General features: G+C 71.1%; 51 protein-coding genes, 1 tRNA gene and 2 pseudogenes (1 of these 54 cut by a window edge). 38 read left to right on the top strand and 16 right to left on the bottom strand.

Going from position 1 to position 56,530, the window contains the following annotated elements:
* The 5 genes from ACZ5WK_RS28280 to ACZ5WK_RS28260 form a co-directional block, all read left to right on the top strand.
* On the top strand, nucleotides 1-756 hold the 3' portion of the coding sequence (locus tag ACZ5WK_RS28280; protein WP_465551366.1) for an ABC transporter permease. 336 nt of this gene lie to the left of the window's left edge; the window shows 756 of its 1,092 coding nt (coding positions 337-1,092); its start codon lies off the left edge, out of view; the stop codon is at nucleotides 754-756.
* A 109-nt stretch (nucleotides 757-865) separates the two neighbouring features.
* Complete coding sequence (locus ACZ5WK_RS28275) at nucleotides 866-1,960, top strand: sugar ABC transporter substrate-binding protein (protein ID WP_465551364.1); 1,095 nt, start codon at nucleotides 866-868, stop codon at nucleotides 1,958-1,960.
* 8 nt (nucleotides 1,961-1,968) lie between these two features.
* On the top strand, nucleotides 1,969-3,564 hold the full coding sequence (locus ACZ5WK_RS28270; protein ID WP_465551362.1) for a sugar ABC transporter ATP-binding protein: 1,596 nt from the start codon (nucleotides 1,969-1,971) through the stop codon (nucleotides 3,562-3,564).
* The gene (locus ACZ5WK_RS28265) at nucleotides 3,561-4,580 is read left to right on the top strand and encodes a succinylglutamate desuccinylase/aspartoacylase family protein (protein WP_465551360.1); all 1,020 of its coding nucleotides are present in this window, start codon (nucleotides 3,561-3,563) and stop codon (nucleotides 4,578-4,580) included. Before ACZ5WK_RS28270 ends, ACZ5WK_RS28265 begins: the two co-directional genes overlap by 4 nt.
* On the top strand, nucleotides 4,577-5,815 hold the full coding sequence (locus ACZ5WK_RS28260; RefSeq protein WP_465551358.1) for a M20 family metallopeptidase: 1,239 nt from the start codon (nucleotides 4,577-4,579) through the stop codon (nucleotides 5,813-5,815). Before ACZ5WK_RS28265 ends, ACZ5WK_RS28260 begins: the two co-directional genes overlap by 4 nt.
* A gap of 512 nt (nucleotides 5,816-6,327) precedes the next feature.
* Here the strand turns inward: ACZ5WK_RS28260 and ACZ5WK_RS28255 are convergent.
* Complete coding sequence (locus ACZ5WK_RS28255) at nucleotides 6,328-6,951, bottom strand: site-specific integrase (protein WP_465551439.1); 624 nt, start codon at nucleotides 6,949-6,951, stop codon at nucleotides 6,328-6,330.
* Nucleotides 6,952-7,102: 151 nt separating this feature from the next.
* On the opposite strand from ACZ5WK_RS28255, the gene ACZ5WK_RS28250 reads away from it, so the two are divergent.
* The 3 genes from ACZ5WK_RS28250 (at nucleotide 7,103) to ACZ5WK_RS28240 (ending at nucleotide 9,711) form a co-directional block, all read left to right on the top strand.
* Nucleotides 7,103-7,618 carry a hypothetical protein gene (locus ACZ5WK_RS28250; RefSeq protein WP_465551356.1) on the top strand — a complete coding sequence of 172 codons (516 nt, stop codon included), beginning with the start codon at nucleotides 7,103-7,105 and terminating at the stop codon, nucleotides 7,616-7,618.
* Nucleotides 7,619-8,473: 855 nt separating this feature from the next.
* Complete coding sequence (locus ACZ5WK_RS28245; protein ID WP_465551354.1) at nucleotides 8,474-8,635, top strand: YqaE/Pmp3 family membrane protein; 162 nt, start codon at nucleotides 8,474-8,476, stop codon at nucleotides 8,633-8,635.
* Nucleotides 8,636-8,679: 44 nt separating this feature from the next.
* Entirely contained in the window at nucleotides 8,680-9,711 is a 1,032-nt protein-coding gene (locus ACZ5WK_RS28240; protein ID WP_465551352.1) for a YihY/virulence factor BrkB family protein, read from the top strand.
* Between the two features lie 291 nt (nucleotides 9,712-10,002).
* Here the strand turns inward: ACZ5WK_RS28240 and ACZ5WK_RS28235 are convergent, their stop codons facing one another.
* Together ACZ5WK_RS28235 and ACZ5WK_RS28230 are read right to left on the bottom strand one after the other, a co-directional pair.
* The gene (locus tag ACZ5WK_RS28235) at nucleotides 10,003-10,173 is read right to left on the bottom strand and encodes a hypothetical protein (protein ID WP_465551350.1); all 171 of its coding nucleotides are present in this window, start codon (nucleotides 10,171-10,173) and stop codon (nucleotides 10,003-10,005) included.
* Nucleotides 10,174-10,202: 29 nt separating this feature from the next.
* Nucleotides 10,203-10,559: a PRC-barrel domain-containing protein gene (locus ACZ5WK_RS28230; RefSeq protein WP_465551437.1), complete on the bottom strand. Its 357-nt coding sequence runs from the start codon at nucleotides 10,557-10,559 to the stop codon at nucleotides 10,203-10,205.
* Nucleotides 10,560-10,756: 197 nt separating this feature from the next.
* On the opposite strand from ACZ5WK_RS28230, the gene ACZ5WK_RS28225 reads away from it, so the two are divergent.
* The 4 genes from ACZ5WK_RS28225 (at nucleotide 10,757) to ACZ5WK_RS28210 (ending at nucleotide 12,124) form a co-directional block, all read left to right on the top strand.
* The gene (locus ACZ5WK_RS28225) at nucleotides 10,757-10,930 is read left to right on the top strand and encodes a DUF4240 domain-containing protein (RefSeq protein ID WP_465551348.1); all 174 of its coding nucleotides are present in this window, start codon (nucleotides 10,757-10,759) and stop codon (nucleotides 10,928-10,930) included.
* 4 nt (nucleotides 10,931-10,934) lie between these two features.
* Nucleotides 10,935-11,036: a DUF4240 domain-containing protein gene (locus ACZ5WK_RS28220; protein ID WP_465551346.1), complete on the top strand. Its 102-nt coding sequence runs from the start codon at nucleotides 10,935-10,937 to the stop codon at nucleotides 11,034-11,036.
* Nucleotides 11,037-11,071: 35 nt separating this feature from the next.
* A complete protein-coding gene (locus ACZ5WK_RS28215; protein WP_465551344.1) occupies nucleotides 11,072-11,332 on the top strand; it encodes a hypothetical protein in 261 nt (86 codons plus the stop codon).
* Between the two features lie 132 nt (nucleotides 11,333-11,464).
* Nucleotides 11,465-12,124 (top strand): hypothetical protein, encoded by a 660-nt coding sequence (locus ACZ5WK_RS28210; RefSeq protein ID WP_465551342.1) that lies wholly within the window; start codon nucleotides 11,465-11,467, stop codon nucleotides 12,122-12,124.
* A 544-nt stretch (nucleotides 12,125-12,668) separates the two neighbouring features.
* Here ACZ5WK_RS28210 and ACZ5WK_RS28205 read toward each other — a convergent pair.
* Nucleotides 12,669-12,914, bottom strand: a complete 246-nt coding sequence (locus ACZ5WK_RS28205) for a hypothetical protein (RefSeq protein ID WP_465551435.1) — start codon at nucleotides 12,912-12,914, stop codon at nucleotides 12,669-12,671.
* 110 nt (nucleotides 12,915-13,024) lie between these two features.
* A pseudogene (locus tag ACZ5WK_RS28200) lies at nucleotides 13,025-13,738 on the bottom strand (site-specific integrase); the annotation flags it as partial.
* 895 nt (nucleotides 13,739-14,633) lie between these two features.
* Here ACZ5WK_RS28200 and ACZ5WK_RS28195 point away from each other — a divergent pair.
* Entirely contained in the window at nucleotides 14,634-16,247 is a 1,614-nt protein-coding gene (locus ACZ5WK_RS28195) for a peptide chain release factor 3 (RefSeq protein WP_465551340.1), read from the top strand.
* A 121-nt stretch (nucleotides 16,248-16,368) separates the two neighbouring features.
* On the opposite strand, the gene ACZ5WK_RS28190 is transcribed toward ACZ5WK_RS28195, so the two are convergent.
* The 5 genes from ACZ5WK_RS28190 to ACZ5WK_RS28170 form a co-directional block, all read right to left on the bottom strand.
* Nucleotides 16,369-16,626 carry an integrase core domain-containing protein gene (locus ACZ5WK_RS28190; protein ID WP_465551338.1) on the bottom strand — a complete coding sequence of 86 codons (258 nt, stop codon included), beginning with the start codon at nucleotides 16,624-16,626 and terminating at the stop codon, nucleotides 16,369-16,371.
* A gap of 153 nt (nucleotides 16,627-16,779) precedes the next feature.
* Nucleotides 16,780-16,853 (bottom strand) — tRNA-Met (locus ACZ5WK_RS28185).
* A 274-nt stretch (nucleotides 16,854-17,127) separates the two neighbouring features.
* Nucleotides 17,128-18,087 (bottom strand): pirin family protein, encoded by a 960-nt coding sequence (locus ACZ5WK_RS28180; RefSeq protein ID WP_465551336.1) that lies wholly within the window; start codon nucleotides 18,085-18,087, stop codon nucleotides 17,128-17,130.
* Complete coding sequence (locus ACZ5WK_RS28175; protein WP_465551334.1) at nucleotides 18,080-18,622, bottom strand: OsmC family protein; 543 nt, start codon at nucleotides 18,620-18,622, stop codon at nucleotides 18,080-18,082. The genes ACZ5WK_RS28180 and ACZ5WK_RS28175 overlap by 8 nt, the downstream gene beginning before the upstream one ends.
* A complete protein-coding gene (locus tag ACZ5WK_RS28170; RefSeq protein WP_465551332.1) occupies nucleotides 18,619-18,924 on the bottom strand; it encodes a GNAT family N-acetyltransferase in 306 nt (101 codons plus the stop codon). Before ACZ5WK_RS28170 ends, ACZ5WK_RS28175 begins: the two co-directional genes overlap by 4 nt.
* Before the next feature lie 646 nt (nucleotides 18,925-19,570).
* Here ACZ5WK_RS28170 and ACZ5WK_RS28165 point away from each other — a divergent pair.
* Nucleotides 19,571-20,251, top strand: coding sequence for a TMEM175 family protein (locus tag ACZ5WK_RS28165; RefSeq protein ID WP_465551330.1), 681 nt, complete (start codon nucleotides 19,571-19,573; stop codon nucleotides 20,249-20,251).
* A 323-nt stretch (nucleotides 20,252-20,574) separates the two neighbouring features.
* Here ACZ5WK_RS28165 and ACZ5WK_RS28160 read toward each other — a convergent pair whose 3' ends face one another.
* Nucleotides 20,575-21,036 carry an SsgA family sporulation/cell division regulator gene (locus tag ACZ5WK_RS28160; protein WP_465551328.1) on the bottom strand — a complete coding sequence of 154 codons (462 nt, stop codon included), beginning with the start codon at nucleotides 21,034-21,036 and terminating at the stop codon, nucleotides 20,575-20,577.
* 630 nt (nucleotides 21,037-21,666) lie between these two features.
* Here ACZ5WK_RS28160 and ACZ5WK_RS28155 point away from each other — a divergent pair.
* From ACZ5WK_RS28155 to ACZ5WK_RS28110, 10 genes are all read left to right on the top strand, one after another.
* On the top strand, nucleotides 21,667-22,329 hold the full coding sequence (locus ACZ5WK_RS28155; RefSeq protein WP_465551326.1) for a hydrolase: 663 nt from the start codon (nucleotides 21,667-21,669) through the stop codon (nucleotides 22,327-22,329).
* Nucleotides 22,330-22,334: 5 nt separating this feature from the next.
* Nucleotides 22,335-22,856, top strand: coding sequence for a DoxX family protein (locus tag ACZ5WK_RS28150; protein WP_465551324.1), 522 nt, complete (start codon nucleotides 22,335-22,337; stop codon nucleotides 22,854-22,856).
* Nucleotides 22,857-22,942: 86 nt separating this feature from the next.
* Complete coding sequence (locus ACZ5WK_RS28145; protein WP_465551322.1) at nucleotides 22,943-23,539, top strand: Dps family protein; 597 nt, start codon at nucleotides 22,943-22,945, stop codon at nucleotides 23,537-23,539.
* Nucleotides 23,539-24,966: a dihydrolipoyl dehydrogenase family protein gene (locus ACZ5WK_RS28140; protein ID WP_465551320.1), complete on the top strand. Its 1,428-nt coding sequence runs from the start codon at nucleotides 23,539-23,541 to the stop codon at nucleotides 24,964-24,966. Before ACZ5WK_RS28145 ends, ACZ5WK_RS28140 begins: the two co-directional genes overlap by 1 nt.
* 49 nt (nucleotides 24,967-25,015) lie before the next feature.
* A complete protein-coding gene (locus ACZ5WK_RS28135; RefSeq protein WP_380549628.1) occupies nucleotides 25,016-25,846 on the top strand; it encodes an alpha/beta fold hydrolase in 831 nt (276 codons plus the stop codon).
* A gap of 55 nt (nucleotides 25,847-25,901) precedes the next feature.
* Nucleotides 25,902-26,855, top strand: a complete 954-nt coding sequence (locus ACZ5WK_RS28130; RefSeq protein ID WP_465551317.1) for an alpha/beta hydrolase — start codon at nucleotides 25,902-25,904, stop codon at nucleotides 26,853-26,855.
* A complete protein-coding gene (locus tag ACZ5WK_RS28125) occupies nucleotides 26,852-28,738 on the top strand; it encodes an amidohydrolase (RefSeq protein WP_465551315.1) in 1,887 nt (628 codons plus the stop codon). Before ACZ5WK_RS28130 ends, ACZ5WK_RS28125 begins: the two co-directional genes overlap by 4 nt.
* Nucleotides 28,739-28,754: 16 nt before the next feature.
* Nucleotides 28,755-29,498, top strand: coding sequence for a GPR1/FUN34/YaaH family transporter (locus ACZ5WK_RS28120; RefSeq protein ID WP_465551313.1), 744 nt, complete (start codon nucleotides 28,755-28,757; stop codon nucleotides 29,496-29,498).
* A gap of 28 nt (nucleotides 29,499-29,526) precedes the next feature.
* The gene (locus tag ACZ5WK_RS28115) at nucleotides 29,527-29,673 is read left to right on the top strand and encodes a GNAT family N-acetyltransferase (protein ID WP_465551433.1); all 147 of its coding nucleotides are present in this window, start codon (nucleotides 29,527-29,529) and stop codon (nucleotides 29,671-29,673) included.
* Nucleotides 29,674-29,726: 53 nt separating this feature from the next.
* Complete coding sequence (locus tag ACZ5WK_RS28110) at nucleotides 29,727-30,452, top strand: alpha/beta hydrolase (RefSeq protein ID WP_465551311.1); 726 nt, start codon at nucleotides 29,727-29,729, stop codon at nucleotides 30,450-30,452.
* Between the two features lie 116 nt (nucleotides 30,453-30,568).
* Here the strand turns inward: ACZ5WK_RS28110 and ACZ5WK_RS28105 are convergent, their stop codons facing one another.
* The 3 genes from ACZ5WK_RS28105 to ACZ5WK_RS28095 all read right to left on the bottom strand — a co-directional run bounded on the left by ACZ5WK_RS28105 (nucleotide 30,569) and on the right by ACZ5WK_RS28095 (nucleotide 35,626).
* A complete protein-coding gene (locus ACZ5WK_RS28105; RefSeq protein ID WP_465551309.1) occupies nucleotides 30,569-31,528 on the bottom strand; it encodes an AraC-like ligand-binding domain-containing protein in 960 nt (319 codons plus the stop codon).
* A 231-nt stretch (nucleotides 31,529-31,759) separates the two neighbouring features.
* On the bottom strand, nucleotides 31,760-32,698 hold the full coding sequence (locus ACZ5WK_RS28100; RefSeq protein WP_465551307.1) for an alpha/beta hydrolase: 939 nt from the start codon (nucleotides 32,696-32,698) through the stop codon (nucleotides 31,760-31,762).
* Between the two features lie 96 nt (nucleotides 32,699-32,794).
* Nucleotides 32,795-35,626, bottom strand: coding sequence for a helix-turn-helix transcriptional regulator (locus ACZ5WK_RS28095; protein WP_465551305.1), 2,832 nt, complete (start codon nucleotides 35,624-35,626; stop codon nucleotides 32,795-32,797).
* 205 nt (nucleotides 35,627-35,831) lie between these two features.
* On the opposite strand from ACZ5WK_RS28095, the gene ACZ5WK_RS28090 reads away from it, so the two are divergent.
* Nucleotides 35,832-38,594, top strand: a complete 2,763-nt coding sequence (locus ACZ5WK_RS28090) for a helix-turn-helix transcriptional regulator (RefSeq protein ID WP_465551303.1) — start codon at nucleotides 35,832-35,834, stop codon at nucleotides 38,592-38,594.
* Between the two features lie 139 nt (nucleotides 38,595-38,733).
* Here ACZ5WK_RS28090 and ACZ5WK_RS28085 read toward each other — a convergent pair whose 3' ends face one another.
* Nucleotides 38,734-39,234: a hypothetical protein gene (locus tag ACZ5WK_RS28085; RefSeq protein WP_465551301.1), complete on the bottom strand. Its 501-nt coding sequence runs from the start codon at nucleotides 39,232-39,234 to the stop codon at nucleotides 38,734-38,736.
* A gap of 1,290 nt (nucleotides 39,235-40,524) precedes the next feature.
* Nucleotides 40,525-41,433, bottom strand: a pseudogene (locus tag ACZ5WK_RS28080) (MFS transporter); the annotation flags it as partial.
* Nucleotides 41,434-41,701: 268 nt separating this feature from the next.
* On the opposite strand from ACZ5WK_RS28080, the gene ACZ5WK_RS28075 reads away from it, so the two are divergent.
* From ACZ5WK_RS28075 to ACZ5WK_RS28015, 13 genes are all read left to right on the top strand, one after another.
* A complete protein-coding gene (locus ACZ5WK_RS28075; RefSeq protein WP_465551431.1) occupies nucleotides 41,702-42,091 on the top strand; it encodes a helix-turn-helix domain-containing protein in 390 nt (129 codons plus the stop codon).
* Complete coding sequence (locus ACZ5WK_RS28070) at nucleotides 42,081-42,272, top strand: aroma-sacti cluster domain-containing protein (protein ID WP_396323465.1); 192 nt, start codon at nucleotides 42,081-42,083, stop codon at nucleotides 42,270-42,272. The genes ACZ5WK_RS28075 and ACZ5WK_RS28070 overlap by 11 nt, the downstream gene beginning before the upstream one ends.
* A gap of 1 nt (nucleotide 42,273) precedes the next feature.
* Nucleotides 42,274-44,214, top strand: coding sequence for an AfsR/SARP family transcriptional regulator (locus ACZ5WK_RS28065; RefSeq protein WP_465551298.1), 1,941 nt, complete (start codon nucleotides 42,274-42,276; stop codon nucleotides 44,212-44,214).
* A 132-nt stretch (nucleotides 44,215-44,346) separates the two neighbouring features.
* Complete coding sequence (locus ACZ5WK_RS28060; RefSeq protein WP_465551296.1) at nucleotides 44,347-44,478, top strand: hypothetical protein; 132 nt, start codon at nucleotides 44,347-44,349, stop codon at nucleotides 44,476-44,478.
* A gap of 107 nt (nucleotides 44,479-44,585) precedes the next feature.
* A complete protein-coding gene (locus ACZ5WK_RS28055) occupies nucleotides 44,586-45,863 on the top strand; it encodes a glycosyltransferase (RefSeq protein WP_465551294.1) in 1,278 nt (425 codons plus the stop codon).
* Nucleotides 45,769-46,755 (top strand): DUF6895 family protein, encoded by a 987-nt coding sequence (locus tag ACZ5WK_RS28050; RefSeq protein ID WP_465551292.1) that lies wholly within the window; start codon nucleotides 45,769-45,771, stop codon nucleotides 46,753-46,755. The genes ACZ5WK_RS28055 and ACZ5WK_RS28050 overlap by 95 nt, the downstream gene beginning before the upstream one ends.
* 62 nt (nucleotides 46,756-46,817) lie before the next feature.
* A complete protein-coding gene (locus tag ACZ5WK_RS28045; protein ID WP_465551429.1) occupies nucleotides 46,818-48,035 on the top strand; it encodes a radical SAM protein in 1,218 nt (405 codons plus the stop codon).
* Between the two features lie 2 nt (nucleotides 48,036-48,037).
* Nucleotides 48,038-49,135 carry a DUF6895 family protein gene (locus ACZ5WK_RS28040; protein WP_465551290.1) on the top strand — a complete coding sequence of 366 codons (1,098 nt, stop codon included), beginning with the start codon at nucleotides 48,038-48,040 and terminating at the stop codon, nucleotides 49,133-49,135.
* Nucleotides 49,132-50,484 (top strand): MFS transporter, encoded by a 1,353-nt coding sequence (locus ACZ5WK_RS28035; RefSeq protein WP_465551288.1) that lies wholly within the window; start codon nucleotides 49,132-49,134, stop codon nucleotides 50,482-50,484. Before ACZ5WK_RS28040 ends, ACZ5WK_RS28035 begins: the two co-directional genes overlap by 4 nt.
* Nucleotides 50,481-53,777, top strand: coding sequence for an AAA family ATPase (locus ACZ5WK_RS28030; protein WP_465551286.1), 3,297 nt, complete (start codon nucleotides 50,481-50,483; stop codon nucleotides 53,775-53,777). Before ACZ5WK_RS28035 ends, ACZ5WK_RS28030 begins: the two co-directional genes overlap by 4 nt.
* Nucleotides 53,770-54,645, top strand: coding sequence for a S8 family serine peptidase (locus ACZ5WK_RS28025; protein WP_465551284.1), 876 nt, complete (start codon nucleotides 53,770-53,772; stop codon nucleotides 54,643-54,645). Before ACZ5WK_RS28030 ends, ACZ5WK_RS28025 begins: the two co-directional genes overlap by 8 nt.
* Nucleotides 54,635-55,312, top strand: coding sequence for a GAF domain-containing protein (locus ACZ5WK_RS28020; protein ID WP_465551282.1), 678 nt, complete (start codon nucleotides 54,635-54,637; stop codon nucleotides 55,310-55,312). Before ACZ5WK_RS28025 ends, ACZ5WK_RS28020 begins: the two co-directional genes overlap by 11 nt.
* A 135-nt stretch (nucleotides 55,313-55,447) precedes the next feature.
* Nucleotides 55,448-56,401 carry an ATP-grasp domain-containing protein gene (locus ACZ5WK_RS28015; RefSeq protein WP_465551280.1) on the top strand — a complete coding sequence of 318 codons (954 nt, stop codon included), beginning with the start codon at nucleotides 55,448-55,450 and terminating at the stop codon, nucleotides 56,399-56,401.
* Nucleotides 56,402-56,530: the final 129 nt, after the last annotated feature.

Raw genomic sequence — 56,530 nt, 5'->3', positions numbered from 1 at the left:
TCCAGCGGCGTGGTGGTGATCACCGTCGTCATGACGGGATACCTCAACGTCGTCCATCAGTGGCCGCTGCTGCCGACTGTGCTCGTGGCGCTGGCAATCGGACTGGCCGTGGGATGCGTCAACGCGTTCTTCGTGGTCCGTATCGGGATCAGTTCGCTCATCGTGACGCTGGCGATGACCTCGGTGCTCGTCGGCCTCGCCCTGGGGCTGAACAACATCACCGTCACCGGCATCTCTACGAACCTCGTCGACGCCGCCCGAAGCACCGTGGGCGGAATCCAGCTCGTCTTCTTCTACGCCCTGGCCGTGGTCGTGGTGTCCTGGTACGTCTTCCAGCACACGCCGCTCGGTCGCAGCCTGTACTTCACCGGCGCCGGGCGTGAGGTGGCTCGCCTCTCCGGGCTGCGTGTGGACGCGATTCGAGCCGGGTCCCTCATCGTGTCCAGCCTTCTCGGCGCGGTGGCCGCGGTTCTGCTGACCGGCGTGCTGGGGTCCGCGGACCCGAATGTCGGCACCAGCTACGCGCTGGCGCCGTTCGCAGCCGCGATGCTCGGGTCAACCAGCTTCGCGCCCGGCCGGTTCAACATCATCGGGACGTCGGTCGCGACGTACTTCCTGGCGACCGGGATCACCGGGCTCGAGCTCCTGGGGCTGGCCGGCTGGGTGACCCAGGTCTTCTACGGCGCGGCTCTGATTCTGGGAGTGGCCCTCTCGACGTACGCGGCTCGCCGCAACGGCCGAACGGCTCGCGCGTAGGCGTCGTGAGAGCAAGCCGTTTCCCCACCCGACAAGATAGGTGATTCACGTGATGAGACACAGACGCAGAGCCATCGCGCCCATCCTGCTCTCCGCTGCGCTCCTGGCCATGACGGGCTGTCAGCGGGCGAGTGACAGCACAAACGCCTCCTCCGGGGCCGCCGACCAGAGCAGCGTTGCCGGCAAAGCGCTGGCCGTGGACGTCGCCCCCGTGACCGACGCCCCCAAGATCCCGTCGGTCAAGAACGGGACCGCCCTCCGGGGCAAGAACATCAGATTCATCGCGAGCGGCCTCAGCTTTCCGTTCAGTCAGGACGTTCTTGCAGGCGTCAAGGAGGCTGCCGGGGTGGCGGGTGCCACCGTCACTGTTTCGGACAGCGAGGGCGACTCCCCGAAGGCTGCCGCCCTCGTGGACCAGGCGGTCGCCCAGCAGGTCGACGTCATCCTGCTGCAGGGAACGCCCCCGCGGAGCATTGCATCGAGCATCACCGAGGCCAAGCAGCACGGGATCCCCGTGATCGGCGTCGGCAGCGACGCGCCGGGCAGGGTCTCGCAGGAACTCGCCGACATCGGTCTGTTCGCCTACGCGTCGGCAACCAACGACGAGGGCACCCGACAGGCCGACTTCGTTGCGGCGGACTCTTCCTGCCGTGACGGGGTGCTCTACCTGGGGTCCTCGACTTTCGGGACGTGGAGTTCCGATGTGGTCGACCAGTTCACGCAGCGATTCGCCCAGCTGTGCCCCGGGGTCAAGGTCGCCGTGCAGGACGCGCCCTTGGAATCCTGGTCAACTCTCCTGCAACCGCAGGTCAACGCGTTTCTGCAGCGCAACCCCGAGACTCGCCATGTGGTGAGCATCGTCGACGACATGAACCTCGCGATCCGGCCGTCGATCAACAGTCTCGGCGGCCGGAACATCCGCCTGGTGGGCGCGAACGCCATCACCGGGGCACTGAGCGGGCTTCAGGACCCGGCAGACCCGGAGTCCGCGACCGTCGGTACCAACCTTTACCAGATGGGGTGGGCGGCGGTTGACCAGTCCCTCCGGGCGGCCGCCGGGGAAGAGGCGGTCGCGGACGAGCAGATCCCGACCCGGACCTTCACACGAGCCAATGTCCACACGATCGACCTGACGAGGAAGTCCGGCGACTGGTACGGCTCATTCGATTTCCGGAACTTCTACACCCAACTCTGGCACGGGTGATCAAGACCATGATCTCAACGAGCGGCGAACCCCTGCTCCAGGCCGAGCACCTCACCAAGTCCTACGGGGCCCGCACCGTCCTCAGGGACGCCTCCCTCAGCGTCGCACGCGGGGAGATCCACGCTCTCCTGGGCGAGAACGGCTGCGGCAAGTCCACACTGATCAAACTCCTCGCCGGCCAGATCGCCCCGGACGGGGACCACCCGGCGGACAAGGTTCCTCGCGTCAGCGTGGCCGGCCGGTCGGAGAACCTTCCGATCGACCCGAAGACGGCGGAACACCTGAAGCTTGGATTCGTCCACCAGGATCTCGGGCTTGTCCTCTCGTCCACCGTCATGGAGGCGCTCGGGCTGGGCCGCTACCGAACACGGTGGGGGAGAGTCGACTGGCGCGCCCAGCGGTCCTACACCGAGGAGACCCTCCAGCGGTACGGGCTCAAGCTGTCGCCCGACGCCGTGGTCGGCACCCTGTCCGCGGTGGAGCGGGCCATGCTGTCGATCATCAGGGGTATCGAGTCCATCAGCGGGGCGGACAGCGGTGTGCTCGTCCTGGACGAGCCCACCGCCTACCTCCCCGGCGACGCGGTGCACCAGGTGTTCGAGGTCCTCCGCAGGATCAAGGCATCCGGCAGCTCGGTCGTGATCGTGACGCACCGACTCGAGGAGGTGAAGGAGATCTGTGATCGAGCAACCATCCTGCGGTCGGGGGAGGTCGTGGCAACGATGGACGTCGCCTCGGCGACGACCGACGACCTCATCACCGCCATCCTCGGCGTAGAGCTCACGAACCTCTATCCGGCCGAACACACGAGCCTGTCCGAGCCCGTTCTACGGGTGACGAATCTCAGCGGGGCAGAGACGCGGGACGTGTCGTTCACGGCGTCCGGCGGGGAGATCCTCGGGCTGACCGGTCTCGTGGGCGACGGCTTCGAGGAGATCATCGGCCTGTGCTTCGGCGCGAGCCGCGGAGAAGGAAAGGTCGAAGTCAAGGGCCGGGAGGTCGACCAGCGCTGGCTCCGGCCGCGCCGGGCCATGACCATGGGCATGGCGTACATCCCCGCGGACCGGGCGACCTCCAGCGGACTCATGGCTGCCTCAGCGGCAGAGAACCTCACGATGGCCACCATGGGGCGCTACTGGCGGTCCGGTCGGATGGCCTACTCCGACGAGCGCGAGGACGCGATCGAGGCGATGCGCCGTGTCGGGCTGCGGCCGCTGGCCCCCGATCTGCCGCTCGGTTCGTTCAGCGGTGGCAACCAGCAGAAGCTGATCCTCGCCAAGTGGCTGCTCACCAGTCCTCATGTGCTCTTCCTCCACGAACCGACCAACGGTGTGGACGTCGGAGCCAAGAAGACCCTCTTCGAGCAGATCAACCGTGCCGCCCAGGACGGCTGCTGCGTCGTGATCGCCAGCAGTGAGTACGAGGATCTCGCCCACCTCTGTCATCGGGTCCTCGTTGTCAAGAACGGGACCCTCTCCGGAGAGCTCACCGGCGACCGTCTGTCCACCGAAGCCATCACCCATCACTGCCTTTCTTCCGCGGCGGCGCCGGCCACGTCGTCGAACCAGCACCAAGTCGAACCAGCACTAAGGAGCCTGCCATGACCGACTTCGAGGTCGGATCCCTCCGGGTACCCGCCGGAGAGGTGCACCACTCGCGCCTGGCCGCCACCACGTCCGCCTCCGGGCAGGTCGTCAGCGTGCCGGTGAGCATCGTGCACGGGGCGGAGCCGGGTCCGGTGCTCCTTGTCACCGGAGCCACCCACGGAACCGAGATCACGGGCACCCGGACACTTCTCAAGCTCATCGAGCGCCTCGACCCCGCGAGACTGCGCGGAACCCTGATCTCGGTTCCGGTGGCCAACCCCCTGGCGTTCGACCGGGCGACATACGCCTCTCCCGAGGACGACATCCACCTGGGAATGCCCTGCTACTGGCCCAGCGACCCGACCGGCTCACCGACCCTGCGGATCGGCGCGCAGATCCGTCACCTCCTCGATGCCGCCACGCACTACATCGACCTGCACAACAACGCGGAGCCGGCGGTGCCCATGTCGATGGAGTTCGCGGCGCAGTGCTCCTCGCCCGAGGTCCGTCGGGTCCAGCGCGCCATGGCGGAGGCTTTCGGCGTCACCCCCGTTCTGATGGCCGATCCGGAGGACAGCACCGCCGAGCGGGTCGGTTCGATCGACGGCCAGCCCGCCGCCGCGGCGTCGGCCCACGGCATTCCCGGACTCATGGTCGAGCTCCTGGACGAGCGCGGGCATTCCGGGTACGAGGTAGGCATCCGCGGCGTTATCAACGTCATGTCCAGCCTCGGAATGCTGGACGAACCGGCGGCATCCCAGCCGGTGGAACGGATTCAGGGGAGCTTCACCTACCACGGGGTCCTCACGTGCCGCGAGTCAGGTGTTCTCTTCCCGGTCACCGAACCGGGAACCGTGATGGAACAGGGCACCGTTGTCGCCCACATCGTGGGCATGGACGGGTCGGTACTGGAAGAGGTCCTGATGCCCGTCACAGGATTCGTGTGGGCCTTCCTGACCACGGCGCCCGGGGGCGGTTCCTTCGCCGTTCCCCAGGGACACGCCATCGGATTCGTCGCGGCGGCCGACGCATGAGCATCGACACTGAAACCCCCGGGAGGGTTCGGGCAGTCGGCAGCCGGGATCCCGAACTGCGCAGTGGGATCAAGGCGGTGGTGAAGGCCGCGATCGAGGATTTCCGCGATCAGGCGATCGGCCTCAGCCACCGCATCCACGGCACACCCGAACTCGGCTTCGCGGAGCACTACGCCAGCCGGGAAGTCGCGAACGAGCTGCGCTCAGCCGGATTCACAATCACAGAAGGGGCCTTCGGGCTCGACACTGCGATCTCCGCGGTGGCCGGCAACGGCTCGTTCAAGGCGGTCGTCGTCGCCGAGTACGACGCACTTCCGGAGCTCGGTCACGCCTGCGGGCACAACGTGATCGCGGCCTGCGCGGTCGCGGCGGCGGTGGGTCTGAAGCGCGTGGCCGAACAGCTCGACCTCGCGGTCGAAGTGCTGGGAACCCCGGCCGAGGAGACCGGCGGCGGCAAGATCCTCATGCTCGAACAGGGGGCCTTCGCCGGAGCCGACCTGGCCATGATGGTGCACCCGGCGCCCTTCGAGGACGCATCACCGAGCTTCCTTGCCAACACCGGGTTCTCCTTCGAGTTCTCGGGCAGGAGTTCCCACGCCGCCGCCTCGCCCTGGGAAGCGGCGAACGCCGCCGACGCATCGACCATCGCCCAGGTCGCCGTCGGTCTGCTGCGCCAGCAGCTTCGCAACGACATCCGGGTCCACGGTGTGGTCACGGATGCCGGTGCCGCCGCCAACGTGATCCCGGGAAACGCCAGCGGCGTCTACGGGATCAGGGCCCTCACCATGGCGGACCTGGAGGAGGTGATCCCACGTGTCGAGGCGTGCTTCACGGGGGCAGCCATGGCAGCCGGCTGCACCGTGAAGATGGAGTGGGAGCGGCACGCCTACCCGAATGTGGTGCAGTCGCCCTGGCTGGCCGCGATGTACCAGCGGAATGCGGAGGCCTTGGGCCGAAGCTTCCGGCAGGACGCCGAGGCCCGCGCGTTTCGCGCCTCCACCGACTTCGGCGCAGTCTCCCAGGTCGTGCCCAGCCTTCACCCGCACGTCAAGATCTGCGACTCGCCCGTCTCCAACCACCAGCCCGCCTTCACCGAGGCGGCGATCTCGGACCAGGCCGACCGCGCCCTCATCGACGGGGCGATCGCGATGGCCTGGACGGTCGTGGACGCCGCGCTGGCACGGACCGAATCGGGCGACAAGCCGCTGGACTCCGGCGACGACAGCGAGGCATAGCGGTTCGCCCACTGTGATTCCTGCATCGGGAATCCGGCGTGGTCAGGCGACGCTGAGGGAGGACACCGCCCGAGGACGCCAGTCGGGTTTCTCCACTCGTGCTGGTCAACGGCGTGAGCGAGCGCATCGGGGTTCCGTACCGGCTGGGACGGTCCTGGCCAGGCCGTCCCACCCGTGGCGCTCGAAATGCCAGGCACCCTGCGCTGCTGCACATGAACGGCGGCTGGCTCAACGAGCTGCCGGTTTGCCCGGCTACCTTCGTCCCGAGGCTCCGCCTCTCACGGGGCTCTCACGGAAATGGGTGTTACGAGGCGGCATCAGGCGTCATGCGGGGTGGCCGGGATAGGCCCTGCTGGGGGTCAAGGGGGCGCAGGTTCAAATCCTGTCGTCCCGACTGTGAAGTCGGTTGTGAGAGCCGGTACTTGGGAATCCAGGTATCGGCTCTTTCTGTTGCTGCGTCAGCTGGTGGTCGCATTGTGGTCGCCGGGCCACATCGGCCATGGCGTCGATGGTTATTCTGTTCGTGTCTGCTGGTACGCGGGCAGTTGCCGGTGTGGGCGGGGGCGTTGTCGCCAGGGGCGCTGGGCGCGGCAGACGAGGCGTCCGAGTATGGCGCGGTCGGCGTTGTCGAGGGTCCAGGCGACGGCGTCGACGGCCGCGCGGGCTGCGAGGCGGGTGAGCTCGGCGTAGATGTTCGTGCTGGTCGACAGGGTGCGGTGGCGCAGGGTCTTGGAGATGACGGGCCGGGGGACGCCAGCGGCCAGGGCGAAGCTGGTCATGAGGTGGCGCAGGTCGTGGAGGGTGATGCGAGGGACGCCGGCCTTGTCGCAGAGCAGGTGGAAGTGGTCGAGGACGTTCTTCGGGTGGAGGGGGCGGCCGTGGCGGTGGAAGACGTAGCCGCCGCTGTCGGTGATGTTGCCGAAGGCGCGTGTGCCGACGCGGTCGTCGAGGGCTGAGGCGACACGGTCGGACAGGGCGACCCACATCCTGCTGCCTTTGGTTTTCGGGGCGGTCAGCACCATTTGGTTGTTGTCGATCACGGAGAGCGTCGCGCGGACGAAGAAGACGCGGTTCGGGAGGCGGACGTCGTCCCAGCGCAGGGCGAGTGCTTCGCCTTTGCGGATGCCGGTGCCGATCAGAGCTCTGCGAGGTCGGCGTACAGGGGGTCGGTGACGTGGGTGACGCGCAGGAGCGGGCGGTCTGCTCTTCGGTCCACAGGCGCCGTGGGGCGGCGGCGGGACGGGCGAGGAGCGGGGGCTTGGCGGGGTTGCGGGCCAGGCGGCCGTCGTGGACGGCGCTGCTGAGGGCGTTGGAGAGGGTGGCCATGATCCGGTAGACGGTGACCCTGCCGCGGCCCTTGCGCAGTTGGGCGGTGACGAAGGCGCTCAGGTGCTGGCGGGTGAGGTCGATCAGGGGGATGGTGCCGAGGGCGAAGATGAGGTCCTGTTCGACGTAGGTGCGGTAGCGGGCCATGGTGGTGGGCTTGAGACGCAGGTCCTTCTCGTCGAGCCGGTCCCGCAGGTATTCGGCGGTGCGCTGCCTGGGGTCGGTGATGACGCACAGGGCGAGGCCCTCGTTGAAGCTCCGCAGCGCGATGCGGGCTTCGAGTTCGTCGGGGAAACCGGCGCGGCGGACGGTGCGGCGGTGCCCGCCGGGGGAGGGGGCGTCGACGGCGAACGCCCAGGTGCCGTGGTGCGCGTCGGCCGCGAGGCGGGGGCAGGTGGTGCCGAGCTGTCGGCGGTGGTCGTCGCGGCATCCGCAGCGCCGGTAGACGCGTCCTCGGTCCTTTCCGGGGTTCGGTGAGCAGCGCATGGTGATCGCCTCGAAGGGTCGAGCGCGCGGGGTTGTCCGCGTTTGCACAGGCCGGAAAGGTGGTCCCCGCAGTGATGCGGGGACCACCTTTTTTTGGGCGCAGGGGTCCTCTCATTCAGCGCGTTGCGCAGGGTGGAAACGGCCCGGTAGACGGTGACCCTGCCCCGCTCGGCCTCCAGCTGGGCGGTGACCCAGTCGTCGATGTGCTTCGGCCACAGATCGAGCAGCCGGTAGCGGCCGAAGGCGGGGATCAGACCGCGCTCGACGCACGCCGCGTAGCCGGGCATACGTGTTCGGCGCGAGGTGCGGCTTCCTCGCGGCCAGCGACTCGCGCAGGTAGCTCGCGACCGTCGTGCGGCGGTTCTCGTAGACCCCGCGCAGCTCACCGCCCAACACGGCAGCCATCTCCCTGGCTGCCTCGGCACGGCCCCGGCGACGGACCCGCCGCCGACCCTCCTCCCGCGCGAGATCGACCGCATACGTCCACGTGCCGTGCTTGATGTCCCCAGCCAGCCGCGGGCAACACGGCCCCAGCTGCTTCCTGTTCCCAGGCCCTTGACCTGGTCGCCGCGGCCTTCGGCCCCCGATGATGATCATGGCGCGCTCCGGAGATTTGCGCTGTAGATCCGCAGTAGAACCGCACCGCCCGGGATACCGGCGCGCACAGGGACCGCAGGATTGACCCGGGTAGGGCCCATGATGCCCATGCCGCCGGAAGCCCCGAGTTGTCCACCTGCACGTACCCGCCGTTCCGGCTCGGCCTGTTCCCCGTCGGGCGGCCGGCGGTGAGACCATGAAACAGCGGCTACCGTGCCGCTGACCATCGCACCTCAACGAGGGTTGATCATGGTCAAGGTCTTTTTGGTGCTGTTGTGCGTGGTCCTGCCGTTCCTGGCAGTGCTGATCAAGGACGGGCCGAGTATGAAGGCGCTCTGGGCCTTCCTCCTTCAGTTGTGCGGCCACGTGCCCGGAGTCATCTACGGCATCTACCAGGTGGTCAAGGACTGAGGCCCCGCCCCCGAACAACCATTCAACACGCCGGGGTGACACCCATGTCACGACACGACAACGAGCACCGGCACATAAGCGCAGCCGACGAGAGCAGGCCCGCCACCGGTGGCGCCGGTCCCGCCGAGAGCCCGACCGACCTGCCCAAGAGGTCATGGTGGGGCGTCCTGAAACGCACCACCAAGCAGTTCAAGGCCGACAGCCTCAGCGACGCGGCAGCCGCGCTCACCTACTACGGCCTGCTGGCGATCTTCCCCGCCCTGCTGGCCCTGGTGTCGATCCTGGGGCTGGTCGGCAGCTCCGCCACCAAGCCGCTGCTCGACCACATTCGTGACCTCGGCCCCGGGTCCGCCCGCCAGATCCTCACCACCGTGGTGCAGCAACTCCAAGCTGCCCAGGGCAGGGCAGGCATCGCGCTGGCCATCGGAATCATCCTCGCCCTGTGGTCCGCCTCCGGCTACACCGCGGCCTTCATGCGCGCCGCCAACAACGTCTACGGCATCGACGAAGGCCGCCCACTCTGGAAGACCCTGCCCACACGACTCGCCCTGACCATCGTCCTCGTCGTGCTCCTCGCCCTCACCGCTACCGGTGTCGTCTTCACCGGCACCCTGGCCACCAAGACAGGGAAGATCCTCGGAGTCAGCGAAAACGCCGTACAGGTCTGGGGCATCGCCAAATGGCCGATCCTCGTCATCATCGTCACTGCGATGGTCACCCTGCTCTACTGGGCCGCTCCCAACGCCAAACGACCCAAGCTGCGCTGGATCCTGCCCGGAAGCCTGGTCGCCGTGGCCCTGTGGATCATCGCATCCGGCGCGTTCGCCCTCTACGTCGCCAACTTCAGCAGCCTCAACAGCACCTACGGCAGCATCGGAGCCGTGATCCTCTTCCTCCTCTGGCTGTGGGTCTCCAACCTCGCGATCCTGCTGGGCCTCGAGTTCAACTTCGAGCTGGAACGCGGCCGCGCGATCGAAGCCGGTCACCTACCCGAGGAAGAGCCCCACCCCGAACCCCGCGACACCCGCAAACCACCGCCCGACACCCCACACGATCACGACAGACCCAGTCGCTGACTCCCGCTTCTCCTCGCCGCCGGAAGAGGAAGGGAGGGCGGGCCGGGCAGGAGAGCGAGGAAGGGCTGGATCGGGTCCGAGGCCGCCACGATCGGGGTGGTGAAGGAGGTCGGGTGATGGCGTCCGAGGCGCGACGGGCAACTGCGGCATCTGCATTCTCGTCCAACGAGACTGAGGAAGGCCGGGACGCGGGGGCGGCGGCAGCCGGGGCTGCATCCACGCGGCATGCCCGCACATGTGGGTGACCGCGGTTGCGGTCTTCCGCCGCACCGCGGCCGGGCAGGTGGCGGTTCAGCGCGTCGGGCGTCGGCCTGAGCGCCGGGACCAGCGGATGCCGGCGTAGGCCATGTCGGCGACGAAGAGAATGATCGCGATCACGAGGAGGAAAACCCATCCGTTGGCGACGGCGCCGATGATGCCCAGCACGATCGCGACGATAACCAGAGCCAGGATCAGGACCATGACGAGCCTCCTCGGCCGCGTATGGGCGCTCAGCGGCGGGCGAGCTGCCGCTCGCCGCCGGCACCCTTCTGGTAGGCCAGGCCGTAGTGCTGGAAGACGGCGTCCTCGTCCCCGGCGGGCAGGACGTCATCCATGCCGATGGCAGGGCAGTCCCTCACGAGCGCCTTGTCGTAGGCAACCTTGAGATAGCCCGGTCCGACGCTCGCGTCGTTCAAGGGGACGAAGACCAGCCGGTGCTGGGTGGGCATGCCGATCTGGACGGTCGCCATAGCCGGCTCGTCCGTGCTGGTGTCCACGTAGATCGCCTCCAGCGTCCCGATCTTGCTCCCCTCGGCATCGACGACGTCGTGGGTACGCCACTCGCGGATGTCCCCTACCTGGATCATCATGGCTCCCTTCGCGCGGCCTGGTCCCCGGGCGCGGGCCTACCCGGACCGGCAGGCTCACCTGGCCCGTGTCGTGTGGCCTTGCAAGTTTCAGCGTGCCTCGATCTGAGCGCCGAGGCCAACACAAGCACCCCTTGAGGGTCATCCGGGACACGGTAGACCTCACATGTCGGACCCTGCTGCAAGGGTGGATGGTCATGGACATCGACGAGTTCTGGAATGTGATCGGGGTAGCGCGGTCCGAAAGCAGCGGTCCGCATGGTAAGTCGTTCGCCGAGGCGTTGGTCGACCAGCTGGCGGGGCCCTCGCAGGAGGAGATCCTCGGCTGTCAGGAGCGATTCGACGAGGTGCACGGCGCCATGTACCGCTAGGGACTTGTGGGCTGCCGCCTATCTCATCGGGGGAGGCTGCTCGGATGACAGCTTCATGGACTTCCGGGCTGGCCTGGTTGCCCTCGGGACTGGTACGAGCTGGTAGCCGCTCGCCCGGACGCTCTGGCGGATTACCCCGCAGTGATCGAGGCCGCGGCCCGGGGTGACGACTACGTGATCTTCGCCGAGGACGTGAACTACGCGGCCAGCTACACGTTCGAGCGCCTGACGGGCGACGCCGATGCCTTCCACGGGACGTGGAAGCGCCATCGGGCAGGGCAGGATGTGGATGCGGAGCTGGAGTCCGACATGGGTGAGGACTTCGACTTCGACGACGCTGACGAGATGCACCGTCGCCTTCCCCGCCTTGCTGCCCTCTACCTCGGCGCAGCCGCCGGCTGAGATGAGTAAGTGCCTCGAAGGGCGTCGCCACCCGGATGGGGTCGCTATCCCGGTTGGTTGGCGACGTCCCTTGTGCCGCGGTCTGGCGGGCGACCGTGCGGGTGGTCACTGGGGTCCGCTTGGATGGTCGGCATGACCGTCAACGATGTCGCCCGTTCTCTGCCCGATCCCGATGTCTTGCGGGACCAATGCCGGGCTTTGGCGATGCTGGATGCGATCCTCAGTCCCGATTGGTCCTCGCGCTACTACTCCTTCGATGCGCGGTGGTCGCCGACGGAGGAGATGGCGTCGATGCGCAACGGTTCGGGGGACGAGTACTCGATCGTCTTCGCTCCGGCCGGTGTGTACGTTCGGGGCTTTGACCACGAGTCGCCGATGAGCCCCTACGTCGAGGACGGAGTGTGGCCGGGCGTGGTGGACTCTGTTCCCGAAGAGTTCCGGTCGTGTGTGGAGGAGCCTGCGTTCAGCGACGACGGCGTTCCGACGGTGACGGCCTGCCTGTGGCGCAGGACGACTGACGAGAGTTGGCAGACGGGGGAGATTGATTTTCCGGAGGGACACGTCGACCCCGACGGGGCCGACTGGTTGTTCGACCTCCTCGTCGACCGATCTCCGGAGGCGTACGTGAGCTTCGCCGTCGACTACTACGAGGTACCAGTCGACCTGGATACCGTCAGGCACGTCTGTGCACTGCGTCCACTCACCGATGACGTGGTCCGTGCCCTCAATGCCGAGCTGACTCTCGCGGACCTTGCTGAGGACATCGCCGGGATCGGCTACCCCGCGACGTAGGGAAATTGGTGGGACGAGTAATCCACCGCGGAGTGGCGCGCGCCGAGATGTCTGCCGTCCCGCGCGTGACTGGGAGCACCGCGGGGTGCACGTCGTGCCCGTCGGCTTCCGATATCCCAGAGTCGCTACGCGATGCCGGGCAAGAAGTTGCCCTGCTGCCGCGAAAGCGTGGTGTTCGTAGGGGTGAGTGAGTTCTGGAATGCGACCGTGAGGCAAGTCACTCTCGAAGCCCCGGTCATTGGGCGCCTCTCACGCGGCTCTCACGGACTGGGTGTCATGAAGTGTTATCAGGCTTCATGCGGCCTGGATGTGGCAGGCCCTGACCTGCGGTTTCTGGACTGAGCGGACTGTCCGTCACCACCTTTCGACCGCTGGGGGTCAAGGGGTCGCAGGTTCAAATCCTGTCGTCCCGACCAGCGTTTTCGCAGGTCGGAGGCCGTTTCCATCGAGAGATGGAAGCGGCCTTGATGCGTTTTCAGGGCCTTGTGAGTGCATTGTGAGGGCGGGATCTCGCCGAGTCGATCAAGGTGAGTGCTTGGTCGTGTCAACTCGCCTTTGAGGGCTGGCCCTTGACCGTGGTGGCTTGGTTGTGGTGTTGGCCGGTGTGAGCGGCGGGTGTGCGTGGGCGTGGCAGCTTCATGGAGTCGGCCGAGGTGAGGGCTTGGTCGATGGTGTCGACGGCGTCGCGGGCGGCCTGGGTGGTGAGGTGGCCGTAGATGTTCGCGGTGGTGGACAGGGTGGCGTGCCGCAGGGTCTTGGAGACGACGGTGAGGGGGACGCCAGCTGTGATGGAGATGGTGGCGGCGAGGTGGCGCAGGTCGTGGATGGCGGTGCGGGGACGTCGAATTGCCGGCAGAGGTCGTGGAAGTGGTTGAGGACGTACTGAGGGTGCAGGGGGCGTCCGTCGGGGCGGTGGAAGACGAAACCGCCGTGGTCTGCGCGTGAGGGCGAGGGGCCCTTGTCGACTGCGCGGTGGCGCAGGGCGGTGGCGACCCGTGGGGAGACGGCGACCCAGGTCTTGCTGCTACGGGTCTTGGGGTCGGTGAGGACGAGGCGGTTGTTGTCGACCGCGGACAGCGTGTACTGGATGTAGAGGACGCGTTTGGGCAGGTGTACGTCATCCCAGTGAAGTCCGAGGGCTTCGCCCTTGCGGATGCCGGTGCCGATGAGGACCTCGACGAGGTCGGCGAAGGCCGGGTCGGTGGCGCGGCAGTGGTGCAGGAAGCGGATCGCGTCCTGCACGGTCCAGATATGGCGTTCGGCCGCGGCGGGGCGGGGGATGACGGTGGGTCGGGCCGGGTTGTAGGCGAGGCGGCGCTGTCGGACGGCGTCGCCGAGGGCGCTGGACAGGGTGGCGAGGCAGCGGTGGACGGTCACCTTGCCTCGGCCGGCGTCGAGCTGGGCGTGGGTGAAGGCGGCGATGTGGGAGTGTCCGAGGTCGTCGAGCCTGACTGCGCCGAGGGCGGGGATCAGGTCGTTGGTGACGTAGTCGCGGTAGCGCGCGAAGGTGGTGGGCCTGAGGGCGGGCTTCTTGTCCTTGAGCCAGGCTGTGAGGTACTCGGCGACGGACTGGTTGGGGTCGGTGTTGAAGCCGGCGGTCTCGCCCTCGATCATCCGGCGGAGGGCGGTTCGGGCGGCTTCGGCGGTGGGGTAGCCGCCGCGGCGGACGTTGTTGCGTCCGGGGCCGGGGCCGGGGCCGGGGGAGGGGAGGTCGAGGGAGAAGGTCCAGGTGCCGTGATCGGGGTCGGTGGCGAGCTCGGGGCAGCTGGCTCCGAGCTGCTTTCCCTGGTGGTCGCGGCAGCCGCACCGGCGGTAGACGTGCCCGGCGTGGGCTGCGGAGCGCATGGTGATCACTTCCTGCGGGTCGTACGAACAGCCACGCTCATGGTCTCCCGGCGGGCGTCAGCAGCCGGTGAACCCCCGCACTCACTCCGTACTCACAAACGGGCTGAATGGTGCCCTGACCTGCGGCGATCCCTTGTCATGGCGACAAGGGATCGTGGACTCGCTGGCGCTGCTCGGTGTCGCAGGGCGTAGCGTCCCGATATGACCGCTGACCACGGGCTCGAGAGCAGCCGGATCATCGCGCCCTGCGGAGCCGGCTTCGCCCAGATTGCTCACCTGTCGTGAGCGAGGCCGGCCAATCCGGGGGATGCCAGCCTGCGCATACCGATACGTGGGCTTGACCTGCGGCGACGACTCTCCGAGCCCCGCAGGTGGCCGGTTGCGAGAGCGAGGAGGTCGCCCGGCGCTTCATCCAGGGCACCGTCGCCAAACAGGGCTTCGATGAAGGCGAGTTGACGATCCACTCCGAGCGGGCCGGCGCAACCTGTGCTGAGGACCCTGGACCGGCTCGGCCTCGGCTTCGACTCCTGACAGTTCGGGAATTTCGGGGTCACGCCGTCCGGCAGCCTATTATCGCTTCTTGGGCCTGCGGACCTGATCCCCGGCTCACCAGGTACGGAGAGGCGTCACCCGGCCTGCTGCCGATGCGTACCCGAGGAAACCCGTGAGCACCGAACAGTCCCTCCCCGTCCCGCAGGTCCTTCATGAGGCCGGCCGCCGACGGACCTTCGCCGTGATCAGCCATCCGGACGCGGGCAAGTCCACGCTCACCGAGGCGCTGGCGCTGCACGCGCGGGCGATCACTTCTGCCGGTGCGGTGCACGCCAAGGGTGACCGACGCGGCGTGACCAGCGACTGGATGGAGTTGGAACGCGAGCGCGGTATCTCGGTGACCTCGGCCGCATTGCAGTTCGGCTATCGCGACCACGTGATGAACCTGGTCGACACCCCCGGCCACGCCGACTTCTCCGAGGATACCTACCGGGTGCTGGCCGCCGTCGACTGCGCGATCATGCTGGTCGACGCGGCCAAGGGCCTGGAGGAGCAGACCCGCAAGCTTTTCGCGGTCTGCCGCCATCGCGGCGTCCCCGTGATCACCTTCATCAACAAGTGGGACCGGCGCGGCCGGGATGCACTCACCCTGCTCGAGGACATCGAGACGCACCTCGGGATCACCCCCGTCCCGGTCGTCTGGCCGGTCGGCAACGCCGGCAACCTGCGCGGCCTGGTCGAAGCGGGGAACACCGAGCAGATGCTGCGCTACACCAAGGTGCCGGCCGGCACGCACGCCGCCCTCGAGGAGCAGCTCACCTCCGAGAAGGCCGCCGAGCAGGAGGGCGAGGCCTGGACGACCGCGCTGGAGGAACTGGAGCTGGTGCTCTCCTCCGGCCCTGGCTACGACCAGGAGGCCTTCGAGGCCGGCAAGATCAGCCCGGTCTTCTTCGGCGCCGCGCTGACCAACATCGGTGTGAAGCCCCTGCTGGACGCCGTGGTCGACCTCGCTCCGGCTCCCGGGCCCCGCCCGCTGGCCAAGGGCGGCAGCCGCGAGGTCGGCGAGGAGTTCTCCGGTCTGGTGTTCAAGATCCAGGCGAACATGGACCCGGCCCATCGCGACCGGATCGCCTTCGTCCGAGTCTGCTCCGGTGTCTTCGAGCGCGGCATGCACGTCACCTGCGCGGCCAGCGGCCGCTCCTTCGCAACCAAGTACGCACACACCGTCTTCGGGGCCGAGCGCACCGTGGTCGACACCGCGTACCCCGGCGACGTGGTCGGCCTGATCAACGCGAGCGCGCTGCGGGTCGGCGACACCCTCTACACCGGCAAGAAGGCCGAATTTCCCCCGCTGCCCGCCTTCGCCCCCGAGTACTTCGCGGTGGCACGGCCCAAGGACATCAGCCGTTCAAAGCAGTTCCGCAAGGGCGTCGCCCAACTCGATGAGGAAGGCGTGATCCAGGTGCTGGTCTCCGACCGGCGTGGCGACCAGTCGCCGGTCATGGCTGCGGTCGGCCCGATGCAGTTCGACGTGATCCTGCACCGGATGGAGCACGAGTTCTCTTCCCCGATCACCCTCGACCAGCTCTCCTACCGCTTGGCCCGGATCACCGACGCCGACGGCGCCGCAGCCCTGGCCAAAGCCCGCCTGACCAACGGCGAGGTGCTCACCCGCCGCTCGGACGACGTTCTGCTGGCCTTGTTCGCCGACAAGTGGCACCTGAACGCCTTCCAGCGCACCCAACCCGACATCCTGCTGGAGCCGCTGATCGCCACGGCGGACTGATCACAGACCTCTCGGCGCGGCGGCGCGGCTCGGTACGGCGGACGGCGCCTGATGCGGCCCCTGCCGGGGGTCTTCCGGCGCGCGCCGCCCCTGTGGCTGCCGATGAGTTAGTCCGTGCAGGTCATGCGGCATGTCGGTACGCGTGGAGGGTGCCGCCGAGACGGTCGCGTCCGCGGACGTCCAGCCGGGCGATCCGCCCGGGATCGGCGATCGGGACGGGCCGTGGTGTCAGTGACGTGTCCTGGTGGAGTGCGTGATGTGGGCGGTGGGTGTTGTAGTGGTCCTCGAACTCCCGCAGTGCATGCAGGAGATGGCGCTGGTTCCAGATCAGCGTCCCGTCGAGGAGTTCGCGTCGGCATGTGAGTGCCCAGCGTTCCATTAACGGGGACAGTACGGGCAAAATGCCAGGATGATCACACGGCCCGCTCGCCGCTGACGAATTGAGGTCGACACCGCCGTCGACTGCTGACCGAACCAAAACGAAGGCCGGGCCCGACGCACACAGTGCGACGGGCCCGGCCTTGTTGCGTAGTAGCGGGGACAGGATTTGAACCTGCGACCTCTGGGTTATGAGCCCAGCGAGCTACCGAGCTGCTCCACCCCGCGTCGGTGACACGAACTCTACGGCACGGCCGACACAGAACGAAATCTCATTTCCGCCGCCGCCGAGAAAACGCCTGCAGCAGGTGGCTGCGGAGGCCCAGGAGACAAGTGACCTTACCGAGCTCGCACACGCTTTCCACGCTGGACGAGTATAGGAATCGCGGTCCCAGGTGGGGTGGAGTGGCAATCCGGTAAAGCCTCGCAGTTGTGTCGGCAACGGACGAAATGAGGTTCACCCGTTGCCGACAGTCGGTCGTCGTGCATGCGTGACCGCGGGTCAGCGCAGCCGGCCGCGCGGCTTCAGTGGGGTGGCGGGGAGCTCGGGGGCGGAGAGGCGGGTGCCGTCGTAGCCGTGGACGTCGCCGAAGCGGGCGGTGGTCATCCAGTCCTCGCGGGCCTGGGTGATCTCTTCGCCGGAGCGGCCGATGAAGTTCCACCACATGACGAGCTTCTCCGCGAACGGCTCGCCGCCGAGGAGCAGGACGGCGGCGTCGGTGCGGGCGAGGAGGGGGAGTTCGCGGCGGTCGGTGCCGAGGTAGAGCATGGAGCCGGGTTCGACGCGGACGCCGTCGACGTCGACGCTGCCGGACATGGCGAGGACGGCGTACTCGAAGCCGGGTTCGAGGGGGAGTTTGAGGTCGGCGCCCTCGGTGAGGGCGAGGTCGGCGCCGACGAGGGGGGTGTAGGCGGTGCCGGGGGAGGCGGCCGTGTCGAGGGTGCCGAGGATGACGGTGGCGCGCAGGCCGGGGGCGGTGACGACGGGCAGCTCGGTGTGGTGCTCGAAGGCGGGGGCGGTGTGGCGGTGGGCGTCCGGGAGGGCGACCCAGAGCTGGGCGCCCTCCAGGAAGCGGGCGTGCTCGCGCGGGGACTCCTCGGAGTGGGAGATCGCCCGGCCGGAGGTCATCAGGCCCAGCTCGTAGGGGCGGACGGTCTGCAGGCTGCCGAGGCTGTCGCGGTGCAGGACCTCGCCCTGGTGGAGCCAGCTCACGGTCTGCAGTCCCATGTGCGGGTGCGGCGGGACCTGCATGCCGGGCTCGTCGGCGATGTCGTCCGGGCCGTAGTGGTCGACGAAGCACCAGGCGCCGACCATCCGGCGGCCGAGGTTGGGCAGCAGTCGGCGTACGACGGTCGAGCCGCCGAGCGCGGTCTCCCGGGGTGCGAGGAGCTCGCGTACCGGGCTTTGCGGGGTCTGCCCGCCGCGGACGGTCGGTGCCGGTGCGGGATGGAGGTCACTCATGCCGGCCGCGCCCGTCGGCGGTCGGAGTGCCGTCGTGATTGCGGGCCGGACGGCTGTGGCGTTCGACCGAGACGATCGGGGTGGAACCGCTCACCGCCCGGGTGACGGGGGTGCGGTCGGCGATGTCCAGCAGGCGGGCTCGCTGGGTGTCGTCCAGATCGCCGACCAGGTCGATGCGTCGCGTGATGCGGGCGGTGCCGCCTGGTCCCTTCTCGTAGCCGAGGTGTACCCGGACGGTGTCCAGCGGCCACTGCTTGCGCTGGGCGTACATGCGCAGGGTGATGGCGGCGCAGGAGCCGAGCGCGGAGAGCAGCAGCCCGACGGGTGTGGTGGCGGAATCGCCGCCGCCCACGGACTCCGGTTCGTCGGCGGAGAGCTGGTGGCGCCCGCTGCGAATGTCGACGCGGTAGTCCTCGCCGGTGCCGGTGGCGACGACGGCCGCCGACCGGACGAAGCCGTCCTCCCCGACGTGGCCGTCCCCGGTGGCGTCGTGCCCGGAGCCGGTGCCGGCCCGTTCCTGCATTGGGGCGCTCACAGGCCGAACCGCTCGTGCTGCGCGGCCGGGACCAGGTCGGCGTACTCGGGGTGCTTGGCGATCCAGCCGCGGATGAAGGGGCAGTACGGCAGGACGGTGAGGCCCTGCTCCCGGGCGGTGTCCAGGGCGTGGCGGGCCAGGTGTCCGCCGAGGCCGAGCCCGCCGAAACGCGGGTCGATCTCGGTATGGATGAAGGCGATCTCCGTTTCGTGGCGGTTGTACTCGGCGAAGCCCGCGAGCTGGTCGTCCTCGAAGATCTCGAAGCGAGAGCGTTCCTGGCTGTCCGTCACGTGGATGCCCATGGCCGTCCTTCCTTTTCTCGTCGTCGTTCGGTGGCCCGGCCGGCGCTGTTGGCCCGCGGCGCACACCGAAATATAGTTGATGCTTAAACTATGGTCCAGATCAACTCGCCCCGCCCTCGCTGGTCGGCCCCGGCCACGGTAGGCAGGCGAGCGGGAGCGGACTTTGCCGTGCGTGCACCGAGCCTGTTCAGGCGCGCGCGAAATCGGCGCGATGCCGGGGGGCGTGGGCCAGTGCTGCAGGTGGGTTGCTGGTCAGGTCGCGTCGACGCGCCGCTCGTACGGCGAGACTTCACGCTCGGCGTGAGCAGAATGTGCGGCGCGGCGGGGGTGTGCGCAGACGTCGGAGGGCGAAGCCCTTCGACGGCGGTTCGCGCACAGGTCAGAACCGGGGCACGGATGGACCAACCGACTGTGGCCGGCGGACGTACGGTGACGACCGGAGTCGACCTCGCCTGCCCGTGCAGCCCGGTCCATGCCCCACTCGCCCCGGTATGGCGCGCCGCGGCATCCGCCTTCCCCGGCGGAGGCCTGGTGGATGTCGACGAGCAGCGGCCGACCCGCCGAGAGCGCTCCGGTGCGCCGTCGGTGGCACAACGGGCTCCGGGCTCATCGGGTGGTGCGCTCCGGGATCGGAGGAGAGAACGACATGACGGACGACCACGGCCTCCCGCGAAGGTTCACTCGCTCCGAGACCGCCCGTGCGGAGGCGTTCAGCGACGGCGTGCTGGCCATCGCCGTGACCATCCTGGTCCTCGGGCTCACGGATCCGCCCCACGAACCGGGTGGACTCGGGCGGGCCCTGCTCCGCCAGTGGCCGGTCTACCTCGGCTACCTGGCCTCCTTCAGCTATGTAGCGGTCATCTGGCTGAATCACCATCAGGCCTTCGTGCGGATCCGTGCCATGGATCGCGGGCTGCACGCGGCCAACCTCCTCCTGCTCTTCACCACGGCGGCGCTCGCCTTTCCCACCGCGGTGCTGGCGGGCGCACTGCAGAACAGCGTCTTCGACGCCGACGCTCGCGTGGCCGTCGCGCTGTACGCCGGGATCGCGGCAGGCATGTGCGGCAGCTGGATCGTGCTCTACGGCCATCTGAATCGCCGTCCGAAGCTGCTGCACCACGCCGTCGAACCCTCCTACGTCGCTCACGGCAGGCTCCGCTCGTGGGCCGGCGTGGTGGCATATCTCCTCGCCGGTGCGGTCGGTGCGCTGACCGCCCCGGTCGTCGCACTCGCCGTGTTCGTCGCGCTGCCGGTCTTCTACTTCCTGACCAGCGAGGGGTTGCGGCTGCCGGGTCGCGGCCGACGGGAAGGGAACCGCCGGAGGTAGGCGAGAGAACCGGCGAGTTGTCCGGCCGGTACCCGGGCTCCATGCTGGGCGAGACGATCCCGGCGGCCGTCAAGAGCAACGCGTAGCGGTCGTGCGCCCGGCCCGCCGGGCCTGGCCGGCACGACGGCCCGGTTGCACGCTTGAGGGGCCCCCACGGATGAGATGTACCGTGGGAGGCCCTCGCGTATGTAGTGGAAGGCCGACGGACTGCGGCGCGTGGTCACCGACGCGGGCGCCCAAGCGAATGGCCTGGGCGGTTGCCGCGGAAGTCCGCGACGCCCGCCCAGGTCGGTCGGCAGGGAGAGGGGGTCGGTGGGCGACGCTCAGCGTCCGCTCGCCAGGCCGTCCAGCTCGGTGTCCCAGTCGATCAGGTGCTCCTCCGTGCCCGGGGGAACCAGGGTGAAGCTCTCCCTCCGCAGCCAGCGGCGAAGCTGCCTGGCGGGTATGTCGACCAGGGCCGCGCCCTCGTGTCCGCTGAGCATGATGCGCAGCTGCTTGCGACCGTGGCAGAGACACGGCGGCCAGATCCGTACGTCCCCGTGGCCGGCCGGACTCTGGAGGCCCTCCCACAGGAGGTCGCGGGAGAGCCGCCAGGTCTCCGCGCTCGCCGTGGAGCCGAGGAAGTCGAGGGTGACCGCGAGAGGGTCGCTGCAGCGGTATCCGAAGCGCACGGGAATGTCGAGGAACTGGTCCTCGCCGAGCACAAGCCGGCCGTCCAGGGCGAGTTCGGTGGAGGTGGGCCCCGGAGAGGGCTGCTCGCCCGGGAGCGAGTGGTGTGCGGGCACGGTGTCTCCTGTGTGGGGTGCGTGGGTGGGGGTGCGTGGGTGGGCGCTTGTCCGGACCGCGTGAGTGACCGCGCGGGCTCCTGGGGTGCCGTACGGGCACACGGGCCGAGCCGCGATCTGCCGAAAGGGGCATCACCGGGTGGGCGGACCGGGGATCGACAGCTGCGCGCATCTCTTTCCCGGTCACGCGCGTCGACCCGGCAGACCCGAGGACCCTTGACGGAGGTTCAGACTAGGAGCCGAATCCGGCTCAGATGTCCTGACAATGCACCGGCACCTGATGGGAAGTGCACCATCCGCCTGACGCGGAGCAACCGGTCGGTTCGTGGACTGTCTCCGCGGCCTCCCGGCTCCGCGGCTTCCGACGTCACAGTGTCTCTCTGCGACCAGTCGCCCCGAAGTGTCCGTCTGTCAAACGAGCGGACTGTCGCAGCCTCGTGCGACGGTCGCCGGTCCGGCGTCCGTGCTGTCTCTGCGTCACCGCGCCGGTTCATCCCTGGGTAGTGCGCTGTGGTGCCAGTTCCTGAGCACAGAGGGAAGAGTCGGCCGGTCGGGACGGCCGTAGTTTCGGGGTGTGCCGAAGCCGCGAATGCGGTGGGCGCCCTACCGATTGCTCCGAAAGGATCCCTCATGTTCGACATCACCAAGGTTCAGGCTGCTCCGAGCTCGGACCTCCTCACGCCCGACAACGCGGTCATGCTCTTCGTGGACCACCAGCCGCAGATGTTCTTCGGCACCGGCAGCGGTGACCGTGCCTCGATCATCAACAGCACCGTGGGGCTCGCCAAGGCGGCTCGGGCTTTCGATGTTCCGGCCGTCCTGACCACGGTGGCCGCCGAGTCCTTCTCCGGGCCTCTTCTGCCTCAGCTTGCCGAGGTGTTCCCCGAGCGCGAGATCATCGACCGGACGACCATGAACGCCTGGGAGGACGAGGCCCTCGTGGCGGCGGTCAAGGCGACCGGGCGAAAGAAGATCATCCTGTCGGGCCTGTGGACCGAGGTCTGCCTGGTGCTGCCCGCGCTCTCCGCGCTGGAGCAGGGGTACGAGGTGTACGTCGTCTCCGACGCCTCCGGCGGCGTCAGCCCGGCCGCCCACGAGCACGCGCTGCAGCGGATGGTGGCCGCCGGCGCGGTGCCGGTGACCTGGGTGCAGGTGCTCCTGGAGCTGCAGCGTGACTGGGCGCGTCAGGAGACGTACGGCGCGGTCATGGAGATCGTCAAGGCCCACGCCGGCGCGTACGGCCTGGGCGTCGTGTACGCGCAGAGCGTCATCGGCGCGCACGCCGCCGGCTGACGCCCGTGGACACCGGCATTCTGATCCTGCGCCTGCTGGTGGGTCTGCTCGTCGCCGGCCACGGCGTGCAGAAGATCAGCTCACACCTGGGCGGCAGGGGCCTCGCGGGCGGCACGGAGGAGTTCCGCGTCGACGGCTTCCGCGGCGGAGCCCTCACCGCGCTGGCCGCGGGCGGCGGCCAGATCGGATCCGGCCTGCTGCTCGCCGTCGGCGCCCTGACCCCACTCGCCGCGACCGGGGCCATCGGGGTCATGACGGTCGCCCTCACCGTGAAGTGGCACCACGGCCTCTGGGTGCAGAACGACGGGTACGAGTACCCGCTCGTCCTCATCGGCACCTCCGCCGCTCTCGCCGCCACCGGCCCCGGCGCGTGGTCCCTCGACGCGGCCCTCGGCCTCACCCCGTACCCGCTGTGGTGGGCCGCCGTCGCCCTCGTGGCCGGCCTCGGCAGCGGGCTGCTCACCCGGCTCGTACTGCACCGCCAGGCCCCGGCGGCGCCGCGGACCGCCGCCCCCGGCGGCCGCTGAGCGCGAGCCGCGCAGACCGGGTCCGGCCGCCCTGCGACCCCCGCGCGGGCGGCCGGACCCTCCCACCTTCCACACCAGGAGTACCGATGGAAACCGCGACCACCGCATCCACCACCGCACCCTCGCGCGGCGGCGGTCAGCCGCTGCTGCACCAGAAGGGCGGCGAGACCCAGACGTTCGGCACGCTGAAGCAGCTGCCGATCGGCCTCGGCCACGACACCCGCATGTACGCCTGCCAGCGGCTGAACCGCGTACTCGCCGACACGCAGATCCTGTACTCCCTCTACAAGAAGCACCACTGGCTCATGCGCGGGGCGACCTTCTACCCGCTCCACCTCATGCTGGACAAGCACGCGGAGGCCCAACTGGCCATCGTGGACGCACTGGCCGAGCGGATCCAGAGCCTCGGCGGTGTCGCGGTCGGAGACCCGCGCCACGTCGCGGAACTGACGGCCATTCCCCGGCCGCCGAACGGCGTGGAGAAGGTCCCCGCCATGCTGTCGAGGCTCCTCGACGCGCACGAGCGGATCCTGATCGACGCGAGGGACGCCGCCGCCCGGATCTCGGCCGAGGGCGACGAGGGCAGTACCGACCTGCTCGTCTCCGAGGTCATCCGCACCGGCGAGGCGCAGGTGTGGTTCCTGGCCGAGCACCTCGTGGACACCCCTCTGGTGCGCGGCTGATGGAGGACACGTACGACGTCGTCGTGGTCGGCGGCGGACCGGGCGGCGAGGTCGCCGCCGACCGGATCGTCCAGTCCGGGCTGACCGCCGTCGTCGTCGAAGCCGAGGCCGTCGGTGGCGAGTGCTCCTACCGCGCGTGCGTACCGAGCAAGGCCCTGCTGCGTCCCGGCGCGGCGCGGGAGGCCGCGCGGTCGGTCGACGGTGCCCGGCAGGCGGTCACGGCGGCACTCGATCCGGCGCGTGTCCTGGCCCGCCGTGACCGGTTCACCGGCCGCGGTGACGACACCGGTCAGGCCGACTGGCTGAACAGCGCCGGCGTACCTCTCGTGCGAGGGCACGGACGGCTCGCCGGAGAGTGCCGGGTGGAGGTGACCGGGGCCGACGGCACGGTCCGCACCCTGCGGGCCCGGCGCGCGGTCGTGCTCAGCCCCGGCACGGAACCCACGCTGCCGCCGGTCGAAGGGCTCGACCAGGTCGGTGTGTGGACCAACCGGCAGGCCACCACGGCCGATGCGGTACCCGAGCGGCTCGTCGTCATCGGCGGCGGAGTGGTGGCCTGCGAGATGGCCACCGCATGGGGCTCACTCGGCTCCGCCGTCACCCTGCTCGTCCGCGACCAGGCCCTGCTGACGGGCTGGGAGCCGCGTGCCGGCGAAGAAGTCGCCCGGGGGCTGACCGCCCTGGGCGTGACGATCCGCTTCGGGGTCTCGGCCCTCCGGGTCGCCCGTGACGGGGCCACCCGCACCGTGACCGTGGAGACCGACGACGGCGCCGTCCTGGCGTGCGACGAGGTGCTGGCCGCCGTCGGCCGGCGCCCGCGCACGGCGGACCTCGGCCTGGAGACCGTCGGGCTGCCGGCCGGAGGCTGGCTCCCGGTCGACGACACCTGCCTCGTCACCGCCCTCGATGGCGACTGGCTCTACGCCGTCGGCGACGTGAACCACCGGGCGCCGCTGACGCACATGGCCAAGTACCAGGCCCGCGCGTGCGCCGCGGCGATCGCCGAGCGAGCCTCGGACCGCCCGGCCGACACCGGCGGCTGGCAGGCCTGGAGCGCGCAGGCCGACCACGTCGCCGTCCCGCAGGCCGTCTTCACCCGTCCCGAGATCGCGAGCGTCGGCCTCACGGAACGCGCGGCGCGTGAAGCCGGTCTCACGATCCGCGCGGTGGAGCACCGCATCGGCGACGTCGCCGGTGCCGCGCTGTACGCCGACGACTACCGCGGCTACGCCAAGCTCGTCGTCGACGAGACCCGCGGAGTCGTCGTCGGTTGCACCCTCACCGGCCCCATGGCGACCGAACTCATCCACACCGCCACCGTCGCCATCGTGGGCGAAGTCCCGCTCGAACGTCTGCGTCACACCGTCCCCGCCTTCCCGACGGTCAGCGAAGTCTGGCTGCGGGTGCTGGAGGCGTACGGCCTCTGAGGCCGTCTCCGCCCAGCCATCGGAAAGTTATCAACACAAGGAGCACGCCATGCCGTTCATCAAGGTCGCCGAAGGCGCCTCCGCACCCGTCAACGTGTACTACGAGGACCACGGCACCGGACAGCCCGTAGTGCTGATCCACGGCTGGCCGCTCAACGGGGCCTCCTGGGAGAAGCAGACCGCCGCACTCCTCGCCGCCGGCCACCGGGTCATCACGTACGACAGGCGGGGCTTCGGCCGCTCCGACCAGCCGGCCGACGGCTACGACTACGACACCTTCGCGGCCGATCTGAACGAGGTGCTCACCACCCTCGACCTGCGCGACGCCGTCCTCGTCGGCTTCTCCATGGGCAGCGGCGAGGTGACCCGCTACCTCGGCACGTACGGCTCCGAGCGCATCGCCAAGGCCGTTGTGATCGGGGTCGTTCCGCCCTTCCTTCTGAAGACGGACGACAACCCGGGCGGCGTGGACGGGAGCGTCTTCAAGGGCATCGAAGAGGCCATCGTTGCCGACCGGTTCGCGTTCATGACCGCCTTCCTCGCCGACTTCTACAACGTCGACGTGCTCGGTGGTGAGCGCATCAGCGAGCAGGCGGTCCAGGCCAGCTGGAACGTCGCCGTCAGCGCCTCCGCCAAGGGCACCCTGGACTGCGTCCAGGCCTGGCTCACGGACTTCCGCGCGGACCTGCCGCGCATCGACGTCCCGACCCTCGTCATCCACGGCGACGCCGACCGCACCCTGCCCGTCGAGGCCACGGCGATACCGCTGGCGCAGCGCATCACCGGCGCCGAGCTGACGATCGTGCCCGGGGGCCCGCACGGCCTGATCTGGACCCACGCCGACGAGGTCAACACCGCCCTGCTCGCCTTCCTCGACTGAGCACGCTCGCCGCTGAGCACCCGCCCCACCGCCGTACCCTCCGAAGGAGACCCCCATGCCGAACCGGCCGACCCTCGAACCCGCCGCCCAGGCCTTCGCCGACGCCACTGCCCAGCCGCCTTTCCTCTACCAGATCCCCGTGCCGGACGGCCGCAAGGCCGTGGACGACGTCCAGAGCGACGAACGTGTCCCCCTGCCCGCCGTCGACGAGGAATGGGTCACCGTCCACGGCGGTCCGACCGGCGACGTCCGCGCCCGGATCGTCCGCCCGCGCGGCGCCAGCGGGCCCCTCCCCGTCATCCTCTACATCCACGGCGCGGGCTGGGTCTTCGGCAACGCCCACACCCACGACCGGCTCGTCCGCGAACTCGCCGTCGGCGCCGCGGCTGCTGTCGTCTTCCCCGAGTACGACCTCTCGCCCGAGGCCCGCTACCCCGTCGCCATCGAGCAGAACTACGCCGTCGCCCGGTGGATCACCCGCGACGGACAGCACAAGGAGCTCGACGGCACCCGGATCGCCGTCGCGGGCGACTCGGTCGGCGGCAACATGACCGCCGCCCTCACCCTCATGGCCAAGCAGCGCGGCGACGTCCGCCTCACCCACCAGGTCCTCTTCTACCCGGTCACCGACGCGAGCTTCGACACCGACTCTTACCACGCCTTCGCCGAGGGCTACTTCCTGCGCCGTGACGCCATGAAGTGGTTCTGGGACCAGTACACGACCGAGGAGGCCGAGCGCGCGCAGATCACCGCCTCGCCGCTGCGCGCCACCACCGAGCAGCTCACCGGCCTGCCGCCCGCCCTGCTCATCACCGCCGAGGCCGACGTCCTGCGCGACGAGGGCGAGGCGTACGCGGCGAAGCTCCGTGCCGCCGGAGTCCCCGTCACCGCTCTGCGCCTCCAGGGGGTTATCCACGACTTCGTCATGCTGAACGCGCTGCGCGAGACGCAGGGCGCGGAACTCGCCATCGGCGTCGCCACCGACACCCTGCGCAAGGCCCTGGCATGACCGGGCCGTCGACGAGCATGCCCGTCGCGGGCCTCGTGCCCGCCGCGCGGCCGGAACACGCGCAGGCCGACCTCCTCGTCCGCAACGCGAAGGTGTTCACCGGCGACCCCGCCCGCCCCGAGGCCCGCGCCGTCGCGATCCGCGACGGCCGGGTCGCGGCCCTCGGCGACGACCACGACCTCGCCCACCTCGTCGGGCCGGGCACCAGGGTCGTCGACGCCCTCGGCCGCCGGGTGATCCCCGGCCTGAACGACTCCCACCTCCACGTCATCAGGGGCGGCCTGAACTACGTCCTGGAGCTGCGCTGGGACGGCGTGCGCAGCCTCCGCCACGCGCTGGCCATGCTGCGCGAGCAGGCCGGCCAGACCCCCAAGGGGCAGTGGATCCGGGTCGTCGGCGGCTGGACCGCCGAACAGTTCGCCGAGCGGAGGATGCCGACCGTCGCCGAGCTGAACGCCGCCGCCCCCGACACCCCGGTGTTCGTCCTCCATCTGTACCAGTCGGCACTGATGAACCGGGCCGCAGTGCGGGCTGCCGGATTCACCCGTGACACCCCCGCCCCGCGCGGTGGACAGATCGTTCGGAGCCGGGACGGCGAACCCAACGGGGTTCTTCTGGCGGCGCCGAGCGCTCTCATCCTGTACTCGACGCTGGCCAAGGCGCCGACCCTCGACGAGGCGGACAAGCGGACGTCGACGCGACACTTCCTGCGCGAGCTGAACCGTTTCGGTCTGACTTCGGCGGTGGACGCCGCCGGCGGCTTCCAGAACTTCCCCGACAACTACGCCACGGTCGCCGACCTCGCCAGGTCGGGGGAGCTTTCCCTGCGCATCGCCTACCACCTCTTCCCGCAGACGGCCGGCCAGGAGCTCGCCGACCTCAAGCGTTGGACCGAGATGGTCAAGCCCGGGGACGGGGACGAGTGGCTCCGGCTCAATGGCGCGGGCGAGAACCTCACCTGGGCCGCCGCCGACTTCGAGAACTTCTCCGAACCCCGCCCTGAGCTCGCCGAGGGGTACGAGGCCGAGTTCGAGAAGGCCGTCCGGCTCCTGCTGGAGAACGGCTGGGGCTTCCGGCTCCACGCGACCTACGACGAGACGATCCGCCGCGACCTGGCCGTCTTCGAGAAGCTCGCCGCGGAAGGACTCTTCCCCGGCGGTAACCGCTGGCTCTTCGATCACGCCGAGACCGTCTCGGGCGACAGCCTGGACCGGATCGCGGCCCTCGGAGGCGCCCTGTCCGTCCAGAACCGCATGTCCTTCCAGGGCACCGCATTCCGCGACCGCTACGGCGCCGAGGCCGCCGCCCGCACTCCGCCGGTCCGGGCCATGCTCGACCGCGGTCTGACCGTCGCCGCCGGAACCGACGCCACCCGCGTCTCCTCGTACAACCCGTGGGTCGCGCTGCACTGGCTGGTGACCGGGCGCACGGTCGGCGGCACTGCGCTCTACCCGGCAGGCAACCTGATCAGCAGGGAGACCGCGCTGGGCCTCTACACCCGCGGCGGAGCCCAACTCACGGGCGAGCAGGAGGCCAAGGGAGTCCTGCGGGAGGGATTTTACGGCGACCTCGCGATCCTTTCCGACGACTTCCTGACGGTGCCCGAGGACGTCATCCCCGAGATCGAGTCCGTGCTCACCGTCGTCGGCGGGCGCATCGTCTACGCGAGCGCGGAGTATGAGGGACTCGACGAGGCCGCCCCGCCGGTCAGTCCGGAGTGGAGCCCGGTGGCTCACTTCGGCGGCTACCAGAGCGGTGCCCGCCAGGCGTCGCTCGTCGCCGAGGCCGTCGCCGAGTCCGAGCAGCATCGCCGGTGGCGCGTCGCCCGAGGCTCCGTTCCCGAGACGCCTCCGCCGTTCCTCGACCCCTGCTTCGAGCACTGAACGAGAGATCCACACGATGAGTACAGCCTCCGCTTCCTCCTCCGGCGGCGCCGACGACGCGCCGGACAACCGGCCGGACGCCGGCCCGGGCCGCCGCTTCGAGCCGGACCTGCGGTCGATGACCCGGATCAACCTGCGCCCCATCGCCTCACCCATGCCGCTGGGCTTCTTCACGGTGGCGATCGCATCCGTGATGACGGGATGCCTGCAGCTCGGGCTCTTCGAGGCCGAGGCCCGCGGCGCCGTCGCCCTGTGCGTACTGCCCGCCTTCGCCCTGCAGTTCCTGGTGAGCGTCCTGGCCTTCGGCGCCCGCGACGTGATCGCGGCGACGCTCATGGGCATCTTCGCCGGCAGCTGGCTGGCCTACGCGCTCGTCATGTTCAGCGGCACTGCCGACGGCCTGCGCGTGCTGGGCGTCTTCAACCTGGCGCTCCTCTGCTTCGGGGCGCTGATGACCGCCGTGACCCGGCCCAAGCGCGCGCTCTGGCTCGTCCTGGCGGTCTCCCTGCCCCGCTGGGCCGCCACCGGCCTGTCGGGCCTCACCGGCGCCGAATGGCTCACGCGCACGTCCGGCGTCCTGGGCCTCCTGGTGGCGCTCGTCGCGATGTACGCGGCGTTTGCCCTGATGTTGGAGGACATGCGCAGCGAGGAGGTCCTGCCCATCGGCCGCAGCGGCCCCGCTCACGCCGCCGTCGAGGGCGACCTCGCGGTCCAGCTCCGCAACCTGGAGCGCCAGGCGGGCGTGCGTCGCACGCTCTGAACACCGCCGACCCCCTGTACACGGTGGGCTGCTCGCCCGGGGAGCCCTCGACGATGCCCGCGCACGCGGGCTGCACGTCCTGCCGTACTGCCCCTTCATCCGGGGGTGGATCCGCAAGCACCCCGAGTACGCCGACCTGGTTCCCGAGGCGAGCCGCGCCCGGTTCGGCCTGTGAAACACAGCGATTCTGCCTTCCACACCCCCACCCACGTCCCGAGGAGTTCACTCATGTCCCGACCCGTCAGCCCCACCGTCGTCCTGGTCCACGGTGCCTTCGCCGACGCCTCCAGCTACGCCCGCGTCATCCCCGAACTGACCGCAGCAGGCCTGGAGGTGGTGGCCCCGGCCGTACCCAACCGCAGCCTCGTCGACGACGCCGCCTACATCGCCTCGGTGGTACGCGCCATAGCCGGCCCCGTGGTCCTGGTCGGGCACTCCTACGGCGGCGCCGTCATCACCGTCGCCGGCACGGAGGACAACGTCCAGGCGCTGGTCTACCTCGCCGGATACGCATTGGAGGAGGGCGAGAGCCTCGGCGAGCTGCAAGGGCGCTTCCCCGACACGGGTCTCGCCGACGCGCTCGTCTACACGCCCTTCCCCGTGGCGGGCTCGGACGAGACCGGCACCGACGTCTCGGTGGCGGTCGGGCGCTTCCCCGACCTCTTTGCCGCGGACGTGGACCCCGAGTTCGCCGCGGTGCTCGCCGCTTCCCAACGCCCCTTGTCCGCACGGGCCTTCACGGAGACCGCGCCGGTCGCGGCATGGAAGACCAAGCCCTCGTGGGGCCTGATCGCCACCTCCGACCGGACCCTCAACCCCGATATGGAGCGCTACGGCTACGAGCGCGCCGGCATGACCATCACCGAGGTCGACTCTTCGCACCTGGTCATGCTCGCCCAGCCCGAGCGCGTGGCCGAGCTCATCCTGGACGCGGTCCGGTCCACCGCTCACTGACCCGCTGCCCGGGCCGCGTCCGTGCCGATCCCGCCCCCGCCCGGGCGGGATCGGCACGCGCGCACGGGGCGGCCGGCCCGTCCGTGCGGTGCGGCCCGGCGGAGCGTCGCCTCGGTTCACACGTGGCGCGTGCTGGACTGCCAGTCCCGGGGTGACATCCCGTACGCGGTGCGAAAGGCCCGACTGAAGTGGGACGGGTTCACGAAGCCCCAGCGCTGAGCCACCGCCGAGACGGTGGGTGCGGACCTCGACTGCCTGGCCAGCTCCCGTCGGCACCTCTCCAGGCGCTCGCGATGGATCCAACGGCTCACCGTGGTCCCCTCGGCCTGGAAGATCTTGTGCAGGTACCGGACGGACATGTGGTGCGCGCACGCGATCATCTCCGGAGAGAGACCTGGATCAGCCAGGTGTCGCAGGATGTACTCCTTGATACGGGCCAGCATCCCGCGGGCCACCTCCGACGCGTGGGGATTCAGCAGCCCCTGCCGCTCGCGCACCAGCAGCGTCAGCAGATCGACGGCGGTCATCGCGAGTTGCCGGCCTGTGTACGGGTCGAAGTCGGCCGCCCGGTCCGCCAGACGTTCCAGATGGCCGGCGACCACTCCGGACGTGCCGCGGTGGCTGTCGAAGACGGTCCCCGTGATCGCCCGCAGTTCGGTGTCCGTCACGGCCAGGACCTCCTTCGGTACCCGGATCGATGTGAACCGGAAGTTTTCCGGCTGTTCCCTGTCGTAGGGCCGGCCGGCGTCGGAGCAGGTGAAAGTACCGGGGCGGACCAGGGCCTGGCGCCCGTCCTGGGTGAGCCGCCCGGTGCCCTGGTGCTGGAGCGTGACGGTCATGTACTCCGCTCCGCCCCTGGAGATCAGGGAGGCGTGGCGCGACACGCTCGCCGGGCCGGCCTCGACCACCGAGATCTGGAGGGGGCCGAGCGTATCGACGGCCATGGTTCCCGTCGCGGGCTCGCGCTCGTACAGCGTGACGTCCATCGGCACCAAGGTGTCGGAGACGATGCTCTGCCAGTAGTCGGCCCGCTCGGACGGAGGCAGCGGCAGGACGGAGAGTACGACGGACATCATGACCTCTCGTCATGGTCGTGCGGACGCTCCCTGGAGAGCGTCGAAACAGTAGGAAGTCCAGTCTCGAACCATCCGCCGTCGTCGCCATCAGTCACCCGACTGGTGTTCTGTCCCGTACCCCGTACCCCGTACCCCGTACCCCGTACCCCGCATCCCGGCTCCTGCGACGGCGGGCAGGTGGCGTCCCCGCCACGCGTCGGCCGGGGATGCGCCACGCGTCCCCGGCCGCTCTCACCGCAGGTGAGCGCGGAGGAACCTGCCGCCGAGCCGTACGGCCGCCCGCGTCGACGGGCTGTTGCGCAGCGCGGTCAGTGACACGAAGTCGTGGACCGTGCCCTGGAACCGTGCTGCGGTCGCGGCGACACCGGCCTGAAGCAGCAGGTCCGCGTACTCCTCCGCCTCGTCCCTGGCGACGTCGGCCTCCGCCGTGACGACCAGGGCCGGCGGCAGTCCCGCGAGCGCGGCCGTACTCGCACGCAGCGGGACCGCGGTCGGCTCATCCCGCTGCCGGGGATCTACCACGTAGTGCCGCCAGTACGACCGTACGGCCTCCCGCGTGAGGTGGTATCCCGTGGCGAAGAGCCGTTGTGACGGGCTGTCGCAACGGGCGTCGGTAAGGGGGTAGTACAGGAGCTGGGCGCGGAGTTCCGGACCTCCGCGTGCCCGCGCCAGCAGCGTGAGCGCCGTGGCAAGAGTGGCCCCCGCGCAGTCCCCGGCGACCGCGAGCCGGTCGGTGTCGAGCCCGAGCGACTCGGCCTGTCCGACCGCCCAGGTCAGCAGGGCGTAACACTCTTCGAGGGCGACCGGATAGCGGCTCTCGGGTGTGCGACTGTACTCGGGAACGATGGCCGCGACACCGGCTTCGCGCACCAGCTCGCTGATGAGCCAGGCGTGCGTCTGCCCGTCGCCCAGCATCCAGCGGCCGCCGTGGACGTAGAGCACGGTGGGGGGCCGGCCCCCCACACCGGTCGGCCGGAAGACCCAGAAGCCCACCAGGCCGGTGGGCCCCACGGGCGCCGTGTGGAAGGTGGCGTCCACGTCGAAGTCGTCGATCCGGTCGGCTTGGGACTCCCGCAGCGCCTGTCGCGCGGCCTCTGGTTCCAGTTCGTGGAGGAAGGGCGGTGCCGCCGAGGCGTCGAGGAGCCGCTGCACCAGAGGATCCAGGATCACTGGCGACGGCTGCCCGGCGCGCGCCTCCCGGTCGGGGTCCGGCTGCATTCGTTCCGCCTTTCGCTCGGGCCCCGCTGGTCGGTGGTTGTTCGCACATCAGCTGTCGTGCAGGAGGTCCCGAAGCTGATGGCGGCTGCTGATGCCGAGCTTGGGATAGACGTTGTAGAGGTGCGAGCCCACCGTGCGCGGCGAAAGAAAGAGCCGTTCGCCGATCTCGCGGTTCGACAGGCCACCGGCGGCGAGCCGTGCGATCTGCTGTTGCTGGGCCGTCAGCTCGGCCAGCCGTTCGGCCGAGGCGGAGGCGTCGGCGACACCTGTCGCGCGCAGCTCGCCGCGGGCCGCGTCCGTGAGCGCGCGGGTGCCGAGCCGGGCCGCCGTCTCAAGGACCGTGGTCAGCTGGGTGCGGGCCTCCAGCGGCCGTCGGCACCTGCGCAGCCAGATCGCGTAGTGCAGACGGGCCTGGGCCCGTTCCAGCGGCCAGGTGTCGCCCGCGGGGTTGACCAGAGCCAGCCGGAAGTGGTGCTCGGGGTCCGCCTCCTCGTCGACGAGGGCGGCCGCGTGATGCATCACGAGTGTCATGCGGGTCGTCGGCCGCTCGCCCAGACCCGCCCGCACCGCGCCGAGGACGTACGCTGCCTCCTTCTTCCGGCCGACGCGCTGCGCGGCGGCGGCCAGTTCGCCGACGGAGCGCGGGGACAGGAAGGGGGTGAGTGGCGATCCGTCCTCACCGAACAAGGCCCTGAAGTGGTGGAACGCGCGTTCCACGTCCCCCAGGGCCAGTGCGTGGAGTCCGCCGGCGCGCAGCATCCTGGCTCGAACAGCCAGGTTCTCGCCGAGATTGACGGAGCGCCAGTGGGGGCCGGTGAACAGGATGTCCGGCAGTGCTTCGCCACGCAGGGCGCGCAGCGTCATCTCCAGCGCTTCGAGGTCCATGTCGACCCGGGGCAACCGGTGGACCACCGCGTCGGAGCGTCCCTCCTCGATCAGGGTCCGGGCCTCGGGCCATCGGCCCATGGCGATGAGGGTGTCCACGTGTTGCGGAAGCGTCCACAAGCGTGGGCCCCACGCCCCGCAGGCACCGTTCAGTGTGCTCGCCTGCCGGTACAGCTCCGCGCACAGCTCTGACTCGTCGGTGTAGTACGCCACCGCGGCGTCGGCCAGCAGCCGGGGCAGGGGAGCCGGGCCGTCGAGCGCTCCGGGCAGGGCGAAGGGCACCCGGCGGGACCTGCCGCCCACGTGGGCGCCGGCGTCGATTCCCGCCGACACGTAGGTCTCCAGCGCCGGCAGGACTCCGGCGCCGCCGAGCCCGGGGATGAAGCCCGGGTCCACCGGCCCGACGCCCCCGGGGGGCGTGAAGTGCCCGCAGTGCCCGCGGCGGCCGTCCCGCGACCCGGGTGTCTGCCGGGCCGCTTGTCTCGCGTGGTCGAGCAGGCGCGGCAGCTCCGCCCGGTGCTCGGGCAGACCGGACTGGTGGGCGATCGAGGCGGCGATCGCGGTGAGCGCGAAGGCGGTGGTGGCGGTACGCGGCGGAGAGTGGCGCCACGTGTCCGACAGGAGCGCGAAGGCCTCGCGCTGGAACGAGAGCAGCGCCAGTGCGCCGGCCATGGCACAGGCGGCGATGCACCGCAGCTCCGGGTCACGGTTGACCCGGGAGAACTCCGTGTAGAGGTCGCGGACCCACTCCGGATCCCCCAGATCGCTCGCCGCCGCCATGGCCGAGGCGAGGCGGCGGGCCCGGGCCTCGTCATTTCCGCTGAGCCGCGCCGCCAGCTCCAGGGCCTTCGCCGAGGCGAAGCGGTCTCCCACGCGCAGGGCGTGGGTGGCGGTCGCCCGTTCCAGGGCCGAGGCCACCGCCTCGTCGGGGCCGATCGCGGCCGCAGCCAGATGCCAGGCCCGGTTCGCCGGGCTCTGGCCCGCCGCCGCGGCCAGGTCCTGATGGGCCCGCTGCCGCAGCTTCGCGGGCTGCCGGCGGAACGCCGCCGCGCGTACCAGCGGGTGACCGAACGCGAGGCGGCCGTCGGCGATGCCGATCAGACAGGCCTCCTCCGCCGGGGTCCATACGGTGAGGTCGTCGGTGCCCAAGGCGGCCATCACGATGCGGAGCTCCTCCTCCCGCAGCGCGGCCGAGGCGTAGAGCAGCGCGCGCTGCGCGTCCTCAGGGAGAGCATCCAGACGTGAGGCGAACGCCTGCGGGGCCGAGGCCGGCCCGGCACCGACGCGTGACGCCCGGTTCAGCTCGACGACCGCCAGCGGATTGCCCTCCGCCTGCCGGAGTAGGTCCAGCCGGTGCCGCCCCCGAGGCGCATCGGGCTGCGCGTCCAGGAGCCGGGCGGCCGCCCCGGGGGACAACGGGCCGAGCCGCAGGACGGGAAGGTCAGCCGGGACGCCGGCCGGAGGAGCCTCGCCGCGTGCGGTGAACAGCATGGTCACCGCCTGGTCCGTGAGCCGCCGCCGTACGGAGGACAGGACATCCAAGGAGGCGTCGTCGCAGTCCTGGGCGTCGTCCACCGCCACCATCAGCGGGTTCGTCCGGGCGAGGTGGGTCAGGAGTGCCAGCGTGACGGCACACAGCGCACGTCGCTCCTGCGGCCCGGCTCCCGCACCCGGCTCGAAGGCGCTGCGGAGCACCGGCCATCGGTCCTTCGGAAACGTGTCCGGCGCGTCCAGCACCGGCAGAAGCAGCCGGTGCAGCGAGGCGAAGGGCGGCGGTTCCGCCCCGTCCCAGCCCCGCGCCGAAAGGACCCGGGCCCCACGCGCCGCGGCCGTCTCCTCGGCGAACCTCAGCAACCGGGACCTGCCGGTGCCGGTCTCTCCGAGTACGAGCAGACCCTGCGGACCGGAACGTACGTCAAGGCATCGCAGGATCCGGTCGACCTCCTCCTCACGGCCGATCGGCGCAGGCGCGTATCCCGCTTCGAACTCCGTCATCGCACTCCGACTCCCCGCACGAGGCAGATTGTTCCCACCTCTGCGGGGATCCTGCCAGAAGGGCGAGCGGGCTGCTTCTGTCATGTGACCAGTCATGCCGGAAGAGCGCCTGGCAAAATGGCGTCAACGCTGTGAACAGGTAATTCACGGCCGGCCCCGCTCTACCGGGCGGTCCGGGGCGGCCGTGGGTCGGACAAGGGAGAGCATGGACGTCGGCGCCGTGGAGGCACGCACACGGGGCATCCGTGGCAGAGCCCGTGAACTGGAGTGGATCGGCAAGCTCGCCGACGCCGCGGACGGCCCCGGCTCGAAGGTGCTCGTGCTCACCGGTCAGCCGGGCGCCGGCAAGAGCACCCTTTTGGATCACGCCGCCGACGAGGCCGCGGCACGAGGCCGACGTGTGCTCCGGGTACGCGGCTGTGAGGGCGAGCTGGGCCTCGACTTCGCGGGGGTACACCAACTGCTGCGTCCCGTTCTCCGCGACATCGACCGGCTGCCGACACGTCAGCGCGACGCCCTGCAAAAAGCGTTCGGCACGGACGACGGCGACGGGCAGGAGAGCCCGGACCCGCTCGTGATCAGGTCCGGCGTGCTCACCCTCCTCTCGGAGGCGGCGACGGAACGGCCCGTACTCATCATCGTCGACGACGCCCAATGGCTGGACGTCGGCTCCGTGGACGTGCTGGCGTTCGTCGCCAGGCGCCTCGAAGGCGAACGCATCGCCCTGCTGCTCGCCGCTCGGGACGACTCGGTGCCGGCGCGCTTCGACCGCGACTTCCCCCATCTGGCGGCGGGCCCCCTGGACCGGGCCGCTGCGGGCCTCCTGCTGGACGAGCAGCCGAGCCCTCCGCGGGGAAGGGCCCGCGCCCGGATCCTGGAGGAGGCCGGAGGCAACCCGCTGGCCCTCATCGAACTCGCACGGGCCTGCGCCGGGGAACCGGGCGGCCTGGGCAGCGGCCCGATCGACCCCCTGCCGCTCACCGCACGGCTGCAGCAGCTGTTCGCGGCCGGCCTGCCCGACCTGCCGCAGGAGACCCGGCGCGCGCTGCTCCTGGCGGCGGTCGCCGGCATGGACCGGCTCGCCGACGTCCTGCACGCGGCCCCCTGCCTGGACGATCCCGAGGTCTGGCGGCCCGCCGAACGGGCGGGACTGGTGCGGGTCGAGAACGGAGACGTCCGCCTGCGGCATCCGCTGATCCGGTCCGCGATCCACCAGGCCGCCCCGTTCGCCGACCGCCGGGAGGCCCACCTGGTGCTGGCCGCCGCGCTCGCACACGAACCGGACCGCCGGGCCTGGCACCTCGCCGCGGCCGCCCTCGGTCCGGACGAGGATGTCGCCGACACCCTGGCGGAGAGCGCCGAACGCTCCCGGCGGCGCGGCGGGTACGCGGCCGCGGCCACCACGCTGGAGCGCGCCGCCGAACTCACCCCGGACCCCGGGCGTCGGGCTGGACGGCTGCTCTCCGCCGCCACCTCCGCCATGCTCGCCGGACACCCCCAATGGGTCGAGGAGATCGCGGCCCGCGTCGCGACCCTGACGGACGACCCCCGGCTGCTCGCCGAGGCCTCCCTGCGCGGTGGCTGGGCGCTGGCCGTCACCCTGCGGCACGACGACGCGCTCGGGTTCCTGCTGCCGGTGGCCGAGACCATGGCCACCGCGGAGCCCGCCCTGGCCCTGGACGCCCTGGGGACGGCGGCCACCTCCGCGACCAAGTCCGGCGACCCCGCCCACCGTGCCGAACTCCGGCGGATCGGCGGGCTGATTCCCGGCCTGCGGGACCGGACCCAGTGGCTCTGGATACGGGCCGTCGCCGACCCCTTCACCGGGCGGGAAGCGGCGGTCGCCGACCTGCACCGCATGGTGGAAGCCAGACGGGACGCCCCGTTCGCCGACCTCCTGATGCTCGGCGGCACCGCCTGGATCCTGGACGAGACCGGCCTGGCCGTACGTCTGCTCGGCCAGGCCGTGGACCACCACCGCACCGCCGCCACGGCCGGCACCAACTGCACGGTCGCCCAGGCCCGGGCGGTCGCGCTGTTCGAGAGCGGGTCGTGGACGGCGGCCCGGTCGGCCACCGAGGAGGCCTTCTGGACGGCCAGGGAGGCGGGCGCGGACAACGTCACCGTGGGATCACAGATCCTGCGGGCCACGCTGTGCGCCGCCCGCGGCGACCACGCCGGCGGCCGGGCCCAGGCCTCCGACGCGGTGCGCGGCATCGACCTGCGCACGTCCCGCAGCCTGTACGTCCGCCACTGCCACGCGCTCGGCACGGCGGCGCTCGTGGAGGGCGACCACCGGACGGCGTACGAGCACCTCCGCCGCACCTACACCCGGGGCCCTCGCCCCGCCCCCGTGCACCACCACGCCTCGCCGTACCACCTCGCCGACCTCGCCGCGGCCGCCGTCCGCGCCGACCGGACCGACGACGCCCGGTCCGTGCTCCGCGCCGCCGAGGACCTCCTGGGCCCGTCCCGCTCGGCCCGCCTGGACGCGATCGTGCACCGGGCCCGCGCCCTGCTGAGCGAAGCCGACGGGGCGGAGCCGCACTTTCGCGCGGCACTCGCCGACCCGGCGGGCGCCCACTGGCCCTTCGAACACGCCCTCGTCCAGCTGGACTTCGGGGAGTGGCTGCGGCGGCGCCGGCGGGCCGTGGAGGCGCGCCCGCTGCTCGCCGCCGCCCTGGAGACCTTCGAACGGCTCGACGCGCGGCCGTGGACCGGGCGGGCCACGGCCGAACTCCGCGCGGCCGGAGTGACCGTGGCGGACTCCGCGGCACCGCAGGCCGCGTCCGGCCTGACAGCGCAGGAACTGCAGATCGCCCAACTGGCCGCGGAGGGCCTGACGAACCGGGACATCGGCGCCCGGCTCTATCTGTCCCCTCGCACCATCGGGTTCCACCTGCACAAGATTTTCCCGAAACTCGGCATCACGGGGCGCGCCCAACTGCGGGACGTCTTGGGCCAGTGAAATCGAACGGGGGAGACGGCCGTCCCTTCCAGCTGAAGGGAGAGCTGCCTGCCACGTGCTTCCAGAACCGCCCGGAGTTTGGGTTCTGCCGCCTCGTCACTCGTGACTGAGCCTTCCCCGGGATGTGGGCAGCGGAGTTTCATGCGGTGAGGGTGACCCTACGGGACGCCGCTGTCTGCTGTTCGAACTGGATGGGATTGAGGTAGCCCGAGCGTGGAGTGGCGACGGCGGAGGCTGTAGAAGGAGACCCAGCGGAACACGTCCAGCCTCCCTGGCCGGCTTCCTGTTGGGCGGTGACCCAGGCATCGATCTGCTTCGGACGAAGATCGGGGAGCCGGTAGTGACCGAACGCGGGGATCAGGTCCCGCTCGACGCAGTCCGCGTAGCCGGCATGGATGTTCGGGGCGAGCACCTCCTTACTCGCCGCCGGCCACTCCCGCAGGAAGCTCGCCACGGTGGTGTGCCGGTCCTCGTAAACTCCGCGCAGCTGATCGTCCAGCACTGCCCCCATCTCCCGCATCGGCTCGGCCCGGGTGGCGAACCCGCCCCGCCGACGGGTACGGCGCTTCCGGGCCTCCCGGGCCAGGTCGACGCAGTACGTCCACCCGCCCGTGATCAGCCTCCTCCAGCAGGCGCACACACCACGGACCCAACTGCCTCCCGTTCACGTCCGAGCAGCCACACCGCTGGTGGACCCGACCGCGCTGCGTACGCTGTCCCATGAGCTTCCCTTCCCTTGGATCTGGTGACCCCGGGTCCAAGACTCGCTGGGCGGCTGGACGTGTTGGCAGAGCGCGGGGGACGGTGCGCGAGGCACGTCAGAACCAATCGGTGAGGACATGCTCAAGACGACACAGCGCCTGGAAGATCACCATCCGTGGCAGGTGGGCAGTCGACCTTGATCCGCCCACTGTGACCCCGCCGGCCGGCGGCGCTGCTGGTGGATTGAGGGGCGTTTCCGCCGGTGGTTGCTGAGAGCCCGACAGATTGGTGTCACTGGTGGTAACCGGAGCCCCGGGGACCGCTTGGTGACCACTTTGGGGCCACGCGCGATGAGCGGTCGTGAGCGCCCGTGGGTGATAACGGACGCTTGTGCATCAAGTGAACACTGACGGGGGCTCACCCCAAGCAGCCCCCGACCGTCGGTCGAGCATGTCAAATCCCTCCAACATTCGCTATTTGCAAGGTAGTTGAGATGCAGAAAAGCCAGGACCACGAAGTCCTGGCTTTCGGCACTACCTGAAGCGATTGACTGGGGGGCAAAGGGGCAATGCCGCTTGGCTTAAGTTGATCAAGCGGCCCCCGGGATGTTGGCGAGGCGGATGGTTGGCGGGCTGCTGTGGCGGGTGCCGGTGTCACCGGGGCGCTTGACGTGGTAGCTGTTGTGTCGGGCGCGTTTGACGACCCTGGGGTAACTGCGTTCGCGGCGCCGAGGGTTGAGGTTCCTGGGGTGGGTGATGTCGCGGCCTATAGCGTCGACGGTTCGACCTTGATGCCCAGGGGGGAAAGGCTGCCGGCATCGCAGTGACGTGCCGACGGATGATCCGCAGGGTGCGGGTGAACCTGACCCGGTCCGGGTCGATCCCGGCGTTGGTCGCGGCCCGGCATATCGGCGCGCTGATCGCGTAGTGCGCGAGCAGGTAGTCGTAGATCTCCTGACGGACCAGCTCGGGGCTCTTGGACCGCAGGATCCTGCCAGGGCCGCGCATCGCGGTCTTGAGCTGCGCGGCCCCGATCTCATGCTCCCACCGGTCGTGATAGGCCCGCGCCAGTTGTTCCGCTGTGGCTGCTACGGCCGAGCAGGCCGGACAGGTCGAACCGTCGGCCTCCTGACCTGCTGTCATTCGTCCTTCTGGGCGCCAGTCTCGTCGCGCCGCACGTCGCTGCCCAGTACGCACAAAAAGGTGGCTACTGGGCAGGGACGCGATGGTCACCAGGTGGCGGGCCGAGCCGCCGGCATGGTGGCCATCCGGACGGCGCCAGGGTCTGGGACAGCGCCCAGGACAGCTGGTAGGTGGCCAGGTAGCGGCCGCGCGCCTCGGCGGGAGCGGCGCTCACTGAGAGTGCGCCCGCGCTCGGGCTGTGCGCCAGTTCGCCGATCGTGTACGAGGACCAGAAGCCCGACCAGGCCGGCCATCACGCCCTGGCGGGGCATACCGCCCAGCAGGGCGTAGCCGAGGAACGCGGTGGCGAAGACCAGGGCGCCGACCGCGGCCACCCGGGTACGCCGGGCGAAGCGCCGGCCGAGCCTGCCGACCGGCACGCCGGCGAAGGCGCAGAGTGCGGTGTTGACCGCGAACAGCGGACCGGCCACCGAGGCGGGCAGGTCCAACTGGCTCACGGCGTACACCGGCAGCAGCACGCTGAGCGCCGAATAGCCCAGGGCGATCAGGAAGTTGGCCAGGGTGAGCCCGGCGTACGGGCGATCGCGCAGCACCGCGCGGTAGTCGGCCCGCTGCCGGCCGGCCGCGGGGCGGACCGGGAGGGGGGTCCTGATCCGCAGCGCGAACAGTGCCGCGACGAAGAAGGTGGCCGCGTTCAGCCAGGCGACCGCCAGGAAGCCGCGGTCACCGCCGAGTTGGACCAATCCGGCGGCGAGCAGGCCGCCGGCGCCGAGGTCGGCGTTGTTCACGCTCCGGGCGAGTGCCATCAGCCGGTCCCGGTGCTCGCCCTGGGCGAGCTCGCCGATCAGGGCCTGCTGGGTCGCGGGGAACGCCTGGGCGCCGGCCGCGGTGAGGGTGGCGACCAGGGCGAAGACCGGCAGGGTGGTGCCGAGCGGGAAGGCCAGGAAGCCGAGGCCGCGCACCAGGTAGAGGGCCAGCCGCACCCGCCGGGCACCGAACCGGTCGACGGCTCAGCCGCTGACGTCGTGTCCGCAGGGTGGTCCGGCGCGGGGATCTGCTGGGGCGGGAGACGAGTCGGCCCCTGGTCCCAAACCCGTTGGGATGCAGTGACGTTGGCGCCAGTTGGGCTGGTCCGCCCTCTTGCCGGGGTGGGGGAGTGGCGTCAGCATGAGGGCAGCGTGGTCGTGTGCTCCGAGGGGGGATCCTGTTGGTGCCCGGTGGAGGAAGATTGTCGCTGCCGTGTCCTGAGGTGCGGGTGCGTTGATGGGCGGCGGCGGGTCGTTCGCTCCGGTCTGCCCCTCCTGCGGGGCGCACCGGGGGTCGGGGCTGCCGGGGCCGTTGGCGGCGGCGCTGCCGCTCAGCCGGACGCTCACTCCCCGGGAGCGGGTCGTCCTCCAGCTGTTGGGTCTCGGGTACGACAACCGGTCGATAGCCCGGGAAATGCAGGTCAGCGAACGCACGGTGAAGCGGTTCGTCACTGCCATTCTGGCGAAACTGGGGCTTCGGTCAAGATTGCAGGCGGGACTTTTCGCGTTGATCGTCGCGTCGGCTCCGGGGGGTGGGGAATTTTGGCCCAAAGGTCTCATGGACGTTGCCGGGGTCGCGGACGATGATGTTCTGGCACACGACACAGGAGGGGAATATGACCTTTGACGCCCTCGCTGCGCTTCGGCAGGCGGGAAACCCGGTCGACCTGCTGACGACGGAACAGCGGGACGTTCTTTCCCAGCTCACCGAGGACGAGGTGGCGGTCCTCAATTCCGTCAAGCAGCGGCTTGATGCGGTTTCGGACGCCGAGGTAGAAGGGCATTCCGCCGTCATCAAGTTGGCGTGAGATGGCCGTCAGCTTCAGAATTCTCGGCCCTTTGCAGGTGCTGGAGAACGGCGGTCCGGTGGACCCGGGATCGCGGAAACAGCAGATTCTCCTGGTCGCGCTGCTGTGCCATGCGAATACCCGGGTCTCGTTCGACTCCCTGGTCGAGGCGCTGTGGGACGACGCGCCGCCGCGGACGGCCCGCAAGAACATCCAGGTGTACGTGTCGGCGCTGCGCCGGCTGGTAGGGGCGGAACCCGGTTCGGGGGCCAGCCGGATCAGCCACCAGAGCGGCGGGTACGTGCTCCACGCGGCTGCCGGCGAGCTGGACTCGCTCTGCTTCGAGCAGCGGGCTCGGGCCGGTGCGCTGACCGGGGCCCTGGACCTGTGGCGCGGTTCGGCGCTGGACGGGTTCCGGGACGTGCCGTTGATCGGTGCCGCCGCGCAACGGCTGGACCGGCGGTTCCTCGGGGTCTTCGAGGACTGGCTGGAGGCGGAGATCGCGGCCGGTGGCGGCCCGGCGGTGGTCGAGCGCGTCACCGAGATCGCCCAGCTGCATCCCTTCCGGGAGCGGCTGCGCATGCTGCAGATGACGGCGCTCTGCCGGGCGGGGCGGCGTTCCGAGGCGCTGGCGGTCTACGACGACCTGCGGCAGTCGTTGGCGCACGAGCTCGGACTGCCCCCGAGCCCGGCGCTGGCCCGGTTCTACGGGTCGCTGCTGTGCGAGCCGGTGCCCCACGGGCCGCGGGCGGCGGCTCCCCGGCCACGCCGGGAGGTGCCGCCGAACCTGCTGCCCGGGGATCCGCCGACCTTCACCGGGCGGGCGGTGGCCGCCCGGCGCCTGACGGAGGCGCTGGTCCGGGGCGGCCACCGGCTGGCCGTGGTGACCGGCCCGCTCGGAGCGGGCAAGACCGCGCTCGCGGTCCATGTCGCGCACCGGCTCGGCGACCAGTTCCCGGACGGCCGCCTCTTCGTGCGGCTCCGCGGCGAGGACGGGAGACTCCGGCCCCTGGAGGACGTCGTGCGCCAGCTGCTGGCCGCGGTCTCGCCCGGCGGGCCGGAGCTGCCGGGCCCGCCGGACCCGCGGTGGGCCTGGCAGCTCTGGCTGTCCAGACGCCGGGCACTGGTCGTCGTCGATGACGCCCGGCGCGAGTGCGAGGTGAGGCCGCTGCTGCCGGAGGCCGGGGAGAGCGCGGTCGTGGTGACGGCCCGGCCGAGGCTGATCGGCCTGGAGGGCGCGGACCGGGTCTGGCTGTCGTCGTTCGCCGCGGAGGAGGCGGTGGAGTTCCTGGGCCGGGTGATCGGCAGGGAGCGGGTCGACGCGGACCGCGAGTCGGCGGGGCGGATCGTCGGGGCCGCCGGACTGCTGCCGCTCGGGGTCCGGCTGGTGGCCGACCGGCTGGCCTTCCTGCGCCATGTCCCGCTGCGGGAGTACGGCGCACGGATGGCGGGCACCCGGGCGCTGCTGGACGAGTTGTGCGGGGGCGATCCGGTGGTGCGCGCCCGGCTGGCGGAGTCGATCGGGGACCTGCCCGAGGCCGAGCACTCGGCCGTGCTGAGGCTCGGCCTGCTCGCGGAGCCGGTGTTCACGCTGGAACAGGCCGCCGCCGTGCTGGGGGCCGACCCGGGCACGGCGGTGCGGGTGCTGGAGCGCCTGTTGGAGGCGAGCCTCCTCACCGTCCCGAACGTGGAGGGGCTGGCGCACACCGTGCGCTACGAGATGCCGGCACTGCCCTTCGCCTTCGCGCGGGAGATGGCGGCCCGCGCGACCGACCGCGTGCCGGTGCCGTTGCCACCGCTCACGGTGCCCACGTCACTGCCGCTTCCGGTGCCGGTGTCGGTGTCGTCGTCACCACCGTTCCCGGTCCCGCTTCCGACGCCGTCGTCACTGCCGCATCCGCTCCCGGTCCCGGTGCAGACGTCACTGCCGGTGCCGGCCCCTGTGCCGGTGTCGAACCACTGAGCTGCCGGTACCGGATCAGTGACTGGTCGTCATACCGATATCAAACCGCTGACCAGCCACCGTCATACCGACGATCCCTACATTTTCCCTCGGACCGGCGTAGCGGACGCCGCCACTGCAGAGGAGGACAGCATGCCCGAGGACATCAACCCGGAGCCGGCCGAGGTCGAGGACGAGGACGTCGACGTCGTCGCGCACGGGCAGGGCGAGGAAGCGATCGACTCCGAGTCCGGCTGCATCATCAACAACAGCTCGGCCCTCTGACTCGACACGTCGAGCCGTGAGGACTGAGCGGGCCACCCGGCCGGCGGTACGAACCGCCGGAGCCGGGTGGCCCGCTCGACGCCCGACCGCCCCGGCCCGGAGGCACCGTGAACATCCTGCTCTGCCCGCTCAGTGACGGCGGCTACCTCTACCCGGCGATCGCGGCCGGGCGTGAGCTGCGGCGCCGGGGCCACCGGGTCGGCGTGCTCGGCCGGTCCACCGCCGCGCCCGTCGCGGCCGGGGCGGGCCTGCCGTTCGCGGCGGCGGAGGACTTCGGCGGACGGCGGGCCTTCTCCGTCACCTGGTGGGGTGCGACCGGGCTCGCGCAGTACCGCGCGACCGTGCGGGCGGCGCGGGAGGCCCGGGCCGACCTGCTGGTCACCTCGGTGCTCTGCAACGGAGCGCTGCTCGCCGCCGAGGCACTGGACATTCCGGTGGCGGTGATCGGACTGTCGGTGCACCTGTGGAACTACCGGGCCGGCGGCGAGGGCGAACCGCAGCTGGGCCGGACCAGGGAGAGCCGCACCCACGAGTCCCTGGAGCTGTACGCCACGGTCCGGGAGCAGGCCGGCCTGGCGCGGCGGCCGTCCCGCTGGCCGTCCCGGTGGCCGGACAGCCCGCTGCTGGGCGAGGCGCTGCTGCTCCGCGGCGACCCCGAGCTGGAGTACCCGGGCGCGGTCCTTCCCGAACGGGTCCACCAGGTAGGGCCGCTGGCCTGGGAGCCCGCGGCCGACCAGGGCGAGCTCGCGGCGATCAGGGACCACCTGGACCGGTCCGGCAAGCCCGTCGTCTACGTGCACCTGGGCCGCTTCTTCGGCGGCGGCACCCCGTGGCCCCGCCTCAACGCCACCTTCACCGACGGCCCGTTCCAGGCCGTGGTCGAGCAGGGGCGGTCGACGGAGCCGCAACCCGACCCCCGCGCCGACATCCTGCTCGTGCGCAAGCCGTGGCTGGGCCCGCTCATCGATCGGGCCGGGCTGGTGCTGACCAGCGGCACCTCGGCCCCGGTGCTCGCCGCGCTGCTGCGCGGCCGGGCCCTCGGGGTCTCGCCCAACGGCTCCGAGCAGCCGCTGCTCTCCGGGGCCTGCCTGCGGGCCGGCGTGGCCGTGCACATCCCGAGAGCGGAGCTGACGGACCCGGCCGCGCTGCTCGAATCGGCTTGGCAGGACCAGAAGTTGCGGGATCGCGCCCGCGAATTCGGCAGCCGGCTCGCCGCGGTGGACGGCGCGGTCCGCGCGGCCGATGTCATCGAGCGGGCGGCTCAGCAGTCCGCAACCTCTAGGGAGAGCCATGGGTACTCGATCAGCCGGCCCGGACACCGAGGGAGTGGAGCGGCTGTCGGCGGGCGCACTGCAGTGGACAAGGCTCCATTCGGACTATCTTGACTCTCCGTCAGGCCGTGTCGAGCTGCCGGTGACCCCGCGGGTGAAGGCCCTGCTGCAACTCGCCCTGCTGCGCCGCTACTGGGCGAAGGTCGCGCCGGCCGATCCCGGCCTCGGCGAGGTGACCGCGACCGTCGACCGCGCCTGGCGGCGCCGGGACTATCCGCACCTGCTCACCGTGGACCCGCGCTACGCCCGGCCGTTCCAGCTGATGTACGGCGCGCTGGCCCCCGCCGGGCGTACCGACGGCCCGTGGCGGGCCGGGCTCGCCCAGGTGGCGGCCGACGGCTTCCTGACCCCGCGCGGCAAGTCGCCGTACCTCCACCTGGAGACCAGGTACTACGCCGATCTCGCGGGCGCCGGGCACCAGTTGCACTCCTACCGCGAGCTGTACGAGGCCAGCCTGCTGGCCCGGCACGGCGACGGCCGGCCGGTGGCCGACCTGGACGTGTGCAACGTGACCCATACCGTCTTCTACCTCAGCGACTTCGGCTTCCGCGACCCCGGCCTGACCGGCGACGCCCTGGAGAGGGCCCGCCGCACGGTCTGCCGGCTCACCGACCACTGCGTGCACCGCGGGGACTGGGACCTCACCGCGAAGCTCGTGCTCGCGCAGTACTGCCTCGGCATGGATCCGCTGCACACGCCCTCGGGGGCGGCCGGTCTGCGGATGCTCGCCGAGGTCCAGTCGCCGGGCGGCGCGATCCCCGGACGGTCCGCCGACCAGCGGGCCGACGCGGCCGCGACCACCGTGGAGTTCTTCCGGAAGGCCTACCAGGCGACTCTGGTGACGGCGCTGACCTCACTGATCGTCCTCCACGGGCGGACTGGCGGGACGCCGGACGGCCGGGCGGCTGCCGACGACCGGTCGCCGGCGATGCGGGGGGCACGGTGACCCAGGCACAGGCCGACCGGCCTCAGGTGCAGGCCGACCAGGCACAGGCACAGGTACAGGCACTGGCTGACCGGCCCCGGGCACAGGCCGACCCCGCACAGGCCGACCGCGTCAGCGGCGTGCGCATCCTCCGGGGCGAGCGGAACTGGTGGTTCCTCGGCCCGGGCGGCGGGGTGGCCCGCCTGCGCGCCGGCCAGCTGACCCCCGACGGAGCGCTGCGGCCGGGCGCCGAACGCCGGCTCCGGGAACTCGGAATGCTCACCGCCGCGCCGCCGCGCACCTATGCGCTGACCGTGCTGACCAGCACCCACTGCAACCTGGGCTGCGGCTACTGCTTCCAGAACACCAGCCAGGACCCGGACGGCGGCAGCCGCCCGCCGCGGATCGCCAGAACGCGCCTGTCCTCCCCGACCATCACCTCGATCCTCGACTTCACCGAGCGGCAGATGGCCGCCGCCGGCCTGGAGAAGCTCAGGATCCTGCTGTTCGGTGGAGAACCCCTGCTCAACCCGCGAGGCTGCCTGGAGCTGCTGGAACGGGCGGCGGAACACGGGCTGGCCTCCGCCTGGATGATCTCCAACGCCACGCTGCTCACCCCGAAGCTGGCCGGCCGGCTGGCCGACCTCGGGCTCGGCTCCGTCCAGGTCACCTTCGACGGCGACCGCGCCGACCACGACCGGATCCGGGTCCGGCGGTCGGAGGGGACCGGGACCTTCGACACGATCGTCCGCAACATCGTCCGGGCCTCCGAGGCCTCCCCGATCCGGTGGATCCTGCGGGTGAACGTCTCCCAGGAGACCTACCAGGGCGTCGACGCGCTGATCGGCCGGCTCGCTGCGGCGCTCGACCCCGCCCGGTGCACCCTGTACTTCGCCCAGGTGGGCGATGTGGGCGTCGGCTACGGCAACGACCTCCGGCACACCGGCGAACTGTCGGCCCGCTTCAGCGGGTGGCAGCGCCGGGCGCTCGACCTCGGCTTCACCGTGACCCGCCCGCAGGCCCACCGGCCGTGCTCCACCTGCGGTTACGGCGACGGCCGCTACGGCGCGGTGGTGAGCGCGGACGGGACGCTGGCGAGCTGCTGGGAGACCGCGGGCAAGGCCGACTGGGAGGTCGGCACCGTCACCGGCGGGTACCTGGCCGGCACGGTGACCCGGGAGCGGTGGGTCGGGTGCGAGGACCTCTACCGGCACGGAGAGGACGCGCGGATGCGCGCGGAGTTCCACGACACCGTTGACGCGGCCCTGCTCGACTACCTGGACGAGACGGGGCGCCTGTAGACATGTCATCGGATCTCGGCACGTCGGAGCTCGACTCAGCGGAGCCCGGTTCAGCGGCGCTCGGCTCGCCGGAGCCTGAAACGTCCGACCGCGGAACGGCGGCGCTCGAGCGGCTCTCCGCAGGCACGCTCGCCTGGCTGGGGCAGAACCTGGACCACTTCGATCCCTACTCCGTGCGGGCCCGGTCCTCGGCGCACGGGAAGGCGAAGGCCGCGCTGGAACTGGCGCTGCTCTGCCACTGCTGGGCGCGGTTGGACACCGGGGACGACGTCCGGCTGGGCAAGGCGACGGCGCTGGTCCGCACGCTCTGGCAGCATCCGGACTTCCCGCGGCTCCTGACCGCCGAACCCCGCTACGCCGCCCAGTACTGCCTTGTCTACGCGGCACTGGCACCCGACGGGATCGACCGGACGCCGTTCCGAGCCGCGCTCGCCGGCCTGACCGACGACGACCTCTCCCCACGCGGGAAGTCGGCGTACCAGCGACTCGAACTCCGCTACTACGCGGACAAGGCGGGCGTGCGCCACACGCTCGAACCCTACGAGGAGCTGGCCCGGCAGAACGTTCTCGTCACGCTGTCGCGCGCCGTACGGGAGCGCACGGCGCGCGAGCGCTCGTCATTGGACGACGCGGCGCCGGCCACTGAGGCGCCGGTCACCGTCCCGGAGGCGTACGCCGTCACGCACTCCGCCTTCTACCTCAGCGACTTCGGCCGGAGCCGCCCGGTGCTGACCGACGAGGCGTCGGCGGCTGCGGCGGAGCTGGTCCGCCGGCTGCTGCAGCACTGCGTCCGGCACGACTGGTGGGATCTGGCCGCGGAACTCCTCATGACCCAGGTCTGCCTGGGGCTCGACCCGCTGAGCACGCCCGCGGGCCTTGCCGCCGTCGACTGCCTGGCCCGCGCGCAGCGGCCCGACGGCGCGATTCCCGGACGGTCGGCGGCGACGGCTGGGACGGAGGCACCCGCACCATCCGCCGCACCCGCCACGATGCCGCCGACAGCAGCCGGACCGGCCGACGGGTACTTCGAGAAGGCCTACCACACGACCCTGGTGACCGCCCTCATGTCGCTGCTCGTCTCCTCGGCGCGCGCCTCATGACAGCGCGGCTGACCCTCATCAACCCCAGCTACACCCGCCTCTGGTTCGGGCAGGCCGTCTCCTCCGTCGGCGACGCCGTCTTCAGCACCACCCTGGTCCTCTGGGTGGCCACCGTGCTGGCCAAGGGGGAGCCGTGGGCACCGCAGGCGGTCAGCGGCGTGGTGCTGGCCACGGGCGCCGCCGTGCTGTTCATCGGCCCGATCGCGGGGGTGTTCGTCGACCGCTGGGACAAGCGCGCCACGATGCTCCTCACCGAAGTGCTCCGCGGCGGGCTGGTGGCCGTCCTGACCGCCGTCTCCTTCCTGCCGACCCGCGACCTGCCGGTCGGAGTCTGGCTCGGCCTGGTCTACGTGACGGTGCTGGTGCTCAACGCGGCCAGCCAGTTCTTCACACCGGCCCGGTTCTCGGTCATCGCCGAGCTCGTCACGGGGGAGGCCGACCGGGCGCGGGCGGCCGGCATCGCCCAGGCGACCGGCCAGACCGCGTGGATCATCGGGCCGCCGCTCGCCGCGCCGCTGCTGTTCGCGGTCGGCCTGCAGTGGGCGCTGCTGTTCAACGCGCTCTCCTACCTGGTGTCGTACATCGCCATCCGCTCGGTGGACGTGCGCCCGGCGCCGGCCGCCGGCGGGGACCGGACCGCCGCCGAACGGCCCGGTCTGGTCAAGGACTTCACCGCGGGCCTGCGGTTCTTCGGCCGCAACAGGTTCCTGGTGGCGCTGCTGCTGCTCGCCGTGATCGGCCAGTTCGGCATCGGCGCGCTGAGCACCCTGAACGTCTTCTTCGCCACGAGGAACCTGCACGCGTCCGCCGAGCTGTACGGCTACCTGGGGATGGCGATGGGGATCGGCGGTATCGCCGGTGCGCTGGGTTCGGGCCGGGTGGTGCAGTGGATCGGCGCCCGGCGGACCACCTGGATCGGCCTGCTGGTGAGCGGCGGCCTGCTGGTCCTCTACTCCCGGCAGGCGGCCTTCCCCGCCGCCGTGGCGCTGCTCTTCGTCTTCGCCGTCCCGCTCACCATGCTGAACACCGCGATGTCCCCGCTGCTGATCGCCGCGACCCCCCAGGAGTTCCGGGGCCGGGTGGTCGCCGTCTTCTACCCGGTGACCCGGCTGGCGTCGATGCTGGCCGCGGTGCTGTCCGGCTGGCTCGCGGGCAGTGGCCTGCGGGACTTCTCGGGTTCGGTGGCCGGTCTGCGGTTCGGGCCGATCGACACGATCTTCGCGGCGTCCGGAGTCGTCGTCGCGCTGGCCGGCGTCTACGCCCGGATCGCCCTCCCCGACACGGACGCCGCGCCGGCGGCCGAGCCCGAGGCGGACCCGGCCGAACCGACCCTGGAGGGCACCCAGTGAACTGCTCCGCGTGCGGACGGCAGGCCGCCGAACCGGACAGGTTCTGCGCCGGCTGCGGCGCCCCGCTGGCGGCCGGCGCCGCACCGCGCGAGACGCGCAAGAAGGTGTCCATGCTGTTCCTGGACATCGTCGGTTCGACCGCGCTCGCGGAACGCCTGGATCCGGAACCGCTGCGGCAGGTCATGGACCGGTACTTCGCGAGCTGCGGAGCCTGCATCGCCGAACACGGCGGGGTGGTGGAGAAGTTCATCGGAGACGCCATCCTCGCCGTCTTCGGCGCCACCGTGGCCCACGAGGACGACGCGGTACGAGCCGTCCGCGCCGCCACCGGGGCGCTCGCGGCACTGGCCGGCCTCACCGCCGAACTCAACGCCGAGTACCAGGTGGAGCTGGAGGCACGGGCCGGCATCTGCACGGGTGACGTCGTGGTGCTCACCAGACCGGGGGACGACTTCCGGGTCGTCGGGGACGCGGTCAACACGGCCGCCAGACTGCAGACGGCCGCCCGGCCGGGCGAGGTGCTGCTCTGCGCGGACACCGCCGCCGTGGTGCGGTGGCAGGTCGGCATCGAGCCCGTCGCACCGCTGCGGCTGAAGGGCAAGGCCCGCCCCGTGCCGGCCTGGCGGGTCACCGCCCCGGTCCTGGTCACCGAGAACCCCGCGCCGGTCACCCCCTTCGTCGGCCGGGCCGACGAGTTGGAGGAGCTGGAGCGCAGCTTCCGGCGGGCCCGTCAGCGGCGGCAGGTGTGCCTGGCCACGGTGGTCGGCGTGCCCGGCATCGGCAAGTCGCGCCTGGTGCGCGAGTTCCTGGCCACCCTGCCGGACGGCGAGGTGACCGTGCTGTCCGGGCGCTGCTCCGCCTACGGCCGGGGGATCACCTACCGGCCGCTGGCCGAGATGCTCGGCTCGCTCCCCGGCGGCTGGCCCGCACTCACCCGGCTCCTGGCGGACGCCGCTGCGCCGCAGGGGCTGGATCCCGCGGGCTCCGATCAGGCAGGTCCGCGTCCGGCGGGCCCCGATCCGGCAGGTCCGGATCCGGGCGGCCGCCACCCGGAAGGCGGGGCGCCGGCGCACAGCCTCGTGGTGCACACCCTCGCCACGGTCGTGGACCAGGACGGGAGCGCCGGCCAGGCCGGGGTCGAGGACATCGCTTGGGCCGTGCGACACCTCCTGGAGGTCCTCGGCAGGTCGCGATCCGTGGTCATGGTCTGGGACGACCTGCACTGGTCGGAGGAGACCCTGCTCGACCTCATCGACGAGGTCGCCACCTGGCTGCACGACGTTCCCGTGCTGCTGCTCTGCGTCGCCCGACCCGAACTGCTGGACATCCGCAGCGGCTGGGGCGGCGGGAAGCCGTGCGCGATGACGCTGGAGCTCGGACCGATGACGGCCGATCAGACTGCTACTCTGATCGGACAGTTGGCGCTTCACGGCGACGTGTACCCGCAGGGCTACCAGGATGTGAACGGGCGGGTCGCCACGCTGTGCGACGGCAATCCGCTCTTCGCCGAGCAGCTCATGGACGTCTTCGCCGAGACCGACCCCGGCACCCAGATCCCGCCCACGATCCAGGCGATGCTGGGGGCCCGGCTGGACCAACTGCCCGGAACCGAACGCGGCCTGCTGGAGCTCGCCGCGGTGATCGGGCGGGAGTTCACCCGGGACCTGCTGCGCGTGATGGCCGAGGCGGACGGCATCGGCTCCGCCGCGGCCGACGAGGCGATGGCCCGGCTGGCCCGGCGGCGTGTCCTCGAACGGGGCCCGGCCGGCACCGTCCGCTTCGCCCAGGCCCTGCTGCGCGACACCGCCTACGAGTTCACCCCGAAGACGCGCCGCGAGCGCTGGCACGACTTCCTCGCCGAACGGTTCTCCCGGGAGCAGCCGCAGGACGCGATGGCCGTGGTCTACCACGTCGAGGCGACCAGCCGGCTGCGCAGGCAGCTGCGGCCGGGGGACCGGCAACTGCCCTCGCTGGCCGGTCCGGCGGCGAACACCCTGATCACGGAGGGCATGAACGCCCTGGCCCGCAAGGACCTGCCAGCAGCCGTCCAACTGCTGGAGCGCGGAAGGGAGTTGCTGCCGACCGGTGACCCCCGCCACACCGCGCTCGCCCTGCACGTCTGCGATGCCGGGCTCTGGCTCCAGGACGAGCAGCGGTGCCGCGGCGCGCTCGCCGCCGCCGAGGCCGCGCTCCCGGGCGACCGCCGCAACGCCGCCACCTGCGCGATCCAGCACGCCATCGTCACGCTCCGACTCGGTCTTGCCCCGCCCGAATCCGTGGCGGCCGACGCGGCGGCGATCGCGGAGGAGCTGGAGGGCGACCCCGAGGACGACCTCAGCCGGTGCCGGCTGCACCAGCTCCAGGCGCACCTGGAGCTCGCCACGGAACGCGCGGCCTCCGCAGAAGCCTCGTTCCGGCTCGCACTGGCGCGCGCACGGGCCATGAACGACCACTACGAGGAGGACCGACTGCTCTGCGCCGTCTGCGAGTTGGCCCAGTGGGCGCCGACCCGTGTGGCCGCCGGACTGGAGCTGTGCGCCATGCTCGCGCACCGGTTCGCCGCCAGCCGGACCCTGCTCATCCCGGTGCTGGTGACCAGGGCACACCTGGAGGCGCTCGGCGGCGACCTCGACGGCGCGCGGCACACCCTCGCCGACGCACTGACGTACTCCCGCGACGTGCACCTCGACCTGGCCGACGCGGTGGTGCTGGACGCCTCCGGGTTCGTGGAGTCGCTGGCCGGCGCCCACGACGTGGCCGAGGCCCGGTACCGGCAGAGCCTGGGCGTGCTGCGCACCACGGAGCACGCCCCGGACTCCCGCAGTACCGAGGTCGCGATCGCCAGGGAGCTCTTCGCCCAGGGCCGGGCGGCCGCCGCCGCGTCGGCCCTGGACCGGATCGACCAAGAGGGCGAGGCCGCGAGCCTGCGGGCCCGGCTGGGCTCGGCGGCCCTGCGCGGCCGGATCGCGTCCGCCCGGGGGTGCCATGAGGAGGCCGTCGCCGAAGCCCTGGCGGCGCGGTCCATGGTCGCCGCCTCCGACGACCTGTGCCTCACCGGGGAGACGCTCTTCGACCTGGCCATCGTGCTCAGAGCGGCCGGGCTGACCGAACGGGCGATGGCGGAAGGAGCCGAGGCGTTGCGGAGGTTCGAGGCCAAGGGCGCCACGCTGCCGGCCGGACGGGTCCGCGCGTGGCTCGGCACCGGTGATCCCGGCGGTGCCGGTGACGCCGGTACGACGGGTGCGGGTGCGGGTGCGGGTGCGGGCGCGGGGCAGGGTGGTCCTCGTGACTGACGTCCCGCCCTGGCGCAGGCCGCCGCGCGACCACTTCCCCGGCGTTCCCGCCTGGAGCATGCCCGTCTCCGTGGTGCCGCAGGAGCCCTTCGACGTCAGCCCGCTCGGCCCCGTCACCCCCGAGTGGGCCTGGGGCGGCGCGGACGGCTCCGGGGTCCGGGTCTGCGTGCTCGACAGCGGGGTGGACGCCGACCACCCGCTCGTCGGCGGGATCGACCGCGCCATGGACGTGATCAGGGGCGAGGACGGCGACCTCACCGTCACGCCGACCGACCCCGGCGACGACGCGGGGCACGGCACGGCCTGCGCCAGTGTCATCCGGTCCATCGCCCCCGCGGCGTCACTCACCTCGGTGCGCGTCCTCTCCAGCGGCCGGCACGGCAGCGGCGCCGCCCTGCTCACCGGACTGACCTGGGCCATCGAGGAGGGTTTCGACGTCATCAACATGAGTCTCTCGACGACGAAGCCCGACTTCCGCGACGCCCTGCGCGACCTGTCGGACTCCGCCTACTTCCGGCGCTGCGTCATCGTCGCGTCGGCCCACAACATGCCGGTGCACAGCTATCCGTGGCCGTTCGCCTCGGTCATCTCGGTGGCCAGCCACGACAGCCCCAACCCGATGACCTACTACTACAACCCGTCACCGCCGGTCGAGTTCTACGCACGGGGCGTCCGCGTGCCGGTGGCCGGACCGGGCGGCCGGCAGCTGCTCAGCACCGGCAACAGCTTCGCGACCCCGCACATCGCGGGCATCTGCGCGCTCATCCTCAGCAAGCACCGCTCGCTCACCCCGTTCCAGCTCAAGTCCGTCCTCTACCTGGCCGCCGAGAACGTAGCCGTACCCGATGGAGGTGCGCGTGTCGACTGACCCGCTGGAAAGTGCCGAGCTCCCGCAGCGCAGACTGCTCCAGTCGATCGTGGAGGTCGCCCGCAGCGTCTTCGGCGCGGCCGCCGCCTCCGTGCTCCTGGTGGACCGGGCGAACGGGGATCTGGTCTTCGAGGCGGTCGCGGGCGAGGGTGAACACCATCTGCTGGGGACGCGGTTCCCCAGCGGCACCGGGATCGCAGGCTGGGCGATGGTCTCCGGCCAGCCCGTGGTGATCGACGACGTGTCGGACAGCCCCCGGTTCGCCCGAAGAGCGGCGGAGTCCACCGGCTACGTGCCGCGCAGCATCATGGCCGCCCCGCTGATCTGCGAGGGCGATTGCGTGGGCGTGCTCGAAGTACTGGACCGGGACAGCCGGCAGCGCTGCGATCTCGGGGACGTGGCCTCCCTCGGGCTGCTCGCGACGGAGATGGCGACGGTGCTGGAGCTGCTCCTCCAGCTCCGCTCCCGCGACGCCGACCTCGGCACCCGTACGGCGAAGGACCGGGGCCCGCAGCTCGACCTGCCCCTGCTGGAGCGGGTGGCGGAGCGGCTCCCGCTGGCCTCCGAGCAGGTGGGCGCGACGGTGAGCAAGCTCCTGGTGATGGCCGACGAGCTGCTGGCCGGCGAGCTGCCGGCAGCAGGGTCGCCGGCCGCCGGGGGTGGCTGACGGCGATGGCCGGCGGAGCGTGGTTGACGGGGGCGGCTGAAGGCGATGGTTGACGGTCACGCGGCCTTTCTCGCGCAGCTCTCACAACCCGCGCGGGTCATCGACGTCCGGCCAGGGCCCGTGCCGTCCGTACTGTTGCTCAGCCGCACGTGTGACAGTGACCTGGACGCGGTGCAGAACCTGCTCGGTGGCGAGGGAATCCGAACGGACCGGCTGAACGCCGACGAACTCGCCGCCGCCGATCTGGTCGTGGCCCCGGACGGACGGACGGCCTGTCTGAACGGCCGCTGGCTGACCCCCACCGTGACCTGGATCCGGCACTTCTCCGTGTCCGCGATCGAGAGCACGCAGGACGCGGCCCACACCCTGTTCCTGCGGGAGTCCTGGCAGGCCGCGGCCGGTCAGCTCGCGACGATCTCCGGGATGGCCATCCACGCGGTCCGGCCCGGACTGCTCTCCCAGCTCCGCCTAGCCCGGCGCCACCGGGTCGCGGTGCCGCGCACGATGCTGACCACCGACCCGTACCGCGCCCTGGACCAGTTCGACTGCCCACGGTTGGTGATCAAGGCAGCCCACCACCACTTCGTCGAATCCGCGCCGGGCCGGCTGAACGGCGTCTTCCCCGCGGTCATCGACCGGGACAGCCTGTCCGCCGCGCCGCGCCCCGGCCCGCCCGTGACCGTTCAGGAGTATGTCGAGCACGAGGCGGAGCTGCGCGTCTACTACGTGGCCGGGCAGATCCACGCGTTCCAGGTCGCCAAGGAGTCGCCCGCCGACCCCTGGCTCGCACCCGACCGGGTCGAGATCCACCCCGTGGAGCCGCCGCCGGCCGTGGTCGCGGCGACCAGGACCCTGGCCGCCGCGATGTCGCTCCGCTTCGGCGCCTTCGACTTCCTGATCCGCGAGGGCGTGCCAGTCTTCCTGGAGGTCAACCCCGACGGCGACTGGCGCTGGGCCGAGCAGCGTGCCCGCACCACGTCCGTCACCACCGCCGTCGCCGGCATGCTCGCCGACCTCCACCGCAGGACGCTGCCCTCACCGGGGGAGTTCGACCTGCTCGGGTTCCTGTCCGGCCCGGGCTTTGCCTGAGAGGCCGAGTGGGCGTAGTGTTCTCTAGTCGCTCGGCAGGGAGCACCGGACACGCATCGGCGCGGACGGTCCCGGGGCGGCCAATCCCTAGAAACACACTTCCCGGTTCGGGCTGGGTCGCGTATTGCC

This window comes from Kitasatospora sp. NPDC032757 (assembly GCF_055579305.1).
The sequence above is the reverse complement of the archived record's forward strand: the minus strand, read 5'-3'. Positions and strand labels throughout refer to the sequence as shown.

Bases quoted from the DNA above. Each gene is read 5' to 3' on its own strand.
- ACZ5WK_RS28275 (WP_465551364.1), top strand. From the start codon at position 866: ATGACGGGCTGTCAGCGGGCGAGTGACAGCACAAACGCCTCCTCCGGG.
- ACZ5WK_RS28270 (WP_465551362.1), top strand. From the start codon at position 1,969: ATGATCTCAACGAGCGGCGAACCCCTGCTCCAGGCCGAGCACCTCACC.
- ACZ5WK_RS28265 (WP_465551360.1), top strand. From the start codon at position 3,561: ATGACCGACTTCGAGGTCGGATCCCTCCGGGTACCCGCCGGAGAGGTG.
- ACZ5WK_RS28260 (WP_465551358.1), top strand. From the start codon at position 4,577: ATGAGCATCGACACTGAAACCCCCGGGAGGGTTCGGGCAGTCGGCAGC.
- ACZ5WK_RS28245 (WP_465551354.1), top strand. From the start codon at position 8,474: ATGGTCAAGGTCTTTTTGGTGCTGTTGTGCGTGGTCCTGCCGTTCCTG.
- ACZ5WK_RS28240 (WP_465551352.1), top strand. From the start codon at position 8,680: ATGTCACGACACGACAACGAGCACCGGCACATAAGCGCAGCCGACGAG.
- ACZ5WK_RS28235 (WP_465551350.1), bottom strand. From the start codon at position 10,173: ATGGTCCTGATCCTGGCTCTGGTTATCGTCGCGATCGTGCTGGGCATC.
- ACZ5WK_RS28230 (WP_465551437.1), bottom strand. From the start codon at position 10,559: ATGATCCAGGTAGGGGACATCCGCGAGTGGCGTACCCACGACGTCGTC.
- ACZ5WK_RS28225 (WP_465551348.1), top strand. From the start codon at position 10,757: ATGGACATCGACGAGTTCTGGAATGTGATCGGGGTAGCGCGGTCCGAA.
- ACZ5WK_RS28210 (WP_465551342.1), top strand. From the start codon at position 11,465: ATGACCGTCAACGATGTCGCCCGTTCTCTGCCCGATCCCGATGTCTTG.
- ACZ5WK_RS28190 (WP_465551338.1), bottom strand. From the start codon at position 16,626: ATGGAACGCTGGGCACTCACATGCCGACGCGAACTCCTCGACGGGACG.
- ACZ5WK_RS28180 (WP_465551336.1), bottom strand. From the start codon at position 18,087: ATGAGTGACCTCCATCCCGCACCGGCACCGACCGTCCGCGGCGGGCAG.
- ACZ5WK_RS28170 (WP_465551332.1), bottom strand. From the start codon at position 18,924: ATGGGCATCCACGTGACGGACAGCCAGGAACGCTCTCGCTTCGAGATC.
- ACZ5WK_RS28165 (WP_465551330.1), top strand. From the start codon at position 19,571: ATGACGGACGACCACGGCCTCCCGCGAAGGTTCACTCGCTCCGAGACC.
- ACZ5WK_RS28155 (WP_465551326.1), top strand. From the start codon at position 21,667: ATGTTCGACATCACCAAGGTTCAGGCTGCTCCGAGCTCGGACCTCCTC.
- ACZ5WK_RS28145 (WP_465551322.1), top strand. From the start codon at position 22,943: ATGGAAACCGCGACCACCGCATCCACCACCGCACCCTCGCGCGGCGGC.
- ACZ5WK_RS28140 (WP_465551320.1), top strand. From the start codon at position 23,539: ATGGAGGACACGTACGACGTCGTCGTGGTCGGCGGCGGACCGGGCGGC.
- ACZ5WK_RS28135 (WP_380549628.1), top strand. From the start codon at position 25,016: ATGCCGTTCATCAAGGTCGCCGAAGGCGCCTCCGCACCCGTCAACGTG.
- ACZ5WK_RS28130 (WP_465551317.1), top strand. From the start codon at position 25,902: ATGCCGAACCGGCCGACCCTCGAACCCGCCGCCCAGGCCTTCGCCGAC.
- ACZ5WK_RS28125 (WP_465551315.1), top strand. From the start codon at position 26,852: ATGACCGGGCCGTCGACGAGCATGCCCGTCGCGGGCCTCGTGCCCGCC.
- ACZ5WK_RS28120 (WP_465551313.1), top strand. From the start codon at position 28,755: ATGAGTACAGCCTCCGCTTCCTCCTCCGGCGGCGCCGACGACGCGCCG.
- ACZ5WK_RS28110 (WP_465551311.1), top strand. From the start codon at position 29,727: ATGTCCCGACCCGTCAGCCCCACCGTCGTCCTGGTCCACGGTGCCTTC.
- ACZ5WK_RS28105 (WP_465551309.1), bottom strand. From the start codon at position 31,528: ATGATGTCCGTCGTACTCTCCGTCCTGCCGCTGCCTCCGTCCGAGCGG.
- ACZ5WK_RS28095 (WP_465551305.1), bottom strand. From the start codon at position 35,626: ATGACGGAGTTCGAAGCGGGATACGCGCCTGCGCCGATCGGCCGTGAG.
- ACZ5WK_RS28090 (WP_465551303.1), top strand. From the start codon at position 35,832: ATGGACGTCGGCGCCGTGGAGGCACGCACACGGGGCATCCGTGGCAGA.
- ACZ5WK_RS28075 (WP_465551431.1), top strand. From the start codon at position 41,702: ATGGGCGGCGGCGGGTCGTTCGCTCCGGTCTGCCCCTCCTGCGGGGCG.
- ACZ5WK_RS28070 (WP_396323465.1), top strand. From the start codon at position 42,081: ATGACCTTTGACGCCCTCGCTGCGCTTCGGCAGGCGGGAAACCCGGTC.
- ACZ5WK_RS28065 (WP_465551298.1), top strand. From the start codon at position 42,274: ATGGCCGTCAGCTTCAGAATTCTCGGCCCTTTGCAGGTGCTGGAGAAC.
- ACZ5WK_RS28060 (WP_465551296.1), top strand. From the start codon at position 44,347: ATGCCCGAGGACATCAACCCGGAGCCGGCCGAGGTCGAGGACGAGGAC.
- ACZ5WK_RS28050 (WP_465551292.1), top strand. From the start codon at position 45,769: ATGGGTACTCGATCAGCCGGCCCGGACACCGAGGGAGTGGAGCGGCTG.
- ACZ5WK_RS28040 (WP_465551290.1), top strand. From the start codon at position 48,038: ATGTCATCGGATCTCGGCACGTCGGAGCTCGACTCAGCGGAGCCCGGT.
- ACZ5WK_RS28035 (WP_465551288.1), top strand. From the start codon at position 49,132: ATGACAGCGCGGCTGACCCTCATCAACCCCAGCTACACCCGCCTCTGG.